The following is a 57,671-nucleotide window of genomic DNA, read 5'->3' as shown; positions in this document are numbered from 1 at the left end:
CGGTACACCTTTAAAGTTTACCTACTTGCCCAAAATTTCACATAACATTCAAAGGGCAAAGGGATGGTTCAATTCAGCTATTGAAAAACATAAATATGCCGGAAAATACCACTATTGTTATTGCACCAAGAGTTCGCACTTCGAACATGTACTGAACGAAGCACTAAAGAACGATATCCATATCGAGACCTCTTCCGCTTTTGATATCAACATTGTGGAGCACTTGAAGAGTACAGGGAAAATCACCAAAGACACCTATGTGATCTGTAATGGTTTTAAAAGAGACCAATATGTACAAAATATAGCCCGATTAATAAACCATGGCCATAGGAACTGTATCCCGATTATTGACAATTATGAGGAAATCAATCTGTTGGGCGAGGTTATTGATGGAAAGTTCAAAATCGGTATCCGTATTGCCTCCGAAGAAGAGCCAAAATTTGAGTTTTATACATCTCGATTGGGAATTGGGTATAAGAACATAGTTCCGTTTTACAATCAATCCATAAAACCCAATGATCAGGTAGAGCTGAAAATGCTGCACTTCTTTATAAATACGGGAATACGGGACACCGCCTATTATTGGAACGAGCTTTTAAAGTGTTTAAAGGTATATATCAACCTAAAAAAAGTGTGCCCTACGTTGGATAGTCTAAATATTGGAGGGGGCTTTCCCATAAAAAACTCTTTGGCGTTCGAATATGATTATGAATATATGGTGGACGAGATCATTCATCAAATAGGTCAAGCATGCGAGGAAGCCGGGGTCGATGTACCTAATATCTTTACCGAGTTTGGAAGCTTTACCGTGGGCGAAAGTGGAGGTAACATTTACGAAGTGCTGTATCAAAAACAACAGAACGATCGTGAAAAATGGAACATGATCAATTCATCTTTTATTACCACAATGCCGGATTCTTGGGCGATTAGCAAGAAGTTTATTTTGCTATCGATTAATCGTTGGAATGAGGAATATGAGCGCGTGCTGTTAGGGGGATTGACTTGTGATAGTGATGATTACTATAATTCGGAGCAGCACATGAACGCCATTTATTTGCCCAAATACAAAAAGGACAAACCCTTGTACATTGGTTTCTTTAATACTGGAGCGTACCAAGAGACCATAGGTGGATTTGGCGGATTGCAACACTGTTTGATTCCCACACCCAAACACATCCTTATAGATAAAGATGAACATGGAAACATAAACACACGTGTATTTGCCGAACAACAGACTGCAGGAGAGTTTCTGTCCATACTTGGATATGGGGACAAAAAAACCGACACTGAACATGTGGAGGACAAGGAATTGCAAGAATCCATAAAAAACTGAAAAGGAAGTAATTAATAAAATGAAAACAGAAAAAACATATGCTGGTATTCCAAAGGAATACGGCTCGCCGGACAAGGCAAGAGTAGTATTGTTACCAGTTCCGTATGATGGTACCAGTACTTGGGGCAAAGGCGCGGACAAAGGTCCCGATGCCTTCTTGGAAGCCTCGGAAAATATGGAGATCTACGATATTGAAACTGATAGCGAGGTTTACAAACAAGGGATCTATCTGGCAGAACCCATGGGAGAATTTGATTCACCTGATGTCATGGTCGAAGCAGTTCACAAGACCGTGAAGGAATACATCAACCGTAATAAGTTCGTGACCATGGTAGGTGGGGAACATTCCATTTCCATAGGGGCCATTCGTGCATTTAACGAGTGTTTTGAAGACCTTACCGTATTGCAAATCGATGCGCACGCCGATTTACGAAAAGAGTACGAAGGAACTAAGTACAACCACGCTTGTGCACTTTATGAAGCCAACGAAACAACCAATCTGGTGCAAGTGGGAATCCGTAGTATGGACCATGCAGAAACCCTGGTAATGGATAGGGACAAAGTATTCTTTGCCCATGAAATGATCTCCGATGACTTTTGGATGGATTCTGCCCTTGATCTGATGACGGACAATGTGTATATCACTTTTGATCTAGATGCCTTCGACCCATCCATATTGCCATCTACCGGAACACCGGAACCAGGTGGACTGTTTTGGTACGAAACCCTCGATTTTTTACGTAGGGTGTTTAAGGAAAAGAATGTGGTAGGTTTCGATATCGTGGAACTATGCCCAAACGAGGTGGATAGATCATCCGATTTCTTGGCCGCCAAGCTTTACTATAAAATGTTGAGCTACAAATTTGTAAACAACAACGAATACATGGACGAAGACTTTGAAGATAGTGATGAAGACTTCAAAATGTCCAAAAACAATTTAGATTACGATGAATAACAAAGGAGAAATATCACAATTCATTCAAAAATATTTTTTGCATTTTAACTCTGCCGCACTTGTAGATGCTGCAAAAGGCTACGAGGACCAACTGAACCAAGGTTCCAAGATGTTGGTGTCCTTGGCCGGAGCAATGAGTACTGCAGAACTAGGAAAGGTATTTGCAGAAATGATCCGTACCGATAAGGTTCATATTATATCCTGTACCGGGGCCAATCTCGAGGAAGATTTAATGAACCTGGTGGCACATTCCCACTACAAGAGAGTACCCAATTATAGGGATTTGACCCCACAGGAAGAATGGGACCTTTTGGAGAATGGATTGAACAGGGTTACCGATACCTGCATCCCGGAAGAAGAAGCGTTTAGAAGGCTGCAAAAACATATTTATGACATTTGGAAAGAGGCCGACGAAAAAGGAGAGCGCTATTTTCCACATGAGTACATGTACAAACTTTTGCTTTCGGGAGTGTTGGAACAGTACTACGAAATAGACATTAAGGACTCGTGGATGTACGCAGCTGCCCAAAAAAACTTGCCAATAGTGGTTCCAGGTTGGGAAGACAGTACCATGGGAAACATATTTGCCAGCTACGTAATCAAAGGCGAGCTCAAGGCCAGCACGGTAAAATCCGGTATTGAGTACATGACATTTTTAGCGGATTGGTATTCCAAAAATTCTGAAAAGGGAATTGGCTTTTTTCAGATTGGGGGAGGAATCGCCGGAGATTTTCCAATATGTGTAGTGCCTATGCTGTATCAAGATCTGGAACAAACGGATACCCCGTTTTGGAGCTATTTCTGTCAGATCAGTGATTCCACCACCAGCTATGGCTCATATTCAGGGGCCGTGCCCAACGAGAAGATTACCTGGGGCAAGTTGGATATAAACACGCCCAAGTTTATCGTGGAATCCGATGCGACCATTGTGGCACCGCTGATTTTCGCCTACCTGTTAGATATGTAATCATGAAAAAAGGACAAACAACCGTCTTAAAAAGAGTGATCGTCGATTTTAAAAAGTTGGACAACAATATGCTCAACCTCCTAGTGGAAAAGTTCCCCGATGGTTATGACGATGACGATATTGTAACCTATCGCAACGCCAATAACGAAGTAGTGGAATGTGTTGAGGTTAGGACCGAGGACACAGCCTACCTGATCAAGGTGAGCAAGCGATTGGTAATGGCAATGGAAGAGTTCGATGATTCGGACAACGACGACGCGGAGGATACAAATCTTGGTGCCGATGAGCTCGAAAGCACCGAAGAAGAATAATTGCCAGATGTTTTATAATTCTATATAAAGATGGAATCAAAAGCAATCGCTTTGCATCTGGCCACAAGCATCAATATTCCAGCTTGTAGGAACCAGGCTTTGGGAAAAGAATTGGTCTATGGCGACCGGGATGAACTTTTTTATTCCGATGCATCACGTTACCTTTATATTTTCAGGTATGGTGTAGTTTCCTTTTTCGGTTATTCCGAAGCAGAAATATCACAATTGTTAATGGAAATAAAACCTTTCTGTGAAGAATGGAGACAGTCCGATATTACCGAGACCATGGACTTGGAACTTGTAGCCGATAAGGAAAAAGCCACGATCCATCAGGATAAAGTAATATTGCCCAGTACCAATCAGGAGGGTATTCGTTTGGCATTGTTGCACTTGTCCCAGTCCGTTGCATTGGACTTTTATGCGGGGCTATCGGAACAGGCCATGAAAGAGACCCGTCAACACACCACATATCTGGAACAAAAAGGAAAATTGGACATTGGGGGAAGAAAATTAAAGAGGCATATTGCAAAAGTCTTGAACATAAATAACCAGATCTCCGAGAACCTATATATATTTGATTCTCACGAAGTAGTTTGGGAAGATTTGGAACTCGATCGATTGGACAAAGGATTAAAGCAGATTTTTGACCTTAAGGAACGGTATCGAAATATAAAGGAACAAGGCAATGTGATCAAGGAAAACCTCAGTTTGTTCATGAATATTATGGACCATAGAGAAAGCAGTAGGCTCGAGTGGATCATAATTATTCTGATTTTGGTCGAAGTAGTGGACCTTTTTATAATGCGATTAATTAGTTAAATACATAGTTGTTTTGAGCGATTTTAAAATATTGGGAACCGAGGAATGGTGCCAGTTTGACGATTTAAGAATTCCGGCCGTAAAAGCCAGAGTAGATTCCGGAGCAAAGACATCATCCATTCAGGCCAGTAAAATTAAAATATTCAACAAAGGATTTGAGGAATGGGTTCGCTTTGAGGTGAACCCCGTTCAGGATAATAGGAGCATAGCCATCTTGTGTCAGGCCAAATTGGTCGATGTGCGCACGGTAAAGAGTTCACAGGGAATTGCAGAGGAAAGGCCGGTAATTAAAACAGCAGTGAACATTGCCGGCAATGTATTCGATATAGAACTTACCTTGGCCAATCGGGATACAATGGAGTACCGCATGCTCCTTGGTAGGGAAGCTATCAACGAGAGATACCTGGTAGATCCGTCCAAAAGTTTTATCCAGGGCGATTATACAGATGAAGAAATCGAAAAAAAATACCAACCCTTTATTACGGAGAAAAAGGGACTGCGTTTAGGCCTTTTGGCCAGTAATCCGAACCTGTACAGTAATAAAAGAATTATTGAGGCAGGAGAAATGCGAGGCCACAAAGTGGTTTTTCTGAATGTGGAGCACGTTTATATGAAATTGGATGCGGCAACACCGGAAATTCGATATCGGGGCGGGAACATATTGGATAAGTTCGATGCCGTGATTCCCAGAATAAAACCCGCAGTAACCTTTTATGGTTGTGCGCTGTTAAGGCAGTTCGATACCTTGGGAGTTTATTGCTTAAATTCCGCCGATTCCATTGGACGGTCCCGGGACAAGCTTTTCGCCTCCCAATTGTTTTCGAAAAACGACATCCATATTCCTACAACAGGCTTTGCCAAGTCCCCGATGGATACCAAAGATTTGATCCGAATGGTAAACGGAGCCCCTTTGATCATTAAGCTTTTGGAAAGTACCCAAGGAAAAGGCGTAGTACTGGCCGAGACCAACAAAGCGGCAGAAAGTGTGATCAATGCCTTTAAAAGCGTTCAGACCAATATTTTGGTCCAGGAATTTATAAAGGAAGCGAACGGCCACGACATTCGTTGCTTTGTAGTCAATGGCAAAGTAGTGGCATCCATGCAGAGAACAGCTCAAAAAGGGGAGTTTAGGGCCAATATTCACCAAGGAGGCGCCGCCGCAAAAGTGAAGATCACACCAGAAGAAAGAAAGTTGGCCATAAAATCTGCCAAAGTATTTAATTTGGATGTGGCAGGGGTAGATTTAATCCGATCAAATAAAGGTCCTTTGCTTTTAGAAGTGAACTCATCACCGGGACTTCAGGGAATAGAGAATACAACCGGCAAGGACATAGCCAATGTAATGATCGAAACCATAGAGAAAAAGTTGAAATACAACGGTTGAAATTCATTTTACAATTAAAGTATTGAAAACCAATATTTTGTGTTTTTTACACATATTTTCCTACGCTAAGCTCTCAAAACCCAAATATAAATTGAAAATGGGCATCCGTTAACGCAAACGACCCATTGGTTAATTATACCACTCAACATTTAAAGGACTGTACTATGTTTGTCTCAGCAATCAAAAAGCAATATGCTTTAAGATTAAACCTTTAATAGGATTGGGGTGATTATAGGGTACTTAGTGTTCTTTACCTAATGTCTTATTTCTTATAAGGTTTACGTTGCTCCAAGGGGTTTTTGAGGTTGAGCCCCTTGGTTGTAACGGTTTTAGATCAAATATTATGTTCCCATAAATTTGACCTACTTTTTTTTGTGTTAAGGAGTCTTGAAAAAGGCTCCTTTTTTTCTTTTCCTATAATCTCTTTGGAGAAATGTTCATTCACAATTGTTAACAACTTTTACTTAAACGTAATATTACGATAAAGTAAGGTTTTGAACAAAAAACCTACTTTTGTATCATAACATTAGAGGAAGTTTTTTATGTCAGAACAAGTAGAAAGAATCAAAACATTGATTATTGGATCAGGACCGGCTGGTTATACCGCGGCCATATATGCCTCAAGGGCAGATTTAAAACCAGTTTTATATACAGGTATGGAGCCTGGTGGACAATTGACCACGACTACCGAAGTTGACAATTTTCCAGGATATCCGGAAGGAATCGATGGACCAGCAATGATGATGCAATTACAGCAACAAGCTGAAAGATTTGGTACAGAAGTAAGAATAGGAATGGTTACTGCCGTAGAATTTAGTGACGAGATAGGGGGTATTCATAAAATTACCGTTGATGATTCGACCCAATTGGAAGCAGAAACCGTGATTATTTCCACAGGTGCATCTGCCAAATATTTGAATTTGCCCAGCGAGCAGCGATTAAGAGGAGGAGGAGTCTCCGCATGTGCTGTCTGCGACGGCTTTTTTTATAAAGGACAAGATGTGGCCATTGTTGGAGCAGGGGATACCGCCGCAGAAGAGGCTTCTTATTTGGCCAATATATGTACAAAAGTAACCATGCTGGTCCGAAAAGACCACATGAGGGCATCAAAAGCGATGCAGCATAGGGTCAATAGTATTGATAATATTGAAATACGGTACAATACCGAAATAGATGAAGTATTGGGCGATCAAGTCGTAGAAGGGGTCAGGGTAGTGAACAACCAAACCGGAGAAAAAGAAGAAATCCCTGTAACGGGTCTGTTCATAGCTATTGGACATAAACCAAATACCGATGTGTTCAAAGGACAGTTGGACATGGATGAGACGGGCTATATTATTACGCAACCCAAATCCACAAAAACAAACAAGCCTGGTGTTTTTGCCAGTGGGGATGCTCAAGATAAAATATACAGACAGGCGGTTACTGCCGCAGGTACAGGATGCATGGCCGCCTTGGACGCAGAACGTTATTTGGCTGCCGTTGAGAGCAAAGAAATGATTGTATCATAACAACTACCCAAAGTGGAAAATAGAAAAAGGCACCGAAACTTCGGTGCCTTTTTTGTTGATTGCAACTCAATCAATCCGCTTGTAATTTTCGGAAAAAGTTCGGTTACCTTCCTCATCCACCGTTATCTGACTAAACGAATCCTCCTTTAGGATAAGTTCAAAGGTGAAGTTGCGCATGGTATCCAATGCTTTCATCATTTCATCGTCCCCGTATTCGATTACCTCAATTAAGGAGCCGTCCGAAACTTTGTACGAGCCATAACCGAACCTGCCGTTCGGGTCTTCTGGTACATATCTGGTCCACATAATTTTTTCTTTGGAGTACATTTTAACCTGTCTATAACCATCCGATTTCTCAATGGTATCCAAAACATTTTCTCCATCATAATTATAAAAACTCTCCAATTCCCAAGTTCCTTCAATGCTTAGAGCATTGGAATAACGATCCGTAAAGCTTCCCACAACAAGGAAAACTACGATCAGTGTAAATAATAAAACTGATTTTCTCATAAAGCCCTTCCTTTTTTAAGTTGCTGATATCTAGTCTTTAAAAGATAGCGATAAATAATGAGAAAACTGGGGTTTATTTCATAAAAAAGGAACACTTTCAGGTGAGTACGGACTACCAAGGATTCAAAAAAAGTTCTTAAAGAACTCTAAAGAAGATGAATTCTTCTTAGAAAAGACGGGGTTTGGTCAATAAAAAAGGAATTGAAATGGCTAAATATTAAAAAATCCAACATTTTTCAGTTAAAATGTTTGATATGTAAAAAATTTTGAACAATTTTCAGGAAAATTAACACAAAAAAAAGTAATGAGGAACATTTATTTAACATTTATTGCGGTGTTTTCTTGTGTTGCGGCCTTTGGTCAAACCATATCAGGTACCGTATCCGACGTGTCGGGTACTCCGTTGCCTGGGGTTACCATAGTCGTAAGCGGCACAAGTATTGGAGCCACCACAGATTTTGATGGTAATTATACCATTAGTGCTACGAGAGGACAAGTTCTAAGTTTTTCCTACTTAGGAATGAAGCCAAAAGAAGTTACCGTAGGTTCTGAATCAACGATCAATGTTGTTTTGGAAGAAGATTCGACACAATTGGATGAGGTCGTTGTAACCGCATTTGGTGTAGAGCAGAAACAGAAGTCGTTGGGGTACTCTGTTTCCAAGGTAGACACAGAGGACCTGAACCTTGCAGGACAAGCCAACCCAATTGAAAGTTTGCAGGGGCGTGTGGCCGGTGTCCAGATCAACCGTTCTTCTGGTACATCCGGGGGCGGTGTGGATATTTTGATACGTGGGGTTACCTCCATTAATCCAAACAGAAGTAACCAGCCGCTGATTATTGTGGATGGTCTTGCCTTGAACAACGACACCTTCTCTGGAGAGGTAAGGCCTAGTTCTGGATCCAACTCACCGAACAGTTCTGAGCAGTTTGCATTTTCCAACCGTGCCATGGACCTTAACCCTGAGGACATCGAAAGCTTCAACATTCTTAAAGGCGCTGCAGCAACGGCACTTTATGGTGTAAGGGCATCCAATGGTGCCATTGTGATCACTACAAAAAAAGGAAAACAAGGAAAGGCAAAGATTACTTTAACGGCATCTACTACCTTTAGGGAAATTAAAACAACGCCAACCTTACAGACCAAATATCGCGAAGGTTTTAATGGAGCTCCGCGTACATTGTACGATCCAGATTCCGATACAGGATTCAATAGAGTGCAACAAGCCACATCTTTTTACTCCTGGGGACCAGAATATTCTTTGGACTCCTTTGATTTAGGAGAAGGGAATATTGTAGATCTCTCAAATGATAGATTTTATAGCCCTTACGATATTTTTAAAACAGGGTTCAACTCACAGGTGAATTTGAGTTTGAGCGGTGCCAACGATCGTTTGGACTACTACTTCTCAATGGGGAATAATAGCGAGAAGGGTGTTCTGCCCAATACGGACTATAACAAGACCAACTTAAGGTTAAAAGCAGGATATAAAATAACGGACAACTTTACTATGGATGGTTCCGTTGCTTTTACCAACTCAGGAGGAAGAAGGGCCAACGGAGGAGATAAATCTGTAATGAGCGCACTCTCCTATTACTCAGGAACATTCCCGATCAACGATTATGTAAATCCCGACGGGAGCGAAAGAGATTACTCCTTTGGTATCATTGATAACCCAAGGTACTTGATGGAAACCAGTAATTTGGAAGATGATGTAAACCGTTGGATAGGGAACGCAACCTTTAATTGGACACCAAAAGATTGGTTGAGAATTACGTATGCCGCCCAGATAGACAACTACTCCGATGCAAGAAACCGTTACGTTGGTCCGGATTTGGACGGTGGTTCACAAGTAGGGGGATTTATTTTAGAACAAAACATCAACTTTACAGGGTTGGAATCCAACTTTTTGGTGGCAATGAACAAGCAATGGTCCGATGACTTTACAACGGACTTTACTGTTGGTCATCAAATTTCAGATGCCAAAAGAACTTACCTGGAGGCTCGAGGGGAAGGCTTAAATGTACCCGGAGTCAACGAAATTGGAAACACGACCAATTTCTTTATCAACAAAACCATAGTGCAAAATCGTACAGTAGGGGTTTTTGGTGAAGCAAAATTCGGTTACAAGGATAAATTGTTCTTGACGCTTACAGGAAGAAACGACTGGATTTCTACTTTACCTAAAGAAAATAGATCGTTCTTTTATCCATCCGTGAGTTTGGCGTACGATGTTACCGACCTCTTTGGTGAGAACGATATCTTTACCTTTGGTAAACTAAGAGCATCTTGGGCCGAGGTAGGTAAAGGACCTGGCTTTGGCGATGTTGGACAATATTTCGTAGTCGATGGTGATTTCCCGTTCGGTGGAGTAGGGGGATATCGCAGAAGTACACTATTGGGAGATACCAATATACAGCCCGAAAAAAACCAATCAACAGAGTTTGGTGCCGATCTTAGATTCTTGGATAATCGCATTCGATTGGATTATGCCTATTACAACACGCGTGTTAAAGATCAGATTTTTACAGTTGGAACGGCCTATTCTTCTGGATTGTCCGGAATTACCAGAAATGCTGGTGATTATAAAGTTTTTGGACACGAATTTTTGTTAAGTGCCGATGTTATAAGAAATCAGGATTTAAGATGGGAATTGATCTTGAACTGGTCTACCAGCGAGGGGGAGGTTTTGGAAATACCTGAAGATATTGAAGCCATTATTTTTGCGGACTCTGGATTTGCCGGAGTAACTTCGGAGGTAAGAGCTGGTGATAAAATGGGTAATCTATATGGTTACAAATGGGAATATGTAAACGGTGAAAGATTGATCGGGGAAAATGGTTTACCGACCATAAATCTCGATGAAAGAGTTATTGTAGGTAATGCATTCCCAGATTTTATAGCCTCTATCGGAAGTAACTTAAAGTATAAAGGAATCGGCCTTAATTTCCTATTGGAATGGAAAGAAGGTGGAGATCTTTACGATTCGGGACGAAGAAACTCCATTAGGAACGGTCTTTTGGAAAGTACCTTGCAAAGAGACGTAAATGTAGTATTGGACGGAGTTCTTGCGAATGGAAGCCCAAACACTACAGAAGTCCTAATCGATCAGAATTACTACCGTAACTCCAGTGTTTACAACCGTGCCTCGGAAGTGCTGATACAAGATGCATCATGGTTAAAGATCAGGAACATTGCCCTGTCCTACGACTTTCCTTCTAAACTGACCAGAAGTTTGAGCTTGGATAAAGTAAGTTTGTCCGCAAGTGCGAACAATATCTTGCTATGGACACCATTTGATGGTTACGATCCAGAAGGAAACCAGTACAGTGCGGGAAGCAATGTTTATGGATTTACAGGATTGAACATACCATTGGCCGAAAGTTATTCACTCGGATTGAACATTGCATTTTAAAAAAGGAACTATGAAAAAAATAAATATAATTAAAACTTTTCTGCTATGTGCCGCAACAACCTTTGTAGCATGTAGTGAGGATTATTTCGACGTAAACACTCCCTCCAATACGGCCACTGTGGAGCAATTGAGGATGCAGGATCTTATTGCGCCAGTAATACACAGTACCATGGAAGGACAGCGTTCTGCCGAGCTTTCGTTTGGGAACTACGTTCAAAACTTTGTTTCAACTGGAGGAGGTGCTGCCGGACAAACATCGGCAAGCGGACTTTGGAGCCAGGTCTACCTTTATGTATTGCCAAATTTACAAGTGGTTAAAGCTAAAGCCGCCGAAACAGGAGCCAATCATATTGATGCTGTGGCCGATATTTTGATCGCAGCCAATATTGGGATAGCCACGGATACATGGGACAATATCCCTTACTCCGATGCCAGTGGAGGACCAGATAACAACTTCCCTACTTTTGATACACAAGAATCGATCTACACGGAGATATTTACTCTATTGGATGGCGCCATTGCCAAATTAAATGGGGCAGACGATTCTGGATTTGTATTGGGATCTTCCGATCTGATCTATGGAGGCGATATTGATAAATGGTTGAGAGCTGCCTATTCTCTAAAAGCACGCTATCAATTACATTTGGTGAACAAAGGAGTTGTTTCCGCTGCAGATGTGTTGGCAACTGCACAGAATGGATTCACTTCCAACGAGGATAACTTTGCCATGTATTATGACGATCAGCGAATCAACCCATGGTATTCTGCCGAAATTTTGGCACGGAGTACAGGAAACTTGAGTAACGATATTGCCAGTCAGATAGTGAGCTCCATGAACGGGGATTACTATCCTTTTGAGGGCGGTGTTGTTGAAATTGACCCAAGACTTCCTTTGTTCGCCGAAAATGGGGATGAAGCGGAGTACAAAGGTTTTGTAAGTGGAGGTGCAGGTGTAGCTCCAGATGGTACGGATGCCAACGCTAGATTTAGAACAGATGGCTTCTATACCAGTATCGATTCACCTTTAATGCTGATTACCTACGCAGAAGTTGAATTTATTAAGGCCGAGGCTGCATTTTTGGCCAATGGTGGTACAACAACCAGTGTTGGGTCCAATGCAACAGCGTATACTGCATATATGAATGGTATTGCCGCCAGTATGGATATGTATGGTGTGGATGGTACGGATTATATGGCGGACGGCGCAATTGATGTTGGAGAAACAGCGTTGAGCTTGCACCATATTATGAAAGAAAAATACATACATAATTTCCTAAACCCAGAAACTTTTGTGGATTACAGGAGATATGATTTTTCCGATGATGTGTTTACTGGATTGGAGATCAGAAGTGAAGAAGAAACTTCCGATGCAGAATTTAGTGGACAATGGTTCAGACGTGCCAACTACCCTGCGACCGAGTTGAACAGAAACGAGGCCAATGTTTTGGCAAATCAGGTTGATCCGGTTGTTCCAGTTTGGTGGGACGAATAAAGTAGTAGCATAACCCTATGAACTAAAAAGGCCATCCGATCGGATGGCCTTTTTGATTTGAGTGAGTTTTTTTAATCAAAAAACGTCTTCTTCCGTTAAATACAAAAGACCATCATCCTTTTGGTTAAGGATTCGTTTGGACCTTAAATAACGGTTGTAATTGTACTCATCAAAATTCTCGGAATTTTTATCCACACTGCTAATATGTACATTCCCCGCCGAATGAATAAATTCATTGTTGCCAAGCCACATACCTACGTGAATAACACGTTCTGGGCTTGTTTCTGTAGCTTTCTTGCCAAAAAATAGCAGATCGCCTGGTAATAGTTGATCAAAATCCTTAGTGTCATCAACCAGTATCCCTTCATGGATTTGTTGAGAAGCATCGCGAGGGATGATCATGCCGTTCATAAAATAAATTGTCTTTGTAAAGCCACTACAGTCTACCCCTTTTATTGAGGTGCCGCCCCATAAATAGGGCACGCCGAGCATGGTTTTGGAAGTTGCCACCAAGGATTCCTGTGTTGGCTCCAAGGAGGATTTCCAATCTTGGTAGGGAGAGGCGTCGGATTTTTTCACAAAAGCCATTCGGCCGTCGGGGTATTTTATTTCATAAAAAGTGCCAGTGTCGGCAACCAAACTCAAAATATTTCCTGCGACCAAATCCGATACAACCTCCGAGGATTCATCGGCATTGGAATAAGCATGCCCATATATTTTGGTGTAGATCATTTTTTCTGAGCTCTGCCATGCTTCAAATAGGGTTTTGTCCATTAATTCTACGCCACCACTATCTACCCATCCCAAATATTTATCGGGAGTTTGGATCAAGTACCAATTTCTATCTTTTTGATAAACTTTTAATGGCATTCCCAAAGTGGCCTGTGTGACCATTTCTGCAGAATGCGATGGTTTGGAACGGATATTCGCTACGGAAAGTGAAATGGTACCATATATTTTCCCTTCCAAATCCTCGGCAGGAAGTGTTTGGATACTATCGGTATAAGAAATCTGTAGCGAATCCAACTTTTGCCGAAGAGCATTTAGCGCATCTGGCATATTGGTTTTTCCGACCAGGGTATAACCGTTGGCATTTTCCTTGGACTCAATATCGAACAAGGCTACACGTTTATCGGGAGCGTACATTTCTCGAACAGATGAAATTATTTCGTCGGTTTTGCTCGGTTCCGTGCTATTTTCCGTTTTGCATGCAACAAAAATTAAGGTGATCAGCGCAAAGAGGAATAGACCATTTTTTAATGGGGACGTCAGCTTCATATTACAATTTTATAAGGTTTATTGGTATTGGTAAAATAATCAATTAAATAGAAATAGATATCAACTGATATATGAATTAAGGCTTTTTGCCAAGGTTTCCACATCTTCAGCGGTATGGTAGGCACTTAATACAATACGGCTGATCAGAGGGCCATTATCATCCGGATAACGGAAGTTGGTAAAAACAAATCGATCTTGTGTCAATGCCGCAGCTAATTTTTCATCTTGGAACTCAAAAGTAGGATGACCGTCCATGTGCATAAAAAAAGAGATATCGCGAACCAGGGATTTAAAATGATCGTAGTTTTTATTGAGTTTATCCATACGTTCGGCGTAAATGTCTTGTGCATCTAGCAAGGTGCCCATAAATGCGGGCGATGCCGGACTTGCCCCACCATAAAATGCCGTAGATTGTAGGGTTTTGATATCGTCCTTGTTACCAAAAACGGCGCCCGCTTGTATGCCCAGGGCCTTGCCCAAGGAAGAACAAACCATCAAATTAAAGGGATTAAAAGCTTTGAGTGTATGGTAACATCCATTTCCTTGATGGCCTACCACACCGATTCCGTGCGAATCGTCGCCAACCAAAATAAGCTTGTCCAAAGGAAGGTTGGATAAACGACCAAACCCGGGATATTGGTAACCCATAAAATCAATAGTATCAAAAAGAACTACCGGGGGCAAGGGACTTTCTAGGACCGTTTTTCCTGCCAGTTGCTCCAATTGGCTAAAATTTTCGGTTTTCAGTACGCCATGGGTACAAAGTGCGGCATGGGCATTAGGGGCGGCAATAACCGTGTGGCCTTTTTCCAAATGGGTCTGCACTACCAATTGGGCCGCCAAATACCCTGAGGACATGGTCAAACAGTTATCGCTGCCCACCCAATTGGCCAAATGGTCTTCGATTTTACGGTATACATCGAGGAAGACATTCGATTTTCTCGATGCCCCGTAGTGCATTCCATATTTAACGATGTTCTGTAGATAAACCTCTTTAAAAGGAAGGTGGTTTTGTACTCCCAGATAAGAGGTGCCCCCAAAATATATATAGGGCAAACCGTTAATGGAAATTTGCCTGTCCGGTATGCTTGGTATCGAATGAGCCATTATAAAAGTTGTATCCCACTTCCTGGCAACTCTGGGAAAATTACTTTTCCGTCGTTTAGTATGGTTACTCCAGTTGCTATATCTTCCCGTAACAACATGGCGCCATCCATATCCACATAATCCAGTTGCGGCAATAATTGGGCAATGGCGGAAATACCAACGGTAGATTCCGTCATACAGCCCACCATTAGTTGGAGTCCAAGTTCCCTACCTTTTTTGATCATTCTTCTAGCAGGGGTAAGTCCACCACATTTGGTCAGTTTAATATTGATTCCATGAAAATAAGGTCCACATGCTTCCACATCTGTTTCCACAATACAGCTTTCATCTGCGATAACAGGTAAAACCGAATTTTTCTTTACCAATGCCATTCCTTCCCAATCATCGGCTTTTAGGGGCTGTTCCAAAAACTCCACGCCAAGTTCCTTTAACAAAGGGGCATTATTAATGGTCTCTTCTGCGGTCCATGCGGTATTGGCATCAATTCTGAATACACTGTCCGTATGTTTGCGCAGCTCGCGAATTATATCCACATCTTCGTTGGTGCCCAACTTTATTTTATAAAGCGGCCATGGTTTTTCTTGGAGTTTGGCCACCATTTTTTCGATGGTATCTATTCCGATGGTATAATTGGTAATGGGATATTGATCGGTGGTGGTGTCCCAGATTTGATATAGAGGCTTGTCCTTTAGTTTACCGTACAGATCGTTTGCGGCCAAATCCAAAGCGCAAAGCGTGAATTTATGAAGGTTTAAAGATTCCAAATGCTCATAGAAATTCTCGGGCGTATCAAAATCGTATGCTTCAATTTGGTCTCTTACGGCCTCTATTTCTGCCATCATCCCTTCTATGGTTATTTTATAGTATGGATTGGAAGTGGCCTCACCGTAGCCAGTTTTTCCATTTAGGGTCAGTCCAACGATCAAGGTGTCCTGTTCATCCCTCGATTCTCTGGAAATTGTAAAAGTATGGGCCAGTGGAAGAATGTATTTTTTTAGGGTTATCTGCATGGGAATATCATATTTTAGCGATTTGCTAAGATAGGTTTTCGAGCAGAGATATTAAAGACAAAAGCCCACTGAAAAATCAGCGGGCCTTCAACAAATTAAAAGGGAAAATGGATCAATATTTTCTTACGCTCCCTGAAACGGATTTTTTGGTCTGCACACTTGCATCTCCAGTATATTTAATGTCCGCACCACTGCTGGCATCGGCCACAAGGGACTCTGAAACGTTCACAGAGATATCAGCACCGCTACTGGCGTCTGCGTTGCACCTTTTTACCATTAAATCCTGAGCTTTGATGTCCGAACCGCTACTGGCATCTGCGAACAAGGCATCTGCTTGTCCAGATACTTTAATATCGGCGCCACTACTGGCATCGGCGGATACTTCACCTGCCACTACCTCTACATGCAGATCGGCACCACTGCTCGAATCCAGCTCAATGTTTTCGGCCTTGATCACATTTTGGCCGATAAGATCGGCACCACTGGAGCTCTCAAGGGCAGTGATTTCCGGCAAGGTCACATAAACTTTTTTGGTGGCCCTACCAATGTTTTCAATGGCATGGATTTTTAACCTTCCCTCTTTGATGTCGGTTCCGATAAGGTCAATAATGTTTTCATCGGCTTCTACGTTAATTTTAAAATCCGAACCTTGTGTTACAAATACATCGATGCCTTCCGATGCTGAAACTACGTCAAAATTTTCGGTAACATCGCGGGTTTCCTCAACGATTTCCCCATTACCGGTTTTTCCGTTGCCAAAGTTCATATCCATCATGCATGAGGATGCAAAGAGGGATAGGAGGACGGCGATTGCTAATCTTGCTAATGTTGTCATGATTGTTGTTTTTAGTATTGATTGATTTTGATTATACGTTTCTTCAATCTGAATAAATTCAGTGTAAATGTCCCTTTTATTGTATGTATTTTAAACTTTGAGTTACCCAATTGACGATTTAAGGTACCCAATTGTTACTTTTTTTCTTTCGCTTTAACTTTTATTCCGTCCTCGTTGATTTTCATTTCAAAGGAATCTTGGTTATCCTTAATGTCGATATCGATGCCATCTTCATTAATAATGATCTTTCCATTGCCATCCTCCTCATCGTCATCCAATTCTGGACAATCCAGGCATTTTAATTCTCCATCTTCGTCCATGGTCCAATAATGTTCCACCAAGCCGGTTCGGTAGTAACCTTGGTCATTTTTAATACCTCGACCAATATATCGATTTGTGGTTTCATCAAAATACACGGTTTTGGTCTCCGGCACATAAATGGTTATGGTCACTTCTTGGTTTCTGGCCTTGTTGGATGTATCGGTGGTCAAGTATTTGTCCAGGATTATGGTATTGCCCTTCAACGTGTAGCCAAAAGCAATGTTTTTGGCGCGGTCCCTGGCCGCCAAGGTGGAACTCCCATCGGCATCTTTTCTCACATTGATGCTGATGGAATCCGTATCGGATTTCTTGATTTTGATATCTATTTCATCGGACATAAGAATTCGGTTGTCGTTTTCATCATATCCAAAAGTCATTCTTCCAAAATGAATTTCATCGCGACTGTAATCCGTGTCGCTATCCTTCATTTTAATGATCAGAGTGTCCGTGGGAACCTGCATGGCCAACTCCTTTTTGTCGTTTACACTCCCTGTATAGGAGAACTCGGCGGCTTGGCGAATGCCAAATACGATCAATGTGCCCACCGATATCAGCCACAGTCCCAATAGAGCGAACTTGGCGATGTTCCCGATGGATTTAAGGTTGTTCACCAAAATCTTCAGGCCTAGATAAAGTAGGAAGAAGAAGGGTATGCCCACGGCAAAGAACAACAGGATGGATACCAACCAAACAGGGGCTCCGGAGGTGTTCACTATTTCATAAAAATCTATCCCCGGTACGTGTATCGCATCGAACATGCCTACGGTGAACAGGCCAAAGAAGAGGCCGACCAGCGTAGATGCGCCAATAATGATCAATAGGATACCAATAAATTTGCCGAATATTTTAAATAGGAACAGGATAATGTCCCCGATGGTATCAAAAAAGGTCTTGGAGCTGCTCTTGACCTTGTTTCCTACTTTATCGTAGTCAACGTTTTTTACTTTTTCTGCAACATCATCAAACCCCTCTTTTACTTTGCGTTCTATATTGCTGATGTTGATGGGCTCTCCCCGCATATCCAATTTTTGGGAGGTGGTAGCTGCTTCGGGCACTAAGATCCATAGTAGGATATAGGCGATCAAACCGAATCCGCTGGTGAAAATGGCCAAAAGGATAAAAATTAACCGTACCCACAAGGAGTCGATGCCCAGATAATGTTCCAGACCGGCGCATACACCACCAATATACTTATGGTCGATGTCGCGGTACAATTTTTTGGCTCGGGCCGTTGGCTGATCATAGGATTTTTTGGGTTCGTCCTCAAAAATATCCTCGTCCACCATATAATCTTCGGGCTGCCCCATTACTTCGATTACCTGGTCTACTTCTTTATGGGTGATCACCTGCCGCTCGTTCTCCATTTTCTCCAAGAAGAGTTCGGCAATCCTTGCCTCGATATCGGCAATGATCTCGTCGCTTCCCTTGGTACCTGAGAAAGACCTCCTTATGGACTCCAGATACCGTCTCAGCTTGTTATACGCATCGTCATCTATGTGGAAGAGCGTATTTGCTAAATTTATATTTACTGTCTTGTTCATTTTTTGATTCTATTTTGTGTTGGTTACCAGATTGACTGCATTTCTTAGTTCATCCCAAGTGCCGTTGAGCTCGTTTAGGAACAATTGCCCTGTTTCTGTTAGTGCGTAGTATTTGCGTGGTGGCCCCGATGTGGATTCTTCCCAACGGTAGTTGAGCAGACCGGCGTTCTTGAGCCTTGTGAGCAAAGGGTATATGGTGCCTTCCACTACTAACATCTTTGCGTCTTTTAAGGCTCCCAGTATTTCCGAGGCATACTTGTCGTCATCCTTTAAGATGGACAGAATGCAGTACTCTAGAACCCCCTTGCGCATCTGTGCTTTTGTGTTTTCTATATTCATAATTTCATGGTTCTATTAAATTAACTGTTCGTTTTTGTTCTGCCAAACTTTGTTTGGCTGCGTTTCCACTCCATTCCCCTGAATTGGGCAGGGGAGTGGAAACGGTTCTTTGATTGATGATTGTTGATTGATGATGTTTTTTCGTTTTTTGATTGATGATGTTTTTTCGTTTTTTGATTGATGTTTAAACTCCTTTTGCTTGATTGATGATTGATGTTTTGGAGGTGATTAAGCTCCTTTACTGTTATTTAATGAATTTAATGGTGAACGGGTACTTGAAATATTCCCCCTCATTGGTTCGGATAGTGGCCAAAATGGAGAAGACTATATTTACTATGGCCAAGGCCAATTGCAAGAATCCTGATATGCCCACAGGCCAAATCAACCGTCCAAAGTTAAAATTGTCGCTATCTATATGAATGTTCAAATTGTTAAGTTCGCTCAAACGATGGAACCCTAAAAAGTTCCAATCGAACAAGTCCGGCCAAAATCCTATGAAAAAAGGAATGGTGATCAAGCCAGCTATAATGGAGTACAACAAAATGCTTATTTGAAAGTTGAGCGCTTGCTTTCCATGGTAATCCACAAAATCGTGTTGCTTTTTGTTGGCGGTCCATAGAATCAGAGGAAGAATGAAATTCCCAAAAGGAATAAAATACTTCGAGAACATGGACGCGTGTATGATCGCGGATAAATTTCGTTCGTGTTTGGTGATTGTAGTTGCCATTTTCTGATTGATGTTTTTTGATTGTAAAAGGGTTAACCTATTAGCTTACCATACAAATATATATCCAAAAGACAGTACTATGCAAAACAAAGTACTATAAATTAACATAATATTAACAATTATATTTTGCTTCAATTTGCCTATTTTTAAGCCAGTTAAACAAACAATATGGCATTGACACCCAGTAAAATCAATATGTTCACTTTTATGAAACTTCCTTCGGCATGGTGGTGCGGGGTTAGGCTCAAGTATATTGATGATAAACAAGCAGTAACTACGGTAAAACACAAATGGAGAAATCAGAATCCGTTCAAATCCATGTTTTGGGCCGTTCAAGGAATGGCCGCCGAACTGAGTACCGGTGCTTTGGTGATGAACGAAATCCAAAAGAGTGGTAAAAGAGTGTCCATGCTCGTGGCGAACAACAAAGCTACCTTTACCAAAAAAGCTACGGGGCGCATCACTTTTACCTGTGAGGATGGCGAACAAATTGCTGCCGCCATTCAAAAAACCGTGGAAACCGGGGAGGGACAAACTTGTTGGATGAAATCCGTAGGGATAAACAAGGATGGGGTAGAGGTATCCACTTTTCATTTTGAGTGGACGGTGAAGGTGAAGAGGTGATCGGCGTTAATGTTAAAAGGTTGAAGGTATAAAGGTGAAAGAAGAATTGATTACATCTAAAGTGTAACAAAACAACTATCATTTCAACATATAAACAGAAATCAAAAAACTTAAAAACAATCAAAAAATGAACGCACACGAAATAGATTACCACATTTACGGCGAAGAAATGCAATATGTGGAAATAGAACTGGACCCACAGGAAGCCGTGGTTGCCGAAGCCGGCACTTTTATGATGATGGACCAAGATATCAAGATGGACACCATCTTCGGCGACGGATCTAATCAAGATACCGGCGTACTGGGTAAGATATTCTCTGCAGGTAAACGTTTGCTAACGGGCGAGAGTCTGTTTATGACCGCGTTTCTCAATATTGGCCAAGGAAAAAAGCAGGTAAGCTTTGCTTCTCCTTATCCGGGTAAAATTGTTCCCATAGATCTTTCAGAAAAAGGAGGGAAGTTCATCTGTCAAAAAGATGCATTCCTATGTGCTGCCAAAGGCGTTTCTGTGGGCATTGAGTTCTCCAAAAAACTAGGACGTGGATTTTTTGGTGGCGAGGGCTTCATCATGCAAAAGTTGGAAGGGGACGGTATGGCCTTTGTACACGCAGGTGGGACCATGGCCAAGAAAACATTGGCAGCTGGCGAAACGCTTAGGGTGGATACAGGCTGTATTGTTGGTTTTTCCCAAACCGTGGATTATGATATCGAATTTATAGGGGGCATCCGCAACAAAGTATTTGGCGGGGAAGGACTTTTCTTTGCTACGCTGCGAGGTCCTGGAACCGTGTATGTCCAATCCTTGCCGTTCAGCAGGTTGGCCAGTCGGGTTTGGGCCGCTGCCCCAAGAGGTGGTGGCAAAGATAAGGGCGAAGGTAGCATCTTGGGCGGTCTCGGCGATTTGTTGGATGGGGATAATAGGTTCTAGGTTTTAGGAGTAAGCAGTCAGAAGTCGGATGTCAGAAAACTGATAACTGAAGGCCGATGTCACGGTGTCTGAAAAAAAACACTTCTTTTGTGGGTATGAATTTCAACGACCTGTTTCATTTTCTGGAAGAACTTCAAAAAAACAACAATAAGGAATGGATGGATGCAAACCGTAAATGGTACAAATCTCTCCGTAATGACTTTATCGCTTGGCTGGATGATTTGGACATGACTATGGTCCAACTCCATGATGATTATTACCCAACTCCGGGCAAAAAGGGCATCAATCGCATCAATAATAACTTGATGTTCCATCCGAATAAGCCCATTTATAAAGATCATTTTGGCGCAGGGTTGGACAAAGCGCCCAATTCTGCCGATTTTTATATCGAGATAGGCCTAAAACAATGTTTATTGGCAGGTGGTCGTTGGCGGCCCGATTCCAAAACACTACGGAGTATCCGAGATGCCATCGATTACAACGGAGAGGAATTGCAGGCGATTCTCGATAAACCATCATTCAAGAAAATGTTCGGAGGCTTGTACGAAGACGAAAAACTGGTATCGTCACCCAAAGGATTTTCCAACGACCATCCACATATTGAACTCTTGCGCAACAAAACTTTTGCCGTAGAACTCGAATTGTCCAAAGAAGAAGTGCTTCGGGATGATTTTAAAGAAAAAATTGTGGAAGTCTATAAAGAAATGCTTCCTTTTCGACAATATCTTAACCAAGCTGTAACCGTTTAAATTTAAGCATGAAATACGGGAATATCAGAAATATAAGAAAAGAACTTTTGTCCGATAATTGGTACACTTTGAATAAGGTTACTTTTGAGTATCAGCGGGAAGACGGGGAATGGGAGACCCAAATTAGGGAAGCCTATGATCGGGGTAACGGGGCGGCCATTCTTTTGTACAATATTGAAAAGGGCACGATTATTTTGACCAAACAGTTTCGAATGCCCACGTATTTAAATGGCAACAAGGACGGAATGATGGTTGAAGTATGTGCAGGGCTTTTGGAAAAAGGCAATGCCGAAGAGACCATTAAAATGGAAGTGGAGGAAGAGACCGGGTATAAAATTGATCAGGTGGAAAAGGTGTTTGAAGCCTACATGTCGCCTGGTTCGGTCACCGAAATCCTTTATTTTTTTATTGGCCGGTATGAAGATGCCATGAAAGTGGGCGAGGGAGGTGGAGCGGAAGACGAGACAGAGAACATCGAGGTTTTGGAACTGGATTTTAAAGCAGCGATAAGCATGGTGCAATCAGGTGAAATCAAAGATGCAAAGACCATTATGCTGTTACAATATGCCCAAATTCACGGAATTTTTGATCAGTAATTTTCATGCAAGTTTTTAAGGGTGCTGTACACAGTATCCAGTATTTCCGAGGTCGGTATGCGATAATGATTGTTCATAAAACTAAAGATGAGCAGCTTGCCCGATTTTGTTTTTACATATCCGCTTAAATTATAATTGTTCCCCACAGAACCCGATTTAGCAAATAAAAAAGGTTCCGTTGTTGGATCTTTCCATTGCTTTACGGTACTGTTCGGCCCCCACATGGGCATTATGCCAAACAAACGTTCTTCGGGAACTTCTTTGTGCAATTTTTCAAGAATCTGTACAAAGGACCTAGGGCTGAACAAATTGTAACGGGACAAACCGGAGCCATCTACCCAACGGGGTTGTTGGTCAAGGTCCTTTAAATGGGTGTTCAACATATGATCAATGGCCTTTTGGGTGCTCAAGGTGTCGGAAAGCATGCCAGAGGATGCCAGGAGTAATTGTTCGGCCAAAAAGTTATCGCTCCTAAATAGCATGCGCTTATAGATGGAATCTGTTTCTAAGCCATAAAGAGTCTGTTTCTCCCCTTCGGGAAAATGTTCGGACAATGTGGTTTCTTTTCCAATGGCCGATTCCAATAAATGCTTCGTTAAACTATCACTGGTTATAAAAGGAACTTCCAAAGTGTCTGTTTCCGTTGGAGAAATATAAAACCGATTTACAAATTCATCTCGACTTAGGGTAGTGTCCTTTACCAGAACGGCTTGGGTGAGTTCACTCGGGCTAACGCTCAATCCATCGGTGTGTGAGGCAAAAATAACATTGCCGTACAGGGGCATGGTTGTTTTTTCGGGAGAAAAATAGGTTTCGTAATCTTCCCATGCCCAACCTGGCCCGTACCGGTCTTCGTCGTGGTTTTTTGTATATAGGGCAATGGTATTTTGCTGCTTAAGCCAATTTATGGCACTGCTATCCTTTAAATGCGGATGTAACCAAGATGGGTCGCCCGTACCTTCAATAAAAAGAGTGTCTTGAGAAATTAAATATTTTAAAGTAGGTATATTTTTGGGCAGTAATTTTACCCCGGTGTAAAAAGTGACGATTTTGGTATTGCTGGCAGGCGTAAAATATTTTTCGCCATTTCGATTGTAAATTTCTTTACCTGTTTTGGCATCCACTACCAAAAGCCCATGAAATGAGTTTTCCAAAGTAGGCCTTGCCAATTCAGAGGTAATGGTTGTTTTTACGGATGCACAGCCGGCAAAAAGAAAGGCGAATAAAATAAACTTGGAGAAAAATAGTTTAAAGTTAAGGTTGGTACGGTTCATCGATTTTAACAAGAAGGTTTTTATTTTTTAACTGAATTTTCAACTTTAAGCGGTGCTTTTTTATTAATTTAGGTACAACCTAACAATGCAATTTAATCAATTTAATATGCCTAGAGCTATGTTTGATTACACCAAAACTATTCTTCAAAAGGTTAGTTTTGATGTTAAACTTTTCACTAGGGAACTTCAAAAAGCAGTTTCGAGATTGTTGCCCAGTGAATTAGAGGAACTTAGAATCTGGTTGCAATTGTATATTGTGGACAAACCAGAACTACATTCAACATTAATTTTATTAAAAACATAAAACTAAAGCCGCTGAAAAGCGGCTTTTTATTTTTTGCCCAATGGGCTGATGATTTTTACATCCTGAAAAGCAATGGCTCCTCGAACGATGCCGGAAATAACTTCGCGCAAAGCCTCTGTAATCTGAATTTTAAGCTCGCTTTTGTGGTAGATCAAACTGATTTCCCTGGCAGGGGATGGTTTTTCAAAGGACTTTAGGTTGACCCTTTTGTCTTCTTCCAGGTTTAAGGTGTTCAAGTAGGGCAACAAGGTCATGCCCATTCCTTCATCCGCTAAACTTACCAAAGTTTCAAAGCTCCCGCTTTCTATTTTAAATTGCTCCCCTCCTAGGCTTTGGGGCGCATTGCATAGGTTGATCACACCCTCCCTAAAGCAATGTCCATCCTGTAATAAAAGAATATCGCTCACATCCAGTTGGTCCGTTCGCAATAGTTCTTCGGAGGCCAATCGATGGTTTTTGGGCACATACCCCATAAATGGTTCATAATATAGTGGTCGTTCCTTAATAAACTCTATTTCCAAAGGAGTGGCAGCTATGCCCGCATCCAAATGGCCATCCAAGATATTCTTGATCATGGTCTGGGTCGATTGCTCCTTAATGATCAGGTTTACTTTGGGATACTTTTTTATAAAAGCGTTCAAAAACATGGGAAGTAAGGTAGGCATCACCGTTGGGATAATGCCCAGGGTATAGTCCCCTCCAATAAAACCTTTGTCTTGATCTACAATATCTTTGATGCGTTCCGCTTCTGCAACAATATTTTTTGCCTGTGCTACAATTTTTTTACCGACTTCGGTAATGGTAATCGGTTTTTTTCCCCGATCAAAAATTAAGATGTCGAGCTCGTCCTCCAATTTTTGAACCTGCATACTTAAAGTAGGTTGGGTAACAAAACTTTTTTCTGCAGCAAGGGTAAAGTTCTTGTACTCTGCAACGGCCAATACATATTGTAGCTGGGTAATCGTCATTAAGGGATAAGTTTAGGGCATAAATGTATGAAAAACTATCAGGCAAATCTATGGAAAATGGCAGATTTTGATGGACCGTATTGCAAATATAAAAGCTCGCACAATGGCGAGCTTTATCTTAGAAATTATGTGTTTTTGGATTAAAACCTAATGGTAAACTCCATGTCTTCTTTATCTACTTCAAATTTGGCACCATCAAAAGTCGGAGGTCCCATGGCCATATCGTTGCCGGACATCCCATAACTTTCTTTGGGCATTCCGTTGGCCTCAAAATCCATTCGGTTGTTCCCGTTTATATCGTGCATGGCCATTATCGCGTAGTTACCTGGCTGCACATTGGTAAACGTTAAGGTTACCTTGCCATTTTCTATAGTGCTTTGAAGGTTTTGTACCCCGGGCCCTTTCATAAAAGTGTCGGCCGTATGAAGCCCAATAAGAACCTTTCCCTCATTACTGGTCACATTGTCGATGGTTACGGTTATGTCGATTCCGTTATTTTCTTGTGCCATGGCCAATAGACTTACAAAAAAGAAACTTAGAGCGAGTGTTACAGTTTTCATAATGTTTGTTTTTGTTGTTTGTGTGTCCAAAATTGATAAAGAGGCCGGCATAATTAAAATTGAACATACCGAAATGTTGAATAAGGGGAGTGAATTGAACGGTGGTGTATGTTATGTCAATTCAGTTGTAAAAATCCACAGTTGGGTATTTTGTTTTGTGGTGGTCGAGGGTCGATGCGCAATTTTGTGGCATCAATCAAAACGAACAGACATGAAATTTATCATCAATCTATTTACCATTTTATTTTGCACGGGAGCAGTTTTTGCCCAACAGACCATCAGCGGAAAGGTGACCGATGCCAAAAAAAATCCGATTGAAGGAGCCAACATTTATTTGGAAGGGACCTACGATGGGGCTTCCTCCGATGCAAACGGCAATTTCAGTTTTGAAACAACAGAGGAAGGGCTGCAGACCTTGGTGATATCCATGTTGTCCTACGAGCCCCATTACGAGGCGGGAGATGTTTCTTTTTTTAAAGAGATCAACATTACATTGGTGGAATCCGTCAACTCCTTGTCCGGTGTAACCTTAACAGCAGGGACTTTTGAAGCGGGCGACAATTCCAAGGTATCGGTGCTCAAACCGTTGGATATTGTAACCACTGCTGGCGCGGCAGGTGATTTTGTGGCAGCATTGCAAACCTTGCCGGGAACTACAACAGTAAATGAAGATGGGCGTTTGTTCGTGAGAGGTGGTACCGCGAACGAAACACAAGTATTTATTGATGGACTTCGCGTATTTCAACCTTTCAACGCCACAGCCAACAATACACCCACCCGAGGCAGGTTTTCACCATTCCTCTTTAAGGGCATATCATTTAGTACAGGAGGGTATTCAGCTGAGTATGGACAAGCACTTTCCAGTGTACTTTTGTTGAACACTACTGATGTTCCATTGCAAGAGAAAACGGATATTTCCATTATGTCCGTAGGGGGCGGACTGGGCCATACCGAGATTTGGGGCGATCAATCGTTGAGCATAAACACCTCTTACGTAAACCTTGCCCCGTACGAAGCATTGATTCCCTCCACACAGGGTGTAAACTGGAAAAGTCCCTACGAATCCATAGCCGGTGAAGGAGTGTTCAGGAGCAAAGGGGAGAAGAGCATGTTTAAACTTTACACAGGCTTTAACCATGCCAATTTGGATATTGAACAAGAGGATATCAATTTTGATGATTTTGTACGGTTTCGTTTAAAAAACAACAACCTATATTTTAACGCATCTTACAAGTATTATTTTAAGAACGATTGGAGTCTGACTTCTGGTGCCTCGATCGCATGGGATACGAACGACATCGGAATGGAAGCCGATAGGGTAGATAGCAAGGAAACCTCTTCCCACATAAAATTTAAGGCGCGTAAAAATTTTAGTAATCGATATGATTTGAGTTTTGGTGCGGAATATTTCAATACCAATTATAATGAAACGTACACGGATCTAAACAACGATTCATTTTTTAGTGGTTATAATGATGGACTCTGGGCCGCCTTTGCCGAATCCGATATTTTTTTGAGCAACAAATTTGCCATGAAATTGGGATTGCGGGCCACGCAAAGTTCTCTTTTGGACGAGTTTAATCTTTCTCCCAGAATTTCGTTGGCCTATAAACCGGGCAAGGATGGGCAGTTTTCTTTGGCATATGGCGATTTTTATCAACGACCGCTCACAGAAGTGGTCAAATTCGACCAAAATGTTCAAATGGAGAAGGCCACACATTATATACTTAACTATCAATATATTAAAAATGGAAAAACCTTTAGGACCGAACTTTATTACAAGGACTATGATCAATTGGTGAAGTTTGATACCAACCTCCCACAGTTCAATTCCAATTACTCCAATACAGGAAATGGTTATGCCCAGGGAGTCGATGTTTTTTGGAGGGATAGCAAGAGCATAGAAAATTTGGATTACTGGGCTTCTTACTCTTACTTGGATACAGAACGCGATTATAGAAATTTTCCTGAAAGGGCAACGCCCAACTTCGCACCAAAGCATAATTTTTCCTTGGTTACCAAGTACTGGGTGGATAAATTAAGGTCCCAGGTCGGTCTTTCTTATTCCTATGGTTCCGGGAGGCCATATAATAACCCTAATACACCGGGCTTTTTACAAGAAAAGACAAGATCTTATAATAATTTGAGCTTTAACTGGGCCTACCTTATCGACCAACAGAAGATCTTGTATTTTTCTGTAAGCAATTTATTGGGTATCAATAATATTAGTAATTATCAATATGCGGATACCCCAAATATGGATGGGGTGTACAATCGAAGGGCGATTACGCCGCCGGCAGACAGTTTTTTCTTTGTTGGCTTTTTCTGGACCATCAGTAAGGATCGTAAAAGTAATCAGTTGGACAACCTATAACCTATTGCTGCATTTTAAGGTAATAGTCTACCGAGTGCCTGCCCGATCCATACACAATAAAAAAGAGGCACAAAACCAAAACAACAATGGAAAGGATAAGATTGTTCATATCCATTGTGCCCAAAAAATTGGTGAGTATGGCCCCGAAAATAATCGGGAGTTGGGCAATGGCGGCCCATCGGGTAAGTAAACCGACCACAATTAAAATACCACCAACAAAATGGGCAGGTACAATATAATGTAAAATGATCATGCCACCGGGGACGTCTTGAAAAGGGCGTCCCATTTCCTCCATTTCAACATGGTTGGTCATAAACTCGATGCCCTTGACGAAAAGTATAACACCCAGTAGGATTCGTACCAAATCCAACACAAGGTAGGTGTGCGCATTAGCCCACTTATTGCAATCTTTGATGAGACCCATGGCGATGAAGTTTAAGATTACATCTATAAGATACTCATTTTTAAGTAATTATAAAAGAAATACTAGGTAAGTTTTAATAGGTGGGACAAAAAAGCCGATTCAGATTCAAGATTTAGGTGTTTGGTAGGGTCAATTCCATTTGAATGTCGCTCCGAACATACGGTGAGGTAATTCCGGTTATTTCAACAAAACCCAATTTTCGGTAAAGTGACAGTGCAGGAGCCAATTTACGATTGCTCTCCAAAAATAGTTTTTTGGCACCAATGGAAATGGCCTTATCTATTATGTGCTGTCCTAGTAATTTGCCTATGCCTTTGCCTTGTGCTTTAGGGGAAACGCCCATTTTGGAAAGCTCTAGGTCAAAACCTTCGTATTTGCTGGGAACTAGTGCACATACACCAACAGGAGTTCCATCCATTAACGCCACAGCAATGTAACCGCCCTTATCCAAAATATACTCCTGTGGATAATAAAGGGTTAGGCGGTCCGTTTCTTCCATCTCGAAATATTTGGTGATCCACTCTTCGTTAAGAGACCTAAAAGCTTCTTTATAGGCTTCCGAAAACGGGACAATGGTAATGTGTTCTTGCATTGTGCAGGTTGGGAATATTTTGTCAAAAATAGATTGAATCTTTCTAACCCTCTATAAATTGAAACCTATTTTTTATGAATTTAAAAGACCTATCCATCAATCGATCTTACCGTTCAACGAAAAAATTACCTGTTGGACGATAAAATATGTAGCTTTACATTATATTTAGTCATAAAATTCTTACAAGTCCCAAATCTTGCAAATGAAAAGTTTAGACAAATATCAACCTGTCCCAATCAGGAATATTAACCTACAAATCCCAATCGGCTATGGTGATAAAACTACCCCCGTTTTTTCGAACTACATTCCCGTTCCAATGTAGGCGCACTGTTTTTGTGCTTTTGACGGTTGTTTTTCTTGGTCTTCCCACGCAGGCCCAAGAAGAAAGCAATCCTTACGTGCGCTACGATGTCCCATTTCAGAACTTGTTGAAATTCAATAGGTTTTTGATCAACCCTACCTTTTCTTCCATTAGGGAAGACAAGTCTTACGTAAACTTTTTTCACAGAAGCCAAAGTGCTGATTTCGACAATAACCGTCAAAATTATTTTTTAAGTTACAGCGGCAGATTGAACGATCGAGTTGGCCTTGGCTTTAGTATTTACAACCAACAGGAGGGTGTAATTTCCAATTTAGGTGTAATGGCCAATTATTCCCACGGTGTCCGGTTGGGGAGTGAAAGTAGCCTGACATTTGGTGTGAACATTCCATATTATGTGAGCAGCTTCGACCCAAGTAGAGCGGTTGCACTAGAAGACGACCCAGTTTTAAGGGAAGCCAGTGAAAGCTCCATAATTTCGTTTCAGCCCGGACTGAATTTAAGTTTGGGAAAGTTCGATTTTGGCGTGTTCGCCCAAAACTTGGTGGACTATAATTTAAAAACAGGAGAATCCCTTACCAGTTTTAATGAGAAGATTTTTTCGGGTCACGTTCAATATGCCCATCAATTTGAAAATGCAAGGGGCATTTTGGAAGATGGTCGTTTAATGCCCTTGGCTCGAGCTCGTTTCGAAGGCAGTGAGGACATCATCTTTGGTGGGGGTGTAATTTTAGACCTTCCCAAATTAGGTTGGATTCAGGGAGGTTACGATCAATTCTATGGCGCATCGGCCGGTACGGGATTTAATCTGAACCAACGATTGTCCTTCGGTTATAACTTTGAGAAAAGCCTTAGCAATAGTATCGCCAACCTTGGAGTTACCCACGAAATATCCATTGCTTACTCCTTTGTGCCCAACCTTTCCAAAAATACATTTGTTGCCAACGATGAGGATGAGGAGAAAAAGAAGATTGAGAACACGGCTGTGGCAGAAGCGGAAAACAACACGGAAAAAACAAAACAAAAAAGTAAACTGGATGTAGAAACCACTTTACGCCCATATAACAAAGAGGATAGGGCCTATTGGGAGGAGCGCATAGCCAAATTGCAAGAACAACAAGAAGATAGCTACGCGGTAATCGATGATCTGCTGTATCAAATAGATTCCATGAAACAAAGTAGGGAGCAGGATATGGAAGAACGTTTTGAAATGATGATGAGGATTGTAAAAAGACACAACGGAAACAAAATCCCCGATATTGAAAAGCATGCACAAAAATTATACTTGGCGGACAGGAAAGACTTGGATGCCATTTATAAGGAAATCGAGGCCTCTACTACGAACGCTTTGGCGGCGAACACTGCGAAGGCATCAAAAGATGTCAAAACAAAAAAAGAAGGAACTTTTCATGGAGGAGCTTTTAAGCCCATCGAAAAATTCATCGATTTGGATGGAGTTGGGCAAGGGCACTATATCGTCGCCAATGTTTTTAAAAGCGAAGTTTATTTAAAAAACTTTATGCAAAAGCTCAAAAAAGAAGGATTGGATGCGCAATACTTTAAAAACCCGGATAATGGTCTAAACTATGTGTATTTGGCCAAATATGAGGAAAATGAGGATGCGTATGCCGCTTATAGATCTAAATTGAAAGGCAAGTACAAGGATGAAATTTGGATTATGCACGTGGAAAACTCAAGATATGCCAATTGGGCCGACACCATTTTTCAAGACATTGAATAAGAGGTTGTCGCCATTATCCACCTTTCATATGGTCGGCAATCCCTTTGCTGCCCGGGTCGGAACGTTCTTCTAACTCCGAAACTATCTTGTGATGGTCTTCCATTCGCGTTTGGGACAGTTTGTAGGTGGCTTGAAAATCGGATATTCTAATTTTAAATCCCACCACACCTTTGACTTGTCGCAATGTTTTGGGCGACATTTCTTTTAAGGATACGGGGTTTTTGGAATTCTTCTCGTACTTGTCCACCAGTCTGTGCATGGATTTCATGGTTGCTTCTTCGGTCAAGATCTGCAAATTGCCATACACATGTACCGCAATATAATTCCAGGTTGGGACTTCCTCTTCCTTGTACCATGATGAGGAAACGTAGGCATGTGGCCCATTAAAAATGCACAGTACTTCCGTATTGGCAGTAAAATTTTTCCATTGTGGATTGGCCTTGGCAATATGGCCGACCAAAATATCGCTCCCGTCCACATCGGTTTCCAATTCCAAGGGAATGTGGGTGCCCCATGGCTTATGGTCCACAATATTGATTAAAATGCCAAAACTGTTTGTCCTTAAAAAATCTTTGATCTCATCAATGTTTTGATTTTGATAATGGGAAGGAATGTACATGAAACGCTTTGTTTGTTGGAACTAGGTGCTAAATTATAAATTAAAGTCTGCTTGGATAACAATTCATCCCCGAATGTTTACAGTTCGGTAATCCATTTTTTCACAAACCTTCTTTCTGGCCCAATTTTGTCCCATCAATAATTTATTTGAAACTACCGTACAATCTTTAAAAAACGACAGTCATGAAAAAACTAATTTTATCAATCGTATTACTGGGAACAATAATGGTGAATGCTCAAGATCGCTATTCCAAAGGAATGGAAAAAGCCTTTGAGTTGTGGCAAAATCAAAAAGTGGTCGATGCATCCAACATGTTCGAACGTATTGCCACTGCCGAACCGGATAAGTGGTTGCCTTATTATTACGTTTCGCAGATAAACACGGTAATTTCTTTCGGAGAAAAGGACGAGGACAAACTCAGCAAACAATTGGAAAAAGCAAAAGAGTTTTTGGATGTGGCCAAGGCCATATCGCCCAATAATCCCGAACTTTTGATTCAAGAAGCACTAATCAATACCGCTTGGATCGCTTTTGATGGAGCAACCTATGGAATGACGCTCTCCCCTAAAAATGTGCAGCTGTACCAGCAAGCTATGGAAATCGATCCTCAAAATCCTAGGGTCATACTTTCCAAAGCAGAATGGGATATGGGTTCCGCGCGCTATTTTGGAAAGGACATTACGCCTTATTGCAAAGATGTGGAAAGGGCCTTGGAACTTTTTGCTACCTTTAAATCCGAAACGCCATTTTATCCAACCTGGGGGAAAGAGAGAGCAGAAGAAGTTTTGGCAAATTGTGGCAAATAAAATACCATGAAACTTTTTATCAAGGAATTTTTTAAAGCAATATTAGTGGGGATAGCTATTTTTATAGTTCTCCTCATTTTTTTCTATGTCAAAGGATGGCAGCTCACTTATCAAGAAATCTGGGTGGAGTTTTGGGAGAGCATGATTTTCTCCGTGATCATTTACATGCTTAATGCGGCCTCCTTTATAATTTTAATGCGCAAATACAATAAGGAACTTTTTACCAAGAAATATATTGGTTATGGAATATTGGGCAATATTGTTGCCTCCATCATTGGTATTGTTCTCGCCCGTCTTGTTTTAATGGTCGGGTTTTATCAAAAAACCATTGGACAGTTTTTGGAGGAGGAACAATCCTCCTTTTACATTAGTTCCTTTGTGATTTCCATGATCGTTGCGCTCTTGTTCTATGCGGCATATTACTACAAATACTACAAGGAAAGACAGGTAAAGGAGCAAAAAATTATAGCAGGTTCGGCTTCTGCCCGTTTCGATGCCCTTAAAAACCAATTGGATCCCCACTTTTTGTTCAATAGTTTGAATGTACTCACAAGTTTAATCGAAGAAGATCCGCACCAGGCGCAGAACTTTACCACTTCGTTGTCCAAAGTGTACCGTTACGTATTGGAACAGAAGAATAAAGATTTGGTTACTGTGGACGAGGAATTAAAGTTCGCCCGGACCTATGTACGCTTGCTAAAAATGCGTTTTGAGGACAGTATTGTATTCGACATTCCAGATAGCTGTTCCCGACCCGAAGCCAAAATAGTTCCCCTTTCGTTACAACTTTTATTGGAAAATGCCGTAAAACATAATGTGGTGACGTCTTCCCGACCCTTGCATATCAAGGTTTTTGAACAGCAAGGTATGTTGGTGGTAAGCAACAATCTTCAAGAAAAACAGGTAGTAAAGAAGAGTAGTGGGGTAGGACTTCAAAATATAAAACAGCGCTATCGCATACTAACCGATCGCGAGATGGTCATTAAAAAGACCGAGAACGAGTTTAGTGTGTTCCTGCCAATGCTTACTCAGAAATACACCATAATGGAAACACAGGAGCATTATATTGAAGAAAAACGCTATACAAAGGCAAAAGAACGGGTAAGGGCCATAAAAGACTTTTATGGCAATGTATTGGCCTATTGTATCGTAATTCCTTTTTTATGGTGGCTCAATTTCCGTACAACGGACTTTCTGTGGGCCATTTTCCCTAGTATTGGTTGGGGCTTTGGTGTACTGGTGCATGGTATGGAAGCTTACGGCTATAATCCCCTGTGGGGCAAACGTTGGGAAGAGCGCAAGATCAAGGAGCTTATGGAGAAAGATGATTTTTGATCAATTGAGAATCAATGCAATACCGTTGCTCTAATACATCGTAGCTTCATTCCAAACAGTAGTTGTGCGCCAGAACCACAATTCATCCCAATAAAATTACAATTCGGGAATTCACTTTTCTTTTTGATATGGGTTATTGCGAAGTTTGAACTGTAATCAAAAAACAACAGTCATGAAAAATTTTACAGAAGACCGATACTCCAGGGCAAAGGAAAGAGTGGAGAACCTCAAAGGATTCTTTTATAGCCTGATCTCTTATTGTGTAATTATACCTTTATTGGTGTACATTAACTATAGGACCACCGATATTCCGTGGGCATTGTTCCCCGCAGCAGGATGGGGCTTGGGACTGTTGTTCCAGGGGCTTACAGCTTACGGACGAAACCCTATCTTGGGAAAGGAATGGGAAGAGCGTAAGATTCAGGAGTTTATGAACAACAAAGAATTTTAAGAATGCGTAATTTTAACTATAACACCACATCAAACTATAAAACTATGGAAAATATGGATAACGAAAACAAATACATTAGGGCAAGGGAACGAGTGGACGAGCTTAAAAAGTTCTACGGTAACCTTACTTCCTATGTGCTGGTAATTTCCGGATTGGCCTTGATCAATTACTTTTCCAACGGATTTGGGTATATGTGGTTTCTATGGGCTGCATTTGGATGGGGAATCGGATTGCTTTTCCATGCCTTGAAGACCTTTGATCTAAACCCATTTTTTGGCAAACAATGGGAAAAACGTAAGATAGAGGAATTTATGCGGGAGGATGAAAAGAACAATAAATGGAAATAATCGTGGAAAACTTTAATAAAGAAAAATATAATAGAGCAAAAAAACGGGTAGAGGAGATTAAAGGCTTCTATATCCATTCTGCAATATATATAGTGATCAATACTTTTATTTTGATCAATATTTACGTGAGAACAGACAATTTTTGGCAGTGGGAACATTTCATCACTTTAGTGGCCTGGGGCATAGGGTTAATGTTCCACGCATCCAAGACATTTGGTGTAAACCCATTTTTGGGCAGGGATTGGGAACAGCGCCAAATACAAAAGTACATGGACGAGGACAAAGAGGAAATGAAAAAATATAAGTAAGCGTGATGGAGAACAAAAACATTTCTTTGGAGGCGGCCAAAAAACGGGTTAAAGAACTGAAAGGATATTACAGGCATATTATGATCTTTGTGATCGTAAACGGTATTCTGGTATTGTTAAGAACAGGGGTGCTCAATTCACTTTTACCAGTGGCATTTCCAAAAGAATCATATTATTACGAATGGGTAAATGCCAATATTTTGATTTGGGGAGTGATATTGCTTGTACATACTTTGATTATTTTTAGGCATAAAATCACTTTCTTTAAAAAATGGGAAGAACGCCAGATCCAAAAATATATGGAAGAGGATGAAACCAATGATTATTGATAGATCAAAATTCTTAAATAAAAGAAGACGAGCATAACCAAATACAACCAAAATTACATGAATGTCCTAATAATCGAAGACGAAAAACCAGCGGCAAGACGATTATCCAGATTGCTTTCAGAATTGGAAATAGATGTTTCCACCATGTTGCATTCGGTGGAAGATTCCATTGTTTGGTTTCAAGATAATCCGCATCCCGATCTGATCTTTTTGGACATCCAATTATCAGATGGTCTTTCCTTTGAAATTTTTGATGTGGTCGAGGTAAAAAGTGCCATAATTTTCACCACTGCTTATGATGAATATGCACTACAGGCTTTTAAGCTGAACAGCATTGATTATTTACTAAAACCTATTGATGAGGAAGAGTTGGAAAGTGCGGTTAAAAAGTACAGGGATTTTAAGCCGGAAAACCGAAAAATCCCAGTCGATTTTAACGACATAAAAAAGCTCTTGATAAACCCTTTGGAACGTGAGTACAAAAAACGTTTTACGGCTAAGGTGGGACAGCACTTAAAAATTATAAATGCGGACGAAGTAGAATGTTTTTATAGTGAGAACAAAGGTACCTATGCGGCGACTTCGGACGGTAGAAATTATTTGCTGGATACTACCCTGGAGCAATTGGAGGAGGAGTTGGAACCACATACTTTTTTTAGGGTGAGCCGAAAGTTTTACGTGAACATCAACCATATAGCAGACATTATTTCATACACCAATTCAAGGCTTCAAATTAAGCTCAACCATTTTAATGAGCACGAAATTATTGTAAGTAGGGAAAGAGTAAGAGACTTCAAGCTATGGTTAGAGTAGGAGGCCTTAATAATCTGGATTTCATATTTTTAACATGAATAAAAATAAATTATAAATTTTTCTTATAGTGCCTTTTTTGACCCATGCGATCTATTTTTCCTCAATCCGATTATCGTCGAAGGCCGAAGGCAGCAGTTTGGGAATCAATTTAATGAAAATTGGTAAAAGTACCGCCCCGCCAGGCAACATAAAAATGGCCAATGAGGGTATGCTCTTAAAAATATCCAACAATTGGTTCTGCACTTTTTTCTTTTCTTCCGGGCTTAGATCTTTAATGGTCGACTTGGATAAAAGGGAGACCAATTCCCGACTTTCGGTAAGTTCTTTTTTTAATCTTTTGCTATTTCTCAGGATTAGTTTGGTGACATTTTTGGACATCCCATCATAGAATTGAACAGCTAAATTTTTGTTGTTCAAGTAGGCTATTTTTTCCTTGTTTTCCTCAAAGAAATTCTTCACAAATTTCAGCTCGGATTCTATCTCTTTTTTAGTCTTTTTCAAGTCCTTCCCCAACCCAAAAATGTAGTCGGTTTCAGTGTAGTCCAAAGTCTTGTCTTCCCAGATGGTCAAGCAAGCCATATCCAAGAAATAATCTCTCTCGTTCTCAGTAAAATTTCGGGACAGTAAATCGGTGTAATCACCATCATATTTTGCCTCGTCCAGATCAACATAGGTTAAGGAAGAACCTAATAATTGTATCAGTTTTGCATCGGACTCGTGGGTCTCTTTGGCGTTTAGTGCATGGTACACAATGTTGATGGTAACGTACTCCAAAAGTTGGGCATGCTCCATAACATTGTTGTTTCCGCGAAGGTATACCATAAAAATTAGTATATCCACATAGAGCAAAGAATTGGTTAGGCTATTGCCAAATGCCCGGCTAAAGGTATTATCGCTCAAATAAATTCTGGAATCGATCAATTTTTCCAGTTGGGATTCTGTTTTGGAACCACTGAATATTTTGTTTAGATAGGATACACGGCTAACATTAAGGGATTGATAATACTCGAATACTTTTTCCACGAAGGCTTCAAAATCGTTCTTTCCCACCTCAAAAGTATAGGTAAAATATAGCGCGGAAAGGAGATTGATCTTGGCAATTTCGTCTTCTGTTAAAGTGTGTTCCACTTCAATAAAAGAGGGTATGCCCAAGTGAACGCCATAAACGAACCCATTTGTCTTTAGTTCTTGGTACATACTGTCAAAGTCTTCAAAGAGAGAAGACTCTTGATTAACAAGGTGGCCGAACTTATTGATCCATCCGGATGCAGAAGGGTTCATGTAACTGAATTAAGAGGTCAAAGTAAAACAATTTCCACGACTTTGGTTTATGGTAAGGGCATCTCATCGCTAAAATACGGTTAAGATGATTTTAACATTTTAAAACCAAACCGCTTCCCGCAAGGTTCCGTAAGTAGGGTTGAACGTAACTTAAAAAACAAGTAACATGAAAAAAACAATGAAATGGCTATTTGGCCTAGGTGTCTTGGTAACCGCTGCAACTATCTTGATTTCCGCGGACCATATTGACGCACCTTCATCTGCAGGAACCAGTGCGGATATTGCCGATTTTTATGCTTTTGAACCAAGCGAGGGTTCTGATAACACCGTTTTTGTGGTGGATTTGCAATCCAATGTACTCCCCGATTTAGCTTACGGAACATTTGATGAGAACGTACTTACTGAAATCAATATTGATTTGGATGGTGACCTTGTGGAAGATCAGGTTATTCAGGCCATTGCGCGTGATGGGAGAATGTATTTTTTTGGTCCTACCGCACCTGCGCAAACCGGATTGAATAGTGAAGTGTACACCGATGCCGCATTGGGAGACGTGGAAATTTCTTCGAGCACTGCCATTGTGGAGACTACCTCGGATGGTGTTTCCCTTTTCGCAGGACCAAGAAAAGACCCTTTCTTTTTCGATTTCTTCCAATTTAATGCGGTGATTTCTCCAGAACTGGATTCTGCTCCGAACGGATTTTTACCTCCAGAGGAGGCTGCCGACACCTTTGATGGCGCCAATACGATGTCCATCATTGTGGAAATTCCCAATAGCATGTTGGGCACGCCAACAGCAACCAATGCTTTGGGACTTTCGGTGTATAAAACTTGGGTCACCACAAACAGAAAACAATAAGAAACTTTAAAACTGTACTATGAGACTAAGACAATCTTTCTATATCACAACTCTTTTGCTGAGCCTTTGCCTGGTTATCGGCTGTAACAATGATGACAACGGAACCTACATGGACGACGACCTTATGATGGATGATGACAATATGGACAGTGTTGACTTTGCGGGGACATTTGCACAGGTGGACCATATTGGCCGCCCAGGAATCAATACCACGCTAAGTTTTGACATGGAAGGCGAGCCAAGTGTAAAGGATGCCCATAACATCACGGTCCCTTCTGAGATGACTGCTGCCTTCCAGGCAGGATTTCAGGCCCGATTGGAGCAATATCATGATGTATATGCCCTTAAACTGGGATTGGACCCTGCCGATGTGGATTACGAAAACAATATTTTGGGACTGGACGCTGCAACGTTGACCACTGTCTTGTCGGCAGATGTTTTGGAGGTCGCTCCAGATTTGCCCACAACCTATTTTAACCCCGGTACAGATCTGGATAACGATGGAAGCATTTTGGTACCGGACGGTGATGAGGTAGCCCTTACAGGGAGACATCCAAACGACGACATTATTGATGTGTCCCTGATCTTATTTTTCGGAGGAATGCAAGGTGACCGCTTTAGCGGACAGGATTTGGATAATGATGGAATGGCAGATTTGCCAAGACTGACCTCGGACGGTGTGGGGCTAACAGCCAGTATATCGAATACCTTTCCTTATTTGGGAGCACCAGAATAATTGCTATGAAAGAGAAGGGGAGGGGAAAGTTCTTTCTTCTCCCTTTTGTAATAAAAACAACAACAATAAGATGAAAACAATAAAATTTCACACCATTTTAATGCCGATGATACTGTTTTTGGTATCATGTCAGCAACAAGAAACAGAATTCAAGACCAATAGGCAGGATTATGATATATATCTGGCCGCTGCACCTGCTAAGGCTACCTCAAAGTACTTTCAGCTTTGGGACGATAAAATTAAATCAGATAGTGTACAATTGCTCAGTTTGGGGAACGTGGCAAGTGAGTATAACCGATTTTTTAGTGGGACTGGTAATATTCAGTATTTAAAGGACGCGGAACGATCCCTAAAAAAGGCAGTGGAAATTGCTGCCGTTGGTAAGGCGGGATACCTCCGGGCGTTGGCCAGAAATTACATCTCGCAGCACCGGTTTAGGGAGGCCCTGGAGTTAGCGGAAAAAGCCCGGAGCTTTGGTAGTGGTGTAAATGAGACCCAAAGCCTTCTATTTGATGTTCATATGGAATTGGGGAATTATGATCTTGCCAATCAATACTTGGATAGCATTCAGAATATGTCCGACTTTGGTTATCTGATACGAGTGGCCAAATGGAACGATTACAAAGGAGATTTGGATACTGCGATCCAGTTTATGGAAAAGGCCACAGCCCGAGCAGAATCCTCCAAAAACAAAGGATTGCTATTGTGGTCCTACACCAACTTGGGTGACTTTTACGGTCATGCTGGAAGAATCGAGGAGTCCTATAACCTTTATCTACGTGCATTGCACATTGATCCCCAGAATGCGTATGCAAAAAAAAGTATTGCATGGATTGTTTACTCCCATGAAAGAAATGGTAGGGAAGCCCTGCGCATTCTGGATTCCATAATGCAAAAGAACCAATCCCCTGAATATTATTTACTGAAGGCCGAGATTGCCGATTTTATGAACAACGATATGCTTCGGGTGCAAGCCTTGGATGATTATTACAAAATAGTCGGAAACAATCCTCAATATGGCGATATGTACAATGCCTACAATTTAGATTTTTTGTTGGAGATGGATGTGGAGCAAAAAGCCTATAAACTTGCTCAGGAAGAGGTGAACAACAGGCCTACGCCAGAATCTTATGGTTGGCTGGCCTACAGTTTATTGCACATGGGAGAAAAGAAAAAAGCCTTGGAGCTGGTAGAAAAGCATGTAATGGGCGCCACTTTTGAGCCAGCCATTCTTCATCAAGCCGCTGAAGTCTATAAAGCAAATGGGCTGATGGAAAAAGTGAGAGAACTAAAACAGGAATTGTTGGAAGCGGCATATGAGCTAGGTCCCATAAAAGAAGCTCAGATAGCTGGTCTTTAATTTTTATCCTGCAAAGAGCAAGGTTGCAGATCGTTACGATCTCGGCTTGGTTGTTGTTTTTAGGTACGCCGCGGCATTTAGCCGTGGCGCTTTTTATTCTTTCGGCACTATTTCTTTGGTTTCGGCAACCTCTTCATGCAGTATCTCGATACCTTTTTGAATGACCAAATTGGTTGGAATGGTGATTTGTTTACCATCATCGGTCCGCATAAAAAGATAAAACCCACTAATGTCCTCTACCTTTCCGGTCCAATCAAAGTCCTTGTCCATAACCCGAATCCTGTCGCCTAAACGCAGAGGATGGCTAAAAAACAGGATTACGCTGGCCGTTAAATTGGAGAGTATGGACCATTGGGCCACAAATCCCACACCTAAAATTGCTAACACGGACGAGAGAAACAATGAGATGTCTTCCAGATTGACCCCCCAGATAAACGATAGTCCGAGAAAGGCCAAAATAAAGAACAGAATATTGTTGAGGTAGAAAATAACTTTCCTACTGTTCATGTCTATCGAACTCGAACGTCCAAACCGCCTAATGGCATTTTTGTTCAAATAATGGAGCGAGAACACAATAACGAGCAGAATTATGGTGTATAGAAAATCGGTTTTAAAAGTCATTGTATCAATCATGGTGGTACTTTGCAAATTTGAATTAACTTAAGGATCTAAACTACGAATAAACCTTTTCACTTTATATGCCATGAAAACAGATTTTGAAGAAAATTCATGGGTAATAAATTACTCACCGGACAATTACTACAACAGAAAATTTACGATCACCGATGATTCAGTGCTATCCAAGGGAGATAAGTCTATAACTTGGATAAATACTTACGGTTTGCAGTATATGGATGAATTCCGCCAGATGGTAAACGGGAACAATCTCGATGATTTCTTGTTACGCCTTCTGTTGAACCAGAAAATGGGGAACAAGGTCATTGAGCTGGAAGACCAATTGTTCATTGCGGCCAGAATCCTAAAAACTGAACACGATAGTATGGAATCCGAACAAATGTACTTTGTGGTATCCAAGGATTTTGTGTGGTGCATACAGGAAAAATGGGGAGATCATTTTGATTGGATCAGGCAACGTATATTTGAAAATAAGGGCATTATCCGTAAAAAACGAGCAGATTATCTTTTGTTTTTTATACTGGAAACCTTGATAGCGAACTATAAGGAAAAGTATGAAGAGACCGTACTGATGGAAAATGCGTTGGAAGCCATCGTAAAACAGGAACCAACACCGGAATTTATGTTTGAGGTAGAACAAAAAAAAGCTATTATTCAAGATTTTAAAAAAGCGTCTCACGGCCTTAGGGACATAATTATTAAACTGGAGAGGGTAGAAGTAAAAGGATTTCAGACCAAATATTTTAGTGAACTTCGAGAACAGATCAGTGGGCTGATCATGGACATCGATTCGGATATAATGGAACTGGAGAGCCAGATAAATCTTTTTTTTAGTATGCAGGGCCACCGTTTGAACGAAGTAATGAAAACCTTGACCATTTTCTCTGTGGTTTTTATTCCACTCACTTTTTTGGCGGGGATTTATGGGATGAATTTTGATAACATGCCAGAACTTCGGCTTGCCAATGGGTACTTTATTTTGTTGGGGGTTATGCTGATCGTTGTATTGGTCACCATCATAATTTTTAAACGAAAAAAATGGTTTTAGCCCTCTAAAACCGATGTTCTGTTACATATTTTTCTTTTTTGATAGGGTATATGGATTTTTTATTCAATGATAAACATCATATTCCCGCAGGGAGTGTCAAACTAGTTTTGCTTCATCAATTTAAATTAACACACGATGAAAAAAAGAATACTAGCAGCTGTGATCGCTTTAATGGGATTGGGCAATTTGGCAATTGCACAGGACGCCCCTGTGGATGATAGCAGTAAATGGCAGTTTAGATTAAGAGGTATTGTGGTAACTCCCGATGAGAGCGCGGATATAGAGGCCATAGGCGGAGATGTGGATATTTCGACCGCTGTTGTACCAGAATTTGACATAAGTTACTTTTTTGATGATAATTGGTCCTTGGAATTGATTTTGGCCACGGCCAAGCACGATGTGGAAGCCATTGGGACTGCTGCAGGAGATATTGATCTGGGGCATGTTTGGTTGTTGCCACCAACATTGACCGCGCAGTACCATTTTACAGGAGGCAATTTTGTTCCGTATTTGGGCGCTGGTCCAAATTTGACCTTGTTCTATGGTGTTGATGAAGGACCCGTTGCAGATGATGTGGATTACGATACAGCTGTTGGCTTTGCCCTACAAGGAGGTTTCGATTTTATGCTCAACGATAAATGGTTCTTGAACTTCGATGTTAAAAAACTGTTCTTGAACACTACGGCAACCGTAAATGCGACCACTGCTTTGGGTGCCACGGTAGAGGCCGATGTGGATATAAACCCATGGATTTTTGGAGTGGGCGTAGGTATAAAACTTTAATATTCGATTGTTTTTTTAGGTAATCTAAGTTTTGAAGGCAGTTCGGTTTATGCTGGGCTGCCTTCTTTTTTATGTTTAGACACCAACCGCACCCAAGGTGTACAATTGCTCCAGCGTTGGTGTCTCGCTTCCGCCCTCAGGTTCCAAGGTGATGCCAAAGGCTTCAGATTCGTTGGAATTTTCCAAGGTGAAGAGTTTATTGTCCTGCGATGCAAAATCATCCAATAGGCCTAGGCTGGTGGGGGTAAGTGGGTCCAATTTTAATGACCAAACTTGGTAGGTGAATCCCTCAGGAGGTTCGGGAAGCCCTTGGGCATCGATAATAACTTTCTGTTCTTCCTTGTTCCAATAAGCTTTCGCATAGGAGGAAGGAGAGATGGTTTGCCCACCAAGGGCAATTACGGAAACATCTTTATCCCTGATTTCTTGCAACAGCATTTCCTTGGAGGTGATTTCCGCTTGGGTATCGGATAAGATATCTTCCAGACTTTGCTTTTCTTGGTTGGTAAGCTCAATTTGGTTCTTGAGCTTGTTGTTTTCCGTGTACAACCAGAACAGCCCTACGGCCAATAATACCGATGCAGCCCAGCCCAAGTAGCTGCCCCAAGTAGTTCCACTACTTTTGGAAGCTTCTGGAGTAAACGGAATAACATCGTCTATTTCTTCCTTTATCTTGGCAAAACCGTTTTCCGGCATTTTGGGCGAAGCGGCTTCCGTTAGCTGTAGAACAGCATTTTCGATTGCCTCGATTTCCTTTTGTATTTGGGGGTACTGAAGCGCATAGTGCTGCACCTCAAGAATTTCTTCAGGTGACAGGGCCCCAGCTACGTAGAGTTCCAAAATTCCAGATGCTATGTAAGCTTTCACATCCATGCTTATGCCATATTTTTTCTAATGCTCGAAATACAGCTTCTTATTCGTGTCTTTATAGTGCCAATTGGCGTATTCAGCTCTTTGGCGGCTTCTTTTTGGGTGTATCCCTTAAAGTAAAGCATATCTATCAACAAAATACATTTTTCCTTCAATCCTTTTAGGAGAGACTGAAGTCCGATAGTATCCATTTTACTGTTCAGATCCTCACTGTTTTCAAAAATACCTACGAGAGAATCAACAGCAAGGTTCTTTTTTTGGTTTTTATGGCTTTTTGAACGCACTTCGTCGATGGCGGCATTCCTTGCGATATTCAGTAACCAGGTGAAAAATCGACCTTTCGAAGCATCGTACTGATCTGATTTTTCCCAGACCTTCACAAAAACATCCTGACAGATTTCTTGGGAGCGTTCCGCATCCTTCAAGATTACATTAATAACACCACATATGTTTTCCGCATACATATGGTACAAGGTTTCAAAGGCAGCGCTATCCTTTTTTTGAAATTGTTGTATGAGGTTGTCCAAGTTCATTGAAGTGGCTAAATATATAAAAAAAGAGCTGCAACATGCAGCTCTTTTATTATTTTTTAGTCTCGGAAGACTTCTATTTTTGCTCCAACAATACCGATGCATTGATGGCAACCTCCTCCCAAGTTTTACTTACACCATCCGGGCCAGTGTGCAAAATTTCGCATGCTTCGTGCAAAGAGGCCAGGGCATTAAGGGCATCCCATTGCTTTAGGTCCATTACTCCGGAAAAATTCACCTGGTTATCGTCCATAATTTCGTATTCCATGGGCAAATCGGTAGTAACTCCGTTCATGCTAAGTTTAACCGAGCAACTTTTATCTTCGGAAAACATAAAGGTTCCGGTAATAGTTTGGGTCTCTGCCATTTTTTCAAAAAAGAATTCGATGATTTTTGGGTCTCGAACTTCCGTTGGGTCATTGGTGAAAAGACTGCTTACCGGGATGGAAAACTCAAGTCCGTTCAAGGTTTCCATTGGTGTTTCGCCAGCTGAATACTTTAATTCTATCTCTTTGAATGTTCCTCCAACAGGAACTTTGTCGGTAGTTTTGTAAGCGGTGAAATTTACACTGGTGGAATCCTGCACAATACTGTAGGCCGATGCCATTTCTTCAGTTTGCTCTTCGGTTTTTTCCTCTTTTTTGTTTTGCTTACAGCTAAATGCGGTAATAAAAAGAATGCTCAATGCTGCAATCTGTATTTTTTTCATTTTGGAAGTTTTAATTTTCTACTAAGTTATGGATTATTAAAAGGGCTGTCAATAAAAAAGCTGCCCATTGGACAGCTTTTTGTTTTTTGACGTTTTATAGAACTTACTGGATGATGCCTGTACAAGCAATTCTTGCACCTGCGGCACCTGATGGTTGAGAGGTAAGGTCATCAGCACCTTGGTGCACTATAACAGCCTTTCCCAAAATATTTTTAGTATCGTCATCACAGCCAATACACCATTCATCTGTAGAAAACTCCATTGTGGCTGTACCGTCGGCGTTGGCTGTAAAATTACCGATATCTCCTTTGTGGTACCCCTCGTCGGAACCCCATTCTCCATGTGGTTGAAAAGTTGGGTTCCAGTGTCCTCCGGTGGATTTGCCGTCAGGCGAGGAGCAATCTGCCTTTTCGTGCAAGTGTATGGCATGTTCACCTTCATTTAATCCAGTAAAGGTGGCCCTCATAATTACCTCATTACTGTTTTCTGTAAAAACAACTTCGCCATTTACATTGCTATCACTCTTGGGTTCCATGGTAAAGGTGATTACTTCGGGATCTAGGGTTTCAACTACCTGATCAATGGTCTCTTCTACCTCCACTGATGTTTCTGTGGCCTCTTTTTTTGCTTGTTTACAGCTAAAAGCAGCTATAAATACTAATGTTAAGACAGTTATTTGTACTTTTTTCATTAAAACAATCGTTTTTTAGGTTAGCCTTTAATTTAGGCATTAAAAGTACTGTTGTCAAACATTTAGCAATCGAATTTTTATGGCTTCTTTTTTTTGAACAGACCTCTAAGATCTGGATTATAAAAAACTGCGAACTGTAACCGATCGTAAACGGCATTTTGGAACTGGTTTCTTAAATACCCTATTTGGATGCTACTGTTTTCCGTAACATTTACCCCTAGCGCTCCATATAATCGATTTTGCCCAAAGAGATCGTCCTGCAGATTGATAAATAGTTCATCATAAAAATTCAGAAAGAAGGTATTGGTCAGTGGCAATGTCATCTGAATGCGATATCGCGCCCGATGTTGGGTTTCGGTATAGTCGCCAAAATCCAAAAAGCGCTGCTCTAATCGGTACCGGTGTTCGAACAAGAACTCCCAAACTTTGTTTTTAAGAATAAATTGCTCAAAGATTCGATGTTCCTTGGAGTTGATCTCCCCTTCAAATTCGAAAAAGGAGTTGTCCGTATCTATAAAAGCATAACCTGCGGTTGCAATGGCATTGGGGTCAATGTGATAATTAAGTCCTGTTCTAAGCAACATTTGATTAAAGTTACTGGTGGTTTCATAAAACCTGAACTGTGCTTCGGAATGGATGCTAAAGCGTTCAGAGATTTTATTGGTGCCAAAGTACATGAACCAAGAACCGGTTTCGTCCTCGCCAGGTTGTTGCGCGTTTACATATCCCGATATAAGTATAAAAAATAGGGCTACTAATTTTCTGATCATTTATTCTTTGTTTAGTTACTATATTCAAAATACCATTGTCGAATGCTTTTTAAATGAGTTCAATAGCGAACCCAGATTTTGTCTAAGCCTGACAACGGTATTTTGAAAACATCAATTTTTAATTAAGGTTAAAGTTTTTGGTTTCTTTAAAAGGGGAAAGGTCCAATGATTCAATGGATGATCTATAAGATTTCCATGGGTCATTAAAGAATGTATTGGTCTTGTCCAATGCCGTTTTTAGTTCTTGTTCTGCGAACTCTATCAACCTTTTTTCGGTCGAAGTAATTCCGGTTTTTCTTGTGCCCACATAATAGGAGGCATTTCCAATTCTTGACATTACGGTTGGCTCGGGATTCCGAACAATACCTTGGCGTTTGTCGTCCTTTCCTAAATATAGGGCGACGATGGAATCTATTTGCTTAACTATTTCTTCGGAAGCTTTGATCTGTTCTTTGAACTTATCCTTGTCCAATTCCTTTAGCTCTTTTTTGAACGAATTGGCCAAATCTTTGCTTTCCACCAACTGTTTTACTGCGTCCGCTGCGGTTTGGGAAAAACCTTCAAGTTTTTTTCCTGTTTCATAAACTTCGTTTACGGAAGCCATATTAACGTCCAATCTGGGATCGGTCTTAACGGTTATCGAGGTCGAATCGGTGGCATCGCCATAGATAACTTTTACTTTGTATGTGCCGGGCTTTACATCGACCCCTCCACGCTCTCGGGTATTTTTTCTGATGGTTCTAGAGGGTCTGTCCGGTCCCTTTTCGTCCAAATTCCAGTAAACCCTGTGGAAACCAGCTTTTTCCGGTGTTTTGTATTTAAGGGTACGGATAAGTCGGTCTCCGTCATAAAATTCGAAGAAAATGGAGTCTTTGGTCTTTTGACCTTTGCTCTCCTCTTTTTTATCTTCCTCATCGGTGTCTTCGTCTTTTTTATCCTTCTGTTTGGCCATTTTACTTCCCTCTTTCAAATAATAGGTGATCATGGCGCCCGACCTTCGGTTTTCTGCATTATAGAGGGCATCGGCTCCAAAACGGCTCCCTGTTGGCTGTTGGTAAGCGGCCAAATAGGCATCGGGGCTTTCGAACAGTTCTATTTCTTTTTGAAGAATTGTGGTATTTCCTGCAATTTCTCTTAAAGGCCGAATATCGTCCAAGACCCATGCGGCCCTACCAAAGGTTCCGATGACCAAATCTTGTTCTCTTGGGTGTATGGCCAAATCTTTGGTGGAAACGGTTGGGAAACCTTTGTTCCATTTTTTCCAGCTGTTTCCGGCATTCAATGAGATGTAAAGCCCATCATCTGTTCCAAGAAACATCAGGTTTGGATTTTTTGGGTCTTCGATTATGGACAAAGCATAGCTTTCCACATCTTTTTCGTCGACTATGCGCGTCCACGTTTTACCATAATCCGTGGTTCTATATGCATAAGGTGTATAGTTGAATCTTCTATAATCGTTGGCCACTAATAATGCCTCTCCTTTATTGTTGTGCGATGCCTTTATCTGCGGAATCCAACTTCCTGTGGGCAGCCCCTTGATATTTTTGGTTACCTCGGTCCAAGTTTCGCCTCCGTTTAGTGTGTAATGTACACGTCCATCGTCCGTACCCACCCATAACATGTTACGTTCCACTGGAGATGGTTCTATCACAAGAATGGTACAATGATTTTCCGCACCGGTAGCATCCATGGTCAGACCACCACTTTCACTTTGTTTTTGTTTTTCTTTGTCATTAGTGGTCAGATCGGGCGAAATTACTTCCCAGGTCAACCCCTTATCCGAGGATTTGTGAACAAACTGACTTCCAAAGTAAACGGTACCGTTATCAAAAGGGTCTTGACCAATGGCTGCGTTCCAATTAAATCGGAGCATGGTATCGGCATCCGGTGAGGTCGGGCGGACAATGTAGCTGTTGCCCGTTTTCCAGTCATAACGCCTTACATTGCCTTGTTGGCTCATGGCATAACCGAACTGGCTGTTGTCCTTGTCCGGAACTACATCAAATCCATCGCCAAAAGCAATTTCTTGCCAGTAGCTGTTTCTTATGCCCTGGGATTTCCAAACATAGGCAGGTCCTCTCCAAGAACCGTTGTCCTGCATTCCTCCGTATACATTGTAGGGGTATTCGTTGTCCGTACTAATATGATAGAATTGTGCAACGGGTAAATTACCAATAAATCGCCAAGATTCGCCTCCATTTTTTGTGATATTCAATCCGCCATCGTTGCCATCCAACATGAATTGGCCATTTTCTGGGTGGATCCACCAGGCATGGTGATCGGGGTGTATTCCATTGTTTGCGCCATAGGCGGGCATTAACTGTTTAAAATTTTTGCCTCCATCTTCCGAAACGTTCACATAAGTAAAAACCGAATATACCCTGTTTTCGTTTTGAGGGTCTACATAAATTTCTGAATAATAGAAAGGACGGTTACCGATATCGCTCTTATCGTTGATCTTGGCCCATGTAAAACCTCCATCCGTAGATTTGTACAATGCATTTTTTTTGGCCTCTACCAAAGCATAGACAATATTGGGCTTGTTTCTGGCGATGGCTACACCTATTCTTCCCAAATTTCCTTTGGGCAATCCATCTTCCGAAGTTATTTTTTTCCAAGTTTCACCACCATCGTGTGTAATATGGAGCCCACTTCCTTCGCCTCCGGAGTTAAAGAACCAAGGTTCTCTTTTGTGCTCCCACATGGCTGCTATAATCTTATTTGGATTGGTGGGGTCCATTACCATATCTGCTACCCCGGTCTTGTTGTTAACGAACAAAATCTTGTTCCAAGTTTTTCCGCCATCCGTTGTTTTAAAAACGCCGCGTTCCGGATGTTCGCCCCAAGGTGAGCCAATGGCGCCCACATAAACCACATTGGGATCAGTGGGATCTATAATTACTCGATGTATATGTCTTGTTTTTTCCAATCCCATCGATTTCCACGATTTTCCACCATCAAGGGATTTATAAATGCCATATCCGCCATTTAAGCTGTTACGTGGGTTACCTTCTCCGGTACCCACCCAGATTACGGATGGATTGGATTGTTGTATGGCAACTGCACCTATGGAGGCGGTTACCTGGTCATCAAAAATGGGTTCCCATTTGATTCCCCCAGAAGTGGATTTCCACAATCCCCCGGAGGCGGTTCCTACGTACATCACTTCTGGATTGTCGTGGACCACATCAATCGCTGTTACACGTCCGCTCATTCCTGCTGGACCAATATTTCTTGGTTTCATGTCCTGAACTAGGTCCATGTTAAATTCTTGTGCCGTAAGACCTACGGTAAGTAGAAATGCAAAAAATGCAATAAACTTTTTCATTGGTGTTGTATGATGTTTTGAGTTTAGTTAAGACCATATTGCAACCGCTCCTAAACTTGGAAGGTTATTTTTTGGTCGCCTAAAGATACCAAAAACCCTCCCCGCATTTCTTAAAGGGATGTTAACAGAATTTTTGTTCCACCTACTTTTAAAAGGTGCCCGTTGCTGCAAATGATTTTTGGGTTTCTCCTGTTTTTTGCTGACTTTTAACAAAATCAATTTTTTTGAAAGAAGCAAAACCAAGTTGGTTCTATTTGATATTGTTGATACTTTCGGGGGAAGCCATTTTTATCCTTCCCTTTGTTTTGCCGCGGGTATTTAGGCCTACGGTATTGGATGTTTTGGGGTTGGACAATGTGCAGCTGGGCCTTTGTTTTTCGGTATATGGCTTGGTCGCCATGGTTTCGTATATTTTTGGAGGTCCATTGGCCGATAAGTACCAACCTCGAAAGTTAATAGCCATTGCTTTATGGATGACAGCGGCCGGAGGATTCCTTTATGCCCAATACCCATCTTTTTGGTTATTGCAGATGCTATATGGTTGGTGGGGATTCACTACAATTTTTTTGTTTTGGGCGCCTATGATCAAGGCTGCTAGAATTTGGGGCGGGCGTAACGCTCAAGGTAAGGCATTTGGGTTCTTGGACGGGGGACGGGGTCTCACGGGAGCTTTCTTCAGTTTATTGGGGGTGCTCATTTTTTCGTTTTTTTTGACAGAATCACCGGATACGGCAGGTCTTCAGGATAGAAGAGAGGCATTTACCTATGTAATTTATACCTCTTCGGTAATTATAATTTTAGTTGGTGTCCTTGTCTGGTTTTTTATGAAATCCGATGCGATCGATGAAAAGGCGGTTTTGGATCGTATTTCTTGGAATCATATGAAACAAGTTTTAAAACTTCATTCGGTTTGGCTGTTGATGATCATTATCCTGTGTGGATATGTGGCGTATAAAATCACGGATATTATCGCACAATATGCCGAGGAAGTCATGTTGTACAATCAAGTGGATGCCGCAAAAGTGGGAACTTTGTTACAATTTTTAAGGCCAACAACAGGTATTATTTTTGGCTTGATCGCAGATAGGCTAAAGATCACATGGCTTTTGGTTACAAGTTTTGGTCTAACGCTGATCGGGGGATTGATTTTCGCAAGTGGCATTATTGCACCGACCACAACAGTTTTGTTCTTTATGTCCGTAGTGGTAATTGCAGCTGGAGTTTATGCCACTCGTGCATTATATTTTGGTGTAATGCATGTTGGTAAAATTCCCTTGACCTTGACGGGCACGGCAGTAGGGCTCATTTCTTTGGTAGGTTATACCCCGGATGTATTTGCAGGTCCGGCCTATGGGATACTATTGGATGCCCACCCCGGAGAGGAACTGGGGCATCAAAATGTTTTTTGGATGCTAAGTGCATTTGCTTTTGTCGGAGGAGTGGCCGCCTTTATCTACCGAAAAAAATATGGAAGGTAATCTCGTCAGTTTCTATACTTTATGTTTTGTTCCGATAGCGATATGATCTCCTTGACTCTTTTTTGGCGGGTTTCATCACGTTTGGCTTGTTTTAGCCAATACAGATATCCTTTTTTTTGACTTTTGGTGAAATTTTTAAAATTCTCAAAAGCAGTTTGGTTCTTATCAAAAGCCTTTTGCAGTATGTCTGGAATTACGCCATTTTCCACATCGTCCAGCGCTGTCCATGAGCCGTTCGCTTTGGCAATATCGATGGTGGCCAATCCACTTTGGTGCATTAACCCATCGGACTTTAACTCCTCAATATAAGCCTTGTTCAATGTACTCCAAGTGCTATTAGGTTTTCGGGGGCTAAAGTATTGTTTGCGCTTACCGTTCCCCAGACTTTTTACGGTACTATCGATCCAACCAAAACAGAGGGCCACTTTTACGGCTTCTTCCCATCGCATACTTTCTTTACTGTGGTCAACAGAATAGAATATCAAGTGAATACCGGTGTATTCTTCATGGTTCTCGTGCAGCCATTCCCGCCACTCAACATCGTTTTTAAAATAGAATTCGGGATACTTGCTCAAATCAAATTTTATTGGTCTTTATATAAAAGTTTTTGTCAATGATCACTTCGTTGCCATCCAGTTGCTCGGATTTCCATTCTTTAGAAGGGAACAGCCATGTTTCCGATCCGTTCACAAAAGCTTTTACAGGCATATCAAAATCATCCACGATATCCACATATCGATAGGTAATGAAGCCGTTTTCAATTTTATATTCCAACTCGGGAATCATGGTTGTTCTCAGGTATTGATTAAAAAAAGCGGATAAGTCTTTCTCGGTTTTTTTGCTCAGATAATTCTCTATTTGGGCCGTTGTAACCGTCTTATGATAAAATTCTTTATTGATTCCGCGTAATATTTGGCGCCATTTGGTATCATCCTCTACCAATTGGCGGAGGGTGTGCAAAATATTGGCCCCTTTATAGTACATATCACCCGAACCTTCCTTGTTCACATCGTATGGTCCAATAATGGGGCGATCGTTTTGGATATTGGCCCGTGTTCCGATCACATATTCTGCAGAAGCCTTTTTGCCAAAATGATAGTCGAGGTAAAGATTTTCCGAGTACGCCGTGAACCCTTCGTGAATCCACATATCTGCAATATCCTTGTAGGTAATGTTGTTGGCAAACCACTCATGTCCTGCCTCGTGTATAATTATAAAATCGAAATGCAGGCCCCAACCAGTGCCGGACAAGTCTCGCCCCAAATACCCATTTTGATATTTGTTGCCGTAGGTCACCGAGCTTTGGTGCTCCATGCCCAGATAGGGGACTTCCACCAACTTAAATCCATCCTCGTAAAAAGGGTAGGGGCCAAACCAGTGTTCAAAGGCTCGGAGCATCATCGGAGTTTGAACAAACTGTTTTTTTGCTTTTTCCAAATTTTCGGGCAATACATAATAATCCAATTGCAGCGTACCATTTTCTCCTTCGTAGGTTTCATCAAAATGGGTATAGTTGCCGATGTTTACGTTGACCCCATAATTGTTGATGGGATTTTTAACCGCCCAATGGTATGTTTTAAAATCGCCATCTTCCGATACATCTTCCAATTGCCCATTGGACACATCCACGAGATGTTTGGGTACGGTAACACTAATGCGCATGCTGTCCACCTCATCGTACATATGATCTTTATTGGGCCACCAAACGCTTGCACCCAGACCTTGGCAGGATGTTGCTACGAACGGATTGCCATTTTCATCTTGTTTCCAAGAAAAACCACCATCCCAAGGTGCCCGGACTGCTTCACGTGGTCGCCCTGAATATTTGATCTTAATCTCGTTGAACTCTCCCGGCACCTGTTTTTTCTTTAGTTTGATGAAGTGGGCGTTGCCCTCGGTGGTATATTTCAGGTTTTTGCCATCTTGCAAGACCGATTCGATTTGCAATGGTTCTTGAAGGTCGATTTGAAGGGTTTTGGCAGGCTTTAATACTTTGTACCGCACAATATTGTACCCCGAAATATATTTTTTGGATGGTTCTACCTTGATGTTGAGATCATAGTAGTTCAAATCCCACCACTCCCTTTCCGGGGTGATGCTTCCTCTTAGTGTATCTTGCCTTGTAAACTCCTGTGCCGATAAAATGCCCGACACTAAAAGGAAAACGATTAAATAGATTTGTTTCATGATTATTACTGAATGGTATTAATGGCTAGTTTTAGGTGTAAAAGACCAAGTGATTCAAAAATAAGGCCTACCTAAAAACTTTATTAGGAAAAACCACAGGACTTTCGTGTCCATCTGCACCAATAGCGGCCGCACCAAAAAAATAATTGTCTATTACTATACCTTCCAAGGTATGCTCGTCTACATCGCCAACATACCTGTAATTGTCCCAGGTGGGGGATGTTGTATCCCTCCAATAGATTTTATAGCCTTTGGCTCCATCGACCTTACTCCATCTAAGTTTGGCACTGGGTTCTACAATGCCACCGATTTCAACAGTTTTGGGTGATGGCGGAGCCCAAGCAATGGAGGCTAGGTTTATGGCATTTACGGCTGTGAGTTTTTTGGCATATTCAAAATCTACATGCTCCAATACGTCACCGTAGGCGATGCCATTTTCCGTTCTGATATCTTGGTGCTGTTGTGTATAATTTTCATGGGCCTCCATTATGCGAATTCCGGCAAAACCTGCGTCGTTGAAAGGTCTGTGGTGCCCTCCACGACCAAAGCGATCTAAACGATAGATCAACATAGGATTCATTTCTGGCATATAGGTTTTAGTGGTTTTGTACACATACCTGGCCAGTTGGCGCGAGATTCCATCTACCTCCCCGCCATAGAATCGGCGAGCCCTTCGTTCTTGTTCCGTTTCGGTAGGGGGCACGGGTTCCGAGAATATCCTAAAGTCCCTATTGCTCACCACTCCATCTACTCCGGTAATGTTACCGATCATATCATTGTTCAAAATTCCTACAATATCCCATCCGCTTTCTTTGGCATGGGCTGCAAGACCTTTTCCTCCATATAGTCCCTGCTCCTCTCCAGAAAGGCCCACATAAATAATACTGCTTTCGAACGTGTACTTGGACAGTACCCTTGAGGCTTCGATGGTGCCCGCCATTCCACTGGCATTGTCGTTTGCCCCAGGAGAGGTGGATGTGTAATTGTTAGGGTCGCTCACTCGTGAATCGATATCACCGCTCATGATAATGAACCGGTTGGGATATTTAGTGCCTCTTTGGATGGCTACAACGTTAACAATTTCAACATCTTTTACGATTCGTGCATTATCGCCTTTCTTCACAAAGTTTTTTTGATAAAATACCTCTAAGCAATTACCGCAGTTCGAAGAAATTCTATCGAACTCCGATTTTATCCATCTCCTGGCAGCACCAATTCCTGTGGTCCGGGAAACGGTATCGCTCAAGGTATGCCTTGTTCCAAAGTTAACCAAAGTGGTAACATCGCTCTTTATGCGATCTGCGGAAACGGAATTTATAATGTCATAAAGTCTAGTGTCGGTTTGTGCATAACTTATGCATGCAAAAAGGAGCAGCGTTGCAAGTAGTTTAGTTTTCATATTAAAGGGAGTTGTTTTTCTTTTGAAAGTACATGGCGTGAAAATAACAAATAGGTCCTAAAAGCGTATATAGTATTCCGGGGAGACCGCAATATAATCCAATATGAAACTTGGCAATGATAATGGAAACGAAGGCGACAAAAACAAAAATTCCAAAATGCCGTGCATAAAACAAATGTAATTTATTGCCTGTCCCATTCTTCTTGTATACTCTTAGGTACATTAGGGAAAAACACGTAAAAATCAACAAAAACCCAAGGCTGTACAATTGAAATAGCGAAGAAAAATCGTCTTTGTTGATTTGTAGTGTCCCCGTCCATGAATTGATCAATGATTTGAGCGGAAATATAAAGTAAAGAATCAAAAATAGGAGAACCGTATTTAGGCCAATGATCATATTGTCCATGTAATCTGATCTTCGGAAAAAATTATAATGAACGGACCAGAGCCCTACCAGTGCAAAAAAGCTTACCGAAAAGCTCAAAAAGACTATCCAATCTACCTGTAAAATGGAATTTTCCGCTTGCGTTCCCACAGAAACTACCAAAAGGGTCGCAGCAAAAGCAAATACCGCATCGCTAAAGGCTTCAATTCTACTAATGTTGTGTGGTAGTTTCATGTATTTATTATTGGATAAAGGTTACTTTGCTAATTTCGCCATTTTCTACTTCATAAATAGCAATGGCCTCTAGTATCCTTCCATTTATAGTTGCCGTTTCTTCGTCTATCACCTTGTTTCCGATCACGATCCTGTTTTTTATACTGGCATGTAGGTCGGGGGTGTTTTCAAAGAGAGCACTGTATTGTTGTTCCAGATTCGCCCTGCCTTTTAGGTTTAATGTATTGGGGTAGCTGTATATCTCTATCTGGGGTGCATAGGTGGTGGCAAATGCCTCGATATCCCTTTTATTGTAGGCGTCCAGTTGTTCTTGTACGATACTTTCGGCATCGGTGAGAGGACCATCGGGGAATATAAAGGTCATGGATTGGATTTTACCATTCGCCACTTGGTAGATAGCGACTTGGTGCCCGTCCCTGCCGTCCACTTTGGTAATTTCCTCATCTATAATGGTGTTGCCCAACACTATGCGATTTACAACTTTAACATTAGATGTTTTTACGTTCTCGAAAAACCTTTGGTAGTTCTCGCGCATTTTTGATTTTCCTTGGTACATAGGCTCATCCGGAAATTGTAGAACACGCACATTTTCGGAAAAGCAAGAGACAAAATCGTCTAAGTTCCTATTGTTAAAAGCTTCTACCTGTTTTTGGATTATTTTGGCAGGCGACCCTTCGGCAACAAAGGCCAATCTTTTAGCTTTAGGGCTTATGGCGATTCTACTAATATTGTTGATTTCTTCTTGATTGAATTCCATGATGGTTTCCCATTCCGCGCCTTCGTCCAATTCGAGACGTAGCAATTCTTTGTTGAATCCCGTAATTATGGTTTGGGTGCCCAACCAAGCTATATCCTCCTGATTTTGGTAAGTGTCGATTATCTTTTTTATTTCGCCAGTAGTAGGGTTTAAGGATAAAATTTCCCATTTCTCGCCCTTTTTTCCAACAAAACTGACCAGATCTGATTCGGGGATGTTGTGCAAAGAGCGCCCAACATTTTTATGGACGATTCGGTGTGTGCCTGTTTCAACATCCACGATTACAAGATCCATACGATTATCTGTTAAAACCGTAGCGATCAGGGTAGATGGGTCGTACCATACATGATAACCAATTTTTAAGTCTATTATTGGTGTGGATTCCTGTGTCTGTAAATTGTAAGCATACAGGCGTTGTAAGCCATCCACATCCAGTCGTATGGCGGAAAATGCATTCTTTCCGGGAATACGTAGCGGAGAATATTCACTACCTGCTTTTGTATAGGTCAACCACTTTGATGTGCTTCCTTCTTTAACATTGAATTGAAGAACATCGGTCTGGTCCTCCCGGGTTGATGCAAAAAGGATGGAATCGTCGTTCCAAAACGAAGGTTGATTGTCGTAACCATTGTTGTTCGAAATGTTTTTTGGGTTGGTCAACAGGGGTTTGCCCTCTTTTATTTCTAGATCAAAAAGATATACCTCTGTCTCCGTTTGAGACCATCCTAAGGTAACGGAGAACAACAAGAAAATGCTCAATAAAACTCGTGTCATGGCTTTGTAAAACGTTTCAATAATTGCCTTACCCTTGTGGTATTTTCCACATGGTATTTGGCATGTGTTTTTTTAAGACCGACTTTGACCGTAATTGCGGTCTCCGGTAGTTCTTGGAACATAAATTCGTCCGTCCAATCATCACCAATGGCAAAAACAAAGTCATAATCGTCTTCGGTTAACATACGAGTGGCGGCCCTTCCTTTGTTCACATTACTGTTTTTTATTTCCATTACCTTGTTCCCGTTGAGCACGCTAATATCGTCGTTGCCGATCAAACTTCGAAGAACAGTATTGAGTTCCGTGGCCCTCTTATCCCCGAAATCAGGGTCGGTATTGCGGTAATGCCAAGCTAAGGAATAGTTTTTTTCCTCAATAAACGAGCCAGGTGTCCGATCTACAAAAGATTCGAGCACAGGTCTTATTTTGCCCATCCATTCTCCTTTAACCTGTTCCAACATCTTAAACTCGTCCCCGTTTTTGGAAATCCATACACCATGCTCTACTATCATATTATATTTTTTGGGCAAGAACCATCGG

General features: G+C 41.4%; 57 protein-coding genes (2 of these 57 only partly in view). 29 read left to right on the top strand and 28 right to left on the bottom strand.

Annotation, left to right across the window (positions count from 1 at the left end):
* The 7 genes from AB9K32_RS06955 to trxB all read left to right on the top strand — a co-directional run.
* On the top strand, positions 1-1,333 hold the 3' portion of the coding sequence (locus AB9K32_RS06955; RefSeq protein ID WP_338195771.1) for an arginine decarboxylase. Its footprint begins 122 nt before the window's first position; 1,333 of the gene's 1,455 nt are visible here — the last part of the coding sequence; the start codon falls outside the window, past its left edge; its stop codon occupies positions 1,331-1,333.
* A gap of 19 nt (positions 1,334-1,352) precedes the next feature.
* A complete protein-coding gene (gene speB / locus AB9K32_RS06950) occupies positions 1,353-2,288 on the top strand; it encodes an agmatinase (protein ID WP_224836554.1) in 936 nt (311 codons plus the stop codon).
* Complete coding sequence (locus AB9K32_RS06945; protein WP_369884761.1) at positions 2,281-3,255, top strand: deoxyhypusine synthase family protein; 975 nt, start codon at positions 2,281-2,283, stop codon at positions 3,253-3,255. The genes speB and AB9K32_RS06945 overlap by 8 nt, the downstream gene beginning before the upstream one ends.
* A gap of 2 nt (positions 3,256-3,257) precedes the next feature.
* The gene (locus tag AB9K32_RS06940) at positions 3,258-3,566 is read left to right on the top strand and encodes a hypothetical protein (protein ID WP_338195767.1); all 309 of its coding nucleotides are present in this window, start codon (positions 3,258-3,260) and stop codon (positions 3,564-3,566) included.
* Between the two features lie 30 nt (positions 3,567-3,596).
* Positions 3,597-4,385, top strand: a complete 789-nt coding sequence (locus AB9K32_RS06935; RefSeq protein WP_224836557.1) for an RMD1 family protein — start codon at positions 3,597-3,599, stop codon at positions 4,383-4,385.
* A gap of 13 nt (positions 4,386-4,398) precedes the next feature.
* On the top strand, positions 4,399-5,769 hold the full coding sequence (gene rimK, locus AB9K32_RS06930; protein WP_224836558.1) for a 30S ribosomal protein S6--L-glutamate ligase: 1,371 nt from the start codon (positions 4,399-4,401) through the stop codon (positions 5,767-5,769).
* Positions 5,770-6,311: 542 nt separating this feature from the next.
* Positions 6,312-7,280, top strand: a complete 969-nt coding sequence (gene trxB / locus AB9K32_RS06925; protein ID WP_338195766.1) for a thioredoxin-disulfide reductase — start codon at positions 6,312-6,314, stop codon at positions 7,278-7,280.
* A 66-nt stretch (positions 7,281-7,346) separates the two neighbouring features.
* Here the strand turns inward: trxB and AB9K32_RS06920 are convergent, their stop codons facing one another.
* Positions 7,347-7,790 carry a hypothetical protein gene (locus tag AB9K32_RS06920; protein WP_293294816.1) on the bottom strand — a complete coding sequence of 148 codons (444 nt, stop codon included), beginning with the start codon at positions 7,788-7,790 and terminating at the stop codon, positions 7,347-7,349.
* Between the two features lie 304 nt (positions 7,791-8,094).
* Here AB9K32_RS06920 and AB9K32_RS06915 point away from each other — a divergent pair, with 304 nt between their 5' ends.
* Together AB9K32_RS06915 and AB9K32_RS06910 are read left to right on the top strand one after the other, a co-directional pair.
* Positions 8,095-11,205, top strand: a complete 3,111-nt coding sequence (locus AB9K32_RS06915; protein ID WP_338195763.1) for a SusC/RagA family TonB-linked outer membrane protein — start codon at positions 8,095-8,097, stop codon at positions 11,203-11,205.
* Positions 11,206-11,215: 10 nt separating this feature from the next.
* Positions 11,216-12,697, top strand: coding sequence for a SusD/RagB family nutrient-binding outer membrane lipoprotein (locus AB9K32_RS06910; protein ID WP_252080032.1), 1,482 nt, complete (start codon positions 11,216-11,218; stop codon positions 12,695-12,697).
* 75 nt (positions 12,698-12,772) lie between these two features.
* On the opposite strand, the gene AB9K32_RS06905 is transcribed toward AB9K32_RS06910, so the two are convergent.
* The 7 genes from AB9K32_RS06905 to AB9K32_RS06875 form a co-directional block, all read right to left on the bottom strand.
* Positions 12,773-13,975 (bottom strand): C40 family peptidase, encoded by a 1,203-nt coding sequence (locus AB9K32_RS06905; protein WP_369884760.1) that lies wholly within the window; start codon positions 13,973-13,975, stop codon positions 12,773-12,775.
* 60 nt (positions 13,976-14,035) lie between these two features.
* Entirely contained in the window at positions 14,036-15,082 is a 1,047-nt protein-coding gene (locus tag AB9K32_RS06900) for an aminotransferase class I/II-fold pyridoxal phosphate-dependent enzyme (protein WP_369884759.1), read from the bottom strand.
* Positions 15,082-16,092 (bottom strand): dipeptide epimerase, encoded by a 1,011-nt coding sequence (locus AB9K32_RS06895; protein ID WP_369884758.1) that lies wholly within the window; start codon positions 16,090-16,092, stop codon positions 15,082-15,084. Before AB9K32_RS06895 ends, AB9K32_RS06900 begins: the two co-directional genes overlap by 1 nt.
* 112 nt (positions 16,093-16,204) lie before the next feature.
* On the bottom strand, positions 16,205-16,927 hold the full coding sequence (locus tag AB9K32_RS06890; protein WP_252080028.1) for a head GIN domain-containing protein: 723 nt from the start codon (positions 16,925-16,927) through the stop codon (positions 16,205-16,207).
* A gap of 134 nt (positions 16,928-17,061) precedes the next feature.
* A complete protein-coding gene (locus tag AB9K32_RS06885; RefSeq protein WP_252080027.1) occupies positions 17,062-18,789 on the bottom strand; it encodes a PspC domain-containing protein in 1,728 nt (575 codons plus the stop codon).
* 9 nt (positions 18,790-18,798) lie between these two features.
* Complete coding sequence (locus tag AB9K32_RS06880; RefSeq protein ID WP_014031488.1) at positions 18,799-19,128, bottom strand: PadR family transcriptional regulator; 330 nt, start codon at positions 19,126-19,128, stop codon at positions 18,799-18,801.
* Between the two features lie 244 nt (positions 19,129-19,372).
* Entirely contained in the window at positions 19,373-19,855 is a 483-nt protein-coding gene (locus AB9K32_RS06875; RefSeq protein WP_224836568.1) for a DUF4870 domain-containing protein, read from the bottom strand.
* Between the two features lie 168 nt (positions 19,856-20,023).
* On the opposite strand from AB9K32_RS06875, the gene AB9K32_RS06870 reads away from it, so the two are divergent.
* The 4 genes from AB9K32_RS06870 (at position 20,024) to AB9K32_RS06855 (ending at position 22,752) form a co-directional block, all read left to right on the top strand.
* A complete protein-coding gene (locus AB9K32_RS06870) occupies positions 20,024-20,479 on the top strand; it encodes a DUF4442 domain-containing protein (RefSeq protein ID WP_293294833.1) in 456 nt (151 codons plus the stop codon).
* Between the two features lie 127 nt (positions 20,480-20,606).
* Complete coding sequence (locus AB9K32_RS06865; RefSeq protein WP_252080024.1) at positions 20,607-21,407, top strand: TIGR00266 family protein; 801 nt, start codon at positions 20,607-20,609, stop codon at positions 21,405-21,407.
* A gap of 95 nt (positions 21,408-21,502) precedes the next feature.
* The gene (locus AB9K32_RS06860; protein WP_369884757.1) at positions 21,503-22,156 is read left to right on the top strand and encodes a DUF2461 domain-containing protein; all 654 of its coding nucleotides are present in this window, start codon (positions 21,503-21,505) and stop codon (positions 22,154-22,156) included.
* An 8-nt stretch (positions 22,157-22,164) separates the two neighbouring features.
* Entirely contained in the window at positions 22,165-22,752 is a 588-nt protein-coding gene (locus tag AB9K32_RS06855) for an NUDIX domain-containing protein (RefSeq protein ID WP_224836572.1), read from the top strand.
* Here the strand turns inward: AB9K32_RS06855 and AB9K32_RS06850 are convergent.
* Positions 22,746-24,026 carry a D-alanyl-D-alanine carboxypeptidase gene (locus tag AB9K32_RS06850; protein ID WP_369884756.1) on the bottom strand — a complete coding sequence of 427 codons (1,281 nt, stop codon included), beginning with the start codon at positions 24,024-24,026 and terminating at the stop codon, positions 22,746-22,748. The two genes, AB9K32_RS06855 and AB9K32_RS06850, sit on opposite strands and share 7 nt — an antisense overlap.
* A 106-nt stretch (positions 24,027-24,132) precedes the next feature.
* On the opposite strand from AB9K32_RS06850, the gene AB9K32_RS06845 reads away from it, so the two are divergent.
* Entirely contained in the window at positions 24,133-24,330 is a 198-nt protein-coding gene (locus AB9K32_RS06845; RefSeq protein WP_224836574.1) for a hypothetical protein, read from the top strand.
* Positions 24,331-24,356: 26 nt separating this feature from the next.
* On the opposite strand, the gene AB9K32_RS06840 is transcribed toward AB9K32_RS06845, so the two are convergent.
* On the bottom strand, positions 24,357-25,298 hold the full coding sequence (locus tag AB9K32_RS06840; RefSeq protein ID WP_369884755.1) for a LysR substrate-binding domain-containing protein: 942 nt from the start codon (positions 25,296-25,298) through the stop codon (positions 24,357-24,359).
* A 140-nt stretch (positions 25,299-25,438) separates the two neighbouring features.
* Positions 25,439-25,858, bottom strand: coding sequence for a DUF2141 domain-containing protein (locus AB9K32_RS06835; RefSeq protein WP_224836576.1), 420 nt, complete (start codon positions 25,856-25,858; stop codon positions 25,439-25,441).
* 211 nt (positions 25,859-26,069) lie between these two features.
* Here AB9K32_RS06835 and AB9K32_RS06830 point away from each other — a divergent pair, with 211 nt between their 5' ends.
* Positions 26,070-28,232: a TonB-dependent receptor domain-containing protein gene (locus AB9K32_RS06830; protein ID WP_369884754.1), complete on the top strand. Its 2,163-nt coding sequence runs from the start codon at positions 26,070-26,072 to the stop codon at positions 28,230-28,232.
* A 1-nt stretch (position 28,233) separates the two neighbouring features.
* Here AB9K32_RS06830 and AB9K32_RS06825 read toward each other — a convergent pair whose 3' ends face one another.
* The gene (locus AB9K32_RS06825; protein ID WP_224836578.1) at positions 28,234-28,656 is read right to left on the bottom strand and encodes a DoxX family protein; all 423 of its coding nucleotides are present in this window, start codon (positions 28,654-28,656) and stop codon (positions 28,234-28,236) included.
* A 112-nt stretch (positions 28,657-28,768) separates the two neighbouring features.
* Positions 28,769-29,248: a GNAT family N-acetyltransferase gene (locus AB9K32_RS06820; RefSeq protein WP_369884753.1), complete on the bottom strand. Its 480-nt coding sequence runs from the start codon at positions 29,246-29,248 to the stop codon at positions 28,769-28,771.
* 269 nt (positions 29,249-29,517) lie between these two features.
* On the opposite strand from AB9K32_RS06820, the gene AB9K32_RS06815 reads away from it, so the two are divergent.
* Positions 29,518-31,308, top strand: a complete 1,791-nt coding sequence (locus tag AB9K32_RS06815; protein ID WP_369884752.1) for a type IX secretion system membrane protein PorP/SprF — start codon at positions 29,518-29,520, stop codon at positions 31,306-31,308.
* Between the two features lie 13 nt (positions 31,309-31,321).
* On the opposite strand, the gene AB9K32_RS06810 is transcribed toward AB9K32_RS06815, so the two are convergent.
* Positions 31,322-31,927, bottom strand: a complete 606-nt coding sequence (locus tag AB9K32_RS06810) for an FMN-binding negative transcriptional regulator (protein ID WP_369884751.1) — start codon at positions 31,925-31,927, stop codon at positions 31,322-31,324.
* Between the two features lie 182 nt (positions 31,928-32,109).
* On the opposite strand from AB9K32_RS06810, the gene AB9K32_RS06805 reads away from it, so the two are divergent.
* The 7 genes from AB9K32_RS06805 (at position 32,110) to AB9K32_RS06775 (ending at position 36,316) form a co-directional block, all read left to right on the top strand.
* Positions 32,110-32,733: a hypothetical protein gene (locus tag AB9K32_RS06805; RefSeq protein ID WP_369884750.1), complete on the top strand. Its 624-nt coding sequence runs from the start codon at positions 32,110-32,112 to the stop codon at positions 32,731-32,733.
* Positions 32,734-32,739: 6 nt separating this feature from the next.
* Positions 32,740-34,068 carry a 2TM domain-containing protein gene (locus AB9K32_RS06800; protein WP_224836583.1) on the top strand — a complete coding sequence of 443 codons (1,329 nt, stop codon included), beginning with the start codon at positions 32,740-32,742 and terminating at the stop codon, positions 34,066-34,068.
* Between the two features lie 172 nt (positions 34,069-34,240).
* Entirely contained in the window at positions 34,241-34,519 is a 279-nt protein-coding gene (locus AB9K32_RS06795; protein WP_224836584.1) for a 2TM domain-containing protein, read from the top strand.
* A 44-nt stretch (positions 34,520-34,563) separates the two neighbouring features.
* Positions 34,564-34,866 carry a 2TM domain-containing protein gene (locus AB9K32_RS06790; RefSeq protein WP_224836585.1) on the top strand — a complete coding sequence of 101 codons (303 nt, stop codon included), beginning with the start codon at positions 34,564-34,566 and terminating at the stop codon, positions 34,864-34,866.
* Positions 34,857-35,174, top strand: coding sequence for a 2TM domain-containing protein (locus tag AB9K32_RS06785; protein ID WP_224836586.1), 318 nt, complete (start codon positions 34,857-34,859; stop codon positions 35,172-35,174). The genes AB9K32_RS06790 and AB9K32_RS06785 overlap by 10 nt, the downstream gene beginning before the upstream one ends.
* Before the next feature lie 5 nt (positions 35,175-35,179).
* Complete coding sequence (locus AB9K32_RS06780) at positions 35,180-35,503, top strand: 2TM domain-containing protein (protein ID WP_224836587.1); 324 nt, start codon at positions 35,180-35,182, stop codon at positions 35,501-35,503.
* A 57-nt stretch (positions 35,504-35,560) separates the two neighbouring features.
* The gene (locus tag AB9K32_RS06775) at positions 35,561-36,316 is read left to right on the top strand and encodes a LytTR family DNA-binding domain-containing protein (RefSeq protein WP_224836588.1); all 756 of its coding nucleotides are present in this window, start codon (positions 35,561-35,563) and stop codon (positions 36,314-36,316) included.
* Between the two features lie 90 nt (positions 36,317-36,406).
* Here the strand turns inward: AB9K32_RS06775 and AB9K32_RS06770 are convergent, their stop codons facing one another.
* On the bottom strand, positions 36,407-37,597 hold the full coding sequence (locus tag AB9K32_RS06770) for an LETM1-related biofilm-associated protein (RefSeq protein ID WP_369884749.1): 1,191 nt from the start codon (positions 37,595-37,597) through the stop codon (positions 36,407-36,409).
* A gap of 166 nt (positions 37,598-37,763) precedes the next feature.
* Here AB9K32_RS06770 and AB9K32_RS06765 point away from each other — a divergent pair, with 166 nt between their 5' ends.
* The 3 genes from AB9K32_RS06765 (at position 37,764) to AB9K32_RS06755 (ending at position 40,552) form a co-directional block, all read left to right on the top strand.
* Entirely contained in the window at positions 37,764-38,456 is a 693-nt protein-coding gene (locus AB9K32_RS06765; protein WP_369884748.1) for a DUF4331 family protein, read from the top strand.
* A 19-nt stretch (positions 38,457-38,475) separates the two neighbouring features.
* Entirely contained in the window at positions 38,476-39,192 is a 717-nt protein-coding gene (locus tag AB9K32_RS06760; RefSeq protein ID WP_369884747.1) for a hypothetical protein, read from the top strand.
* Positions 39,193-39,262: 70 nt separating this feature from the next.
* The gene (locus tag AB9K32_RS06755) at positions 39,263-40,552 is read left to right on the top strand and encodes a hypothetical protein (RefSeq protein WP_369884746.1); all 1,290 of its coding nucleotides are present in this window, start codon (positions 39,263-39,265) and stop codon (positions 40,550-40,552) included.
* A 93-nt stretch (positions 40,553-40,645) separates the two neighbouring features.
* Here the strand turns inward: AB9K32_RS06755 and AB9K32_RS06750 are convergent, their stop codons facing one another.
* Positions 40,646-41,185 (bottom strand): mechanosensitive ion channel family protein, encoded by a 540-nt coding sequence (locus AB9K32_RS06750; RefSeq protein WP_224836593.1) that lies wholly within the window; start codon positions 41,183-41,185, stop codon positions 40,646-40,648.
* A 70-nt stretch (positions 41,186-41,255) separates the two neighbouring features.
* On the opposite strand from AB9K32_RS06750, the gene AB9K32_RS06745 reads away from it, so the two are divergent.
* Both AB9K32_RS06745 and AB9K32_RS06740 read left to right on the top strand, forming a co-directional pair.
* Positions 41,256-42,236, top strand: coding sequence for a CorA family divalent cation transporter (locus AB9K32_RS06745; protein WP_224836594.1), 981 nt, complete (start codon positions 41,256-41,258; stop codon positions 42,234-42,236).
* A 135-nt stretch (positions 42,237-42,371) separates the two neighbouring features.
* Positions 42,372-43,019, top strand: a complete 648-nt coding sequence (locus tag AB9K32_RS06740; protein ID WP_293294864.1) for an OmpW family outer membrane protein — start codon at positions 42,372-42,374, stop codon at positions 43,017-43,019.
* A gap of 75 nt (positions 43,020-43,094) precedes the next feature.
* Here the strand turns inward: AB9K32_RS06740 and AB9K32_RS06735 are convergent, their stop codons facing one another.
* The 6 genes from AB9K32_RS06735 to AB9K32_RS06710 all read right to left on the bottom strand — a co-directional run bounded on the left by AB9K32_RS06735 (position 43,095) and on the right by AB9K32_RS06710 (position 49,917).
* The gene (locus AB9K32_RS06735) at positions 43,095-43,892 is read right to left on the bottom strand and encodes an anti-sigma factor domain-containing protein (RefSeq protein WP_252080008.1); all 798 of its coding nucleotides are present in this window, start codon (positions 43,890-43,892) and stop codon (positions 43,095-43,097) included.
* Positions 43,893-43,894: 2 nt separating this feature from the next.
* A complete protein-coding gene (locus tag AB9K32_RS06730) occupies positions 43,895-44,422 on the bottom strand; it encodes an RNA polymerase sigma factor (RefSeq protein ID WP_252080007.1) in 528 nt (175 codons plus the stop codon).
* Positions 44,423-44,495: 73 nt separating this feature from the next.
* The gene (locus AB9K32_RS06725; protein WP_369884745.1) at positions 44,496-45,128 is read right to left on the bottom strand and encodes a hypothetical protein; all 633 of its coding nucleotides are present in this window, start codon (positions 45,126-45,128) and stop codon (positions 44,496-44,498) included.
* A 103-nt stretch (positions 45,129-45,231) separates the two neighbouring features.
* Positions 45,232-45,819 carry a superoxide dismutase family protein gene (locus tag AB9K32_RS06720; protein WP_369884744.1) on the bottom strand — a complete coding sequence of 196 codons (588 nt, stop codon included), beginning with the start codon at positions 45,817-45,819 and terminating at the stop codon, positions 45,232-45,234.
* A 77-nt stretch (positions 45,820-45,896) separates the two neighbouring features.
* Entirely contained in the window at positions 45,897-46,589 is a 693-nt protein-coding gene (locus tag AB9K32_RS06715; RefSeq protein ID WP_369884743.1) for a DUF2490 domain-containing protein, read from the bottom strand.
* 118 nt (positions 46,590-46,707) lie between these two features.
* The gene (locus AB9K32_RS06710; protein WP_369884742.1) at positions 46,708-49,917 is read right to left on the bottom strand and encodes a hypothetical protein; all 3,210 of its coding nucleotides are present in this window, start codon (positions 49,915-49,917) and stop codon (positions 46,708-46,710) included.
* 224 nt (positions 49,918-50,141) lie between these two features.
* On the opposite strand from AB9K32_RS06710, the gene AB9K32_RS06705 reads away from it, so the two are divergent.
* Entirely contained in the window at positions 50,142-51,395 is a 1,254-nt protein-coding gene (locus tag AB9K32_RS06705) for a nitrate/nitrite transporter (RefSeq protein ID WP_369884741.1), read from the top strand.
* A gap of 5 nt (positions 51,396-51,400) precedes the next feature.
* Here AB9K32_RS06705 and AB9K32_RS06700 read toward each other — a convergent pair whose 3' ends face one another.
* From AB9K32_RS06700 to AB9K32_RS06675, 6 genes are all read right to left on the bottom strand, one after another.
* Positions 51,401-51,970, bottom strand: coding sequence for a YdeI family protein (locus AB9K32_RS06700; RefSeq protein WP_369884740.1), 570 nt, complete (start codon positions 51,968-51,970; stop codon positions 51,401-51,403).
* Between the two features lies 1 nt (position 51,971).
* Positions 51,972-53,582 carry a M1 family metallopeptidase gene (locus AB9K32_RS06695; protein WP_224836605.1) on the bottom strand — a complete coding sequence of 537 codons (1,611 nt, stop codon included), beginning with the start codon at positions 53,580-53,582 and terminating at the stop codon, positions 51,972-51,974.
* 67 nt (positions 53,583-53,649) lie between these two features.
* A complete protein-coding gene (locus AB9K32_RS06690) occupies positions 53,650-54,981 on the bottom strand; it encodes a M28 family peptidase (RefSeq protein ID WP_369884739.1) in 1,332 nt (443 codons plus the stop codon).
* 1 nt (position 54,982) lies between these two features.
* The gene (locus AB9K32_RS06685; RefSeq protein ID WP_369884738.1) at positions 54,983-55,600 is read right to left on the bottom strand and encodes a TMEM175 family protein; all 618 of its coding nucleotides are present in this window, start codon (positions 55,598-55,600) and stop codon (positions 54,983-54,985) included.
* Positions 55,601-55,607: 7 nt separating this feature from the next.
* Positions 55,608-57,131 (bottom strand): nuclear transport factor 2 family protein, encoded by a 1,524-nt coding sequence (locus tag AB9K32_RS06680; RefSeq protein ID WP_369884737.1) that lies wholly within the window; start codon positions 57,129-57,131, stop codon positions 55,608-55,610.
* A protein-coding gene (locus AB9K32_RS06675) for a bifunctional alpha,alpha-trehalose-phosphate synthase (UDP-forming)/trehalose-phosphatase (protein WP_338195690.1) crosses the window boundary here: on the bottom strand, positions 57,128-57,671 show its 3' end. Its footprint extends 1,667 nt past the window's final position; 544 of the gene's 2,211 nt are visible here — the last part of the coding sequence; its start codon lies off the right edge, out of view; it ends in the stop codon at positions 57,128-57,130. The genes AB9K32_RS06680 and AB9K32_RS06675 overlap by 4 nt, the downstream gene beginning before the upstream one ends.

Source organism: Allomuricauda sp. XS_ASV26 (assembly GCF_041224615.1).
GTDB classification, from domain to species: domain Bacteria; phylum Bacteroidota; class Bacteroidia; order Flavobacteriales; family Flavobacteriaceae; genus Flagellimonas; species Flagellimonas alginolytica.
This window is presented reverse-complemented; position numbering and strand designations above follow the sequence as displayed.

What these genes read in the sequence shown, in the direction of transcription:
- AB9K32_RS06945 (WP_369884761.1), top strand. Translation starts at nt 2,281, where the DNA reads ATGAATAACAAAGGAGAAATATCACAATTCATTCAAAAATATTTTTTG.
- AB9K32_RS06710 (WP_369884742.1), bottom strand. Translation starts at nt 49,917, where the DNA reads ATGAAAAAGTTTATTGCATTTTTTGCATTTCTACTTACCGTAGGTCTT.
- AB9K32_RS06755 (WP_369884746.1), top strand. Translation starts at nt 39,263, where the DNA reads ATGAAAACAATAAAATTTCACACCATTTTAATGCCGATGATACTGTTT.
- AB9K32_RS06855 (WP_224836572.1), top strand. Translation starts at nt 22,165, where the DNA reads ATGAAATACGGGAATATCAGAAATATAAGAAAAGAACTTTTGTCCGAT.
- AB9K32_RS06820 (WP_369884753.1), bottom strand. Translation starts at nt 29,248, where the DNA reads ATGCAAGAACACATTACCATTGTCCCGTTTTCGGAAGCCTATAAAGAA.
- AB9K32_RS06775 (WP_224836588.1), top strand. Translation starts at nt 35,561, where the DNA reads ATGAATGTCCTAATAATCGAAGACGAAAAACCAGCGGCAAGACGATTA.
- AB9K32_RS06780 (WP_224836587.1), top strand. Translation starts at nt 35,180, where the DNA reads ATGGAGAACAAAAACATTTCTTTGGAGGCGGCCAAAAAACGGGTTAAA.
- AB9K32_RS06690 (WP_369884739.1), bottom strand. Translation starts at nt 54,981, where the DNA reads ATGAAAACTAAACTACTTGCAACGCTGCTCCTTTTTGCATGCATAAGT.
- AB9K32_RS06765 (WP_369884748.1), top strand. Translation starts at nt 37,764, where the DNA reads ATGAAAAAAACAATGAAATGGCTATTTGGCCTAGGTGTCTTGGTAACC.
- AB9K32_RS06905 (WP_369884760.1), bottom strand. Translation starts at nt 13,975, where the DNA reads ATGAAGCTGACGTCCCCATTAAAAAATGGTCTATTCCTCTTTGCGCTG.
- AB9K32_RS06840 (WP_369884755.1), bottom strand. Translation starts at nt 25,298, where the DNA reads ATGACGATTACCCAGCTACAATATGTATTGGCCGTTGCAGAGTACAAG.
- AB9K32_RS06790 (WP_224836585.1), top strand. Translation starts at nt 34,564, where the DNA reads ATGGAAAATATGGATAACGAAAACAAATACATTAGGGCAAGGGAACGA.
- AB9K32_RS06910 (WP_252080032.1), top strand. Translation starts at nt 11,216, where the DNA reads ATGAAAAAAATAAATATAATTAAAACTTTTCTGCTATGTGCCGCAACA.
- AB9K32_RS06830 (WP_369884754.1), top strand. Translation starts at nt 26,070, where the DNA reads ATGAAATTTATCATCAATCTATTTACCATTTTATTTTGCACGGGAGCA.
- AB9K32_RS06920 (WP_293294816.1), bottom strand. Translation starts at nt 7,790, where the DNA reads ATGAGAAAATCAGTTTTATTATTTACACTGATCGTAGTTTTCCTTGTT.
- AB9K32_RS06880 (WP_014031488.1), bottom strand. Translation starts at nt 19,128, where the DNA reads ATGAATATAGAAAACACAAAAGCACAGATGCGCAAGGGGGTTCTAGAG.
- AB9K32_RS06740 (WP_293294864.1), top strand. Translation starts at nt 42,372, where the DNA reads ATGAAAAAAAGAATACTAGCAGCTGTGATCGCTTTAATGGGATTGGGC.
- AB9K32_RS06735 (WP_252080008.1), bottom strand. Translation starts at nt 43,892, where the DNA reads ATGGATGTGAAAGCTTACATAGCATCTGGAATTTTGGAACTCTACGTA.
- AB9K32_RS06850 (WP_369884756.1), bottom strand. Translation starts at nt 24,026, where the DNA reads ATGAACCGTACCAACCTTAACTTTAAACTATTTTTCTCCAAGTTTATT.
- AB9K32_RS06865 (WP_252080024.1), top strand. Translation starts at nt 20,607, where the DNA reads ATGAACGCACACGAAATAGATTACCACATTTACGGCGAAGAAATGCAA.
- AB9K32_RS06875 (WP_224836568.1), bottom strand. Translation starts at nt 19,855, where the DNA reads ATGGCAACTACAATCACCAAACACGAACGAAATTTATCCGCGATCATA.
- AB9K32_RS06760 (WP_369884747.1), top strand. Translation starts at nt 38,476, where the DNA reads ATGAGACTAAGACAATCTTTCTATATCACAACTCTTTTGCTGAGCCTT.
- AB9K32_RS06940 (WP_338195767.1), top strand. Translation starts at nt 3,258, where the DNA reads ATGAAAAAAGGACAAACAACCGTCTTAAAAAGAGTGATCGTCGATTTT.
- AB9K32_RS06815 (WP_369884752.1), top strand. Translation starts at nt 29,518, where the DNA reads ATGGTGATAAAACTACCCCCGTTTTTTCGAACTACATTCCCGTTCCAA.
- AB9K32_RS06725 (WP_369884745.1), bottom strand. Translation starts at nt 45,128, where the DNA reads ATGAAAAAAATACAGATTGCAGCATTGAGCATTCTTTTTATTACCGCA.
- AB9K32_RS06785 (WP_224836586.1), top strand. Translation starts at nt 34,857, where the DNA reads ATGGAAATAATCGTGGAAAACTTTAATAAAGAAAAATATAATAGAGCA.
- AB9K32_RS06730 (WP_252080007.1), bottom strand. Translation starts at nt 44,422, where the DNA reads ATGAACTTGGACAACCTCATACAACAATTTCAAAAAAAGGATAGCGCT.
- AB9K32_RS06935 (WP_224836557.1), top strand. Translation starts at nt 3,597, where the DNA reads ATGGAATCAAAAGCAATCGCTTTGCATCTGGCCACAAGCATCAATATT.
- AB9K32_RS06770 (WP_369884749.1), bottom strand. Translation starts at nt 37,597, where the DNA reads ATGAACCCTTCTGCATCCGGATGGATCAATAAGTTCGGCCACCTTGTT.
- trxB (WP_338195766.1), top strand. Translation starts at nt 6,312, where the DNA reads ATGTCAGAACAAGTAGAAAGAATCAAAACATTGATTATTGGATCAGGA.
- speB (WP_224836554.1), top strand. Translation starts at nt 1,353, where the DNA reads ATGAAAACAGAAAAAACATATGCTGGTATTCCAAAGGAATACGGCTCG.
- AB9K32_RS06720 (WP_369884744.1), bottom strand. Translation starts at nt 45,819, where the DNA reads ATGAAAAAAGTACAAATAACTGTCTTAACATTAGTATTTATAGCTGCT.
- AB9K32_RS06695 (WP_224836605.1), bottom strand. Translation starts at nt 53,582, where the DNA reads ATGAAACAAATCTATTTAATCGTTTTCCTTTTAGTGTCGGGCATTTTA.
- AB9K32_RS06885 (WP_252080027.1), bottom strand. Translation starts at nt 18,789, where the DNA reads ATGAACAAGACAGTAAATATAAATTTAGCAAATACGCTCTTCCACATA.
- AB9K32_RS06810 (WP_369884751.1), bottom strand. Translation starts at nt 31,927, where the DNA reads ATGTACATTCCTTCCCATTATCAAAATCAAAACATTGATGAGATCAAA.
- AB9K32_RS06890 (WP_252080028.1), bottom strand. Translation starts at nt 16,927, where the DNA reads ATGACAACATTAGCAAGATTAGCAATCGCCGTCCTCCTATCCCTCTTT.
- AB9K32_RS06895 (WP_369884758.1), bottom strand. Translation starts at nt 16,092, where the DNA reads ATGCAGATAACCCTAAAAAAATACATTCTTCCACTGGCCCATACTTTT.
- AB9K32_RS06685 (WP_369884738.1), bottom strand. Translation starts at nt 55,600, where the DNA reads ATGAAACTACCACACAACATTAGTAGAATTGAAGCCTTTAGCGATGCG.
- AB9K32_RS06900 (WP_369884759.1), bottom strand. Translation starts at nt 15,082, where the DNA reads ATGGCTCATTCGATACCAAGCATACCGGACAGGCAAATTTCCATTAAC.
- AB9K32_RS06845 (WP_224836574.1), top strand. Translation starts at nt 24,133, where the DNA reads ATGCCTAGAGCTATGTTTGATTACACCAAAACTATTCTTCAAAAGGTT.
- AB9K32_RS06800 (WP_224836583.1), top strand. Translation starts at nt 32,740, where the DNA reads ATGAAACTTTTTATCAAGGAATTTTTTAAAGCAATATTAGTGGGGATA.
- AB9K32_RS06715 (WP_369884743.1), bottom strand. Translation starts at nt 46,589, where the DNA reads ATGATCAGAAAATTAGTAGCCCTATTTTTTATACTTATATCGGGATAT.
- AB9K32_RS06835 (WP_224836576.1), bottom strand. Translation starts at nt 25,858, where the DNA reads ATGAAAACTGTAACACTCGCTCTAAGTTTCTTTTTTGTAAGTCTATTG.
- AB9K32_RS06745 (WP_224836594.1), top strand. Translation starts at nt 41,256, where the DNA reads ATGAAAACAGATTTTGAAGAAAATTCATGGGTAATAAATTACTCACCG.
- AB9K32_RS06825 (WP_224836578.1), bottom strand. Translation starts at nt 28,656, where the DNA reads ATGGGTCTCATCAAAGATTGCAATAAGTGGGCTAATGCGCACACCTAC.
- AB9K32_RS06795 (WP_224836584.1), top strand. Translation starts at nt 34,241, where the DNA reads ATGAAAAATTTTACAGAAGACCGATACTCCAGGGCAAAGGAAAGAGTG.
- AB9K32_RS06750 (WP_224836593.1), bottom strand. Translation starts at nt 41,185, where the DNA reads ATGATTGATACAATGACTTTTAAAACCGATTTTCTATACACCATAATT.
- AB9K32_RS06870 (WP_293294833.1), top strand. Translation starts at nt 20,024, where the DNA reads ATGGCATTGACACCCAGTAAAATCAATATGTTCACTTTTATGAAACTT.
- AB9K32_RS06805 (WP_369884750.1), top strand. Translation starts at nt 32,110, where the DNA reads ATGAAAAAACTAATTTTATCAATCGTATTACTGGGAACAATAATGGTG.
- AB9K32_RS06915 (WP_338195763.1), top strand. Translation starts at nt 8,095, where the DNA reads ATGAGGAACATTTATTTAACATTTATTGCGGTGTTTTCTTGTGTTGCG.
- AB9K32_RS06860 (WP_369884757.1), top strand. Translation starts at nt 21,503, where the DNA reads ATGAATTTCAACGACCTGTTTCATTTTCTGGAAGAACTTCAAAAAAAC.
- AB9K32_RS06680 (WP_369884737.1), bottom strand. Translation starts at nt 57,131, where the DNA reads ATGACACGAGTTTTATTGAGCATTTTCTTGTTGTTCTCCGTTACCTTA.